Source organism: Pseudomonas edaphica (genome assembly GCF_965277385.1).
Lineage (GTDB): Bacteria > Pseudomonadota > Gammaproteobacteria > Pseudomonadales > Pseudomonadaceae > Aquipseudomonas > Aquipseudomonas edaphica.
This window is the reverse complement of sequence record NZ_OZ255725.1, coordinates 2,517,665-2,575,335: the sequence shown is the minus strand read 5'-3', so window position 1 is coordinate 2,575,335 and position 57,671 is coordinate 2,517,665. Positions and strand designations below refer to the sequence as shown.

The window sequence follows — 57,671 nt, the reverse complement described above, 5'->3', positions numbered from 1 at the left end:
TATCGGTTCCCCGGATTCAACCACCACCAAGGCCCTGGTGCTCAAGGACAATGGTTTATTCGAGGCGCCCATGCCCAGGGACTTCTTTGGGGCAACCTGGGACCTGTTGTCCACCGCCGAACGCCAGAGCCTCGGGTTCACCGATGCACAGCAGTTGAAGACAGCGATCCAGCAGTCGCCTTTGCCTCGTGAGCCGCTGCGCACGGTGTTGCTGGAGCATCCGGTGCGCAAACCGACGATTGATTCGACGCTGAGATTACTCGGTGGTGGCGGCGGGTCCAGCCGACAGGCGGCCAGTGATGTCGATAGCGATGTCGATTTAATACACGAGAAGGTCACCGATCTGTTCCCTTTGATGGACGAGGAGGCAGTCAATGCGTTTGTCCGCACTTTGGGCGACGACGTCGAGGGTGGGTTGAAACACTGGAAGGCTGAGTTCAAAACGTTTACGAGGGAGTTGGATGCCTGGGTTTACGCCAGTGGGCCGCCGCGTGCTGATGGTTGGGATGCCGATTTTCCCGGTGCGTCCGATATCGCGCGCGAGATCAAGAGTCACTGGCGGCTTATGAGTGAAGGCCCCCTGAAGCTGATGATGAGGGGCGATCTGGAACTACCACTGCTAAGCGTCGACTTCAGCCATGTTGAGGGGCTTGAGATCTACGGTAGCGGCTGGACCGGCAAGACTGATGCTTTCCTTACATCGTTCACCCACGTCAAGCATTTGGCCCTGATCGGTTGCCGGCTTACCGAGTTACCCAGTGCTATCGGTGAAATGCGCTACCTGACTTCGTTGAACCTGACCGGTAATAATCTTGAGTTGACTCCACCAACCAGCCGTATGCTGAGCAACCTCAGCGCCCTTGTCACGCTTGATCTGCGCAGCAACCCGCTGGGTGCTGCCCCCGATGTCAGCGGTATGCCAAATCTGGTGGAGTTGAACCTCAGTAACACGCAGATTGAGCAGTGGCCCTCGGGATTAACCGCACTGACTGGATTGAGACGTGCCGATTTGTCCGAAAACCGCCTGCAGGAGGTTCCACCACAGCATTTGACACCACCGCCTGAGCAGCTTGAAGCGATCGTTCGGACAAACAACGTCGTCATGCTTGAGCTCAATAAGTTTCCTGCCGACTATTGGCAGCAGTTCGATCGCTACTGGGAGACCTTGACGCGCACGCGGCCCGAACTTTTGCAAGGCGCCCTTGATGGCGCCTTTGACAGTGGTAATCCAAGGCTCAGGGTCATGCAGGAACTCTATCCCGACAACAGCGTGCAAACTTCTCGGAAGATGATTTGGGCGCTGGGCGAGCGCGCCGATGCAGAGTTGGCCCAGCGTGAGCAGGAATTCAAAGCGTTCAAGCGTCAGTTAAAAGCCTGGAACCTCTCCAACGAGCGTCAGAGTAACGAGCGCGTCGGGCGAAATGAGCGTCTGCTGGAGTTCAACGATCGTGATCGCGCCAGGCAACGCATCATGAGCTGCTGGAGGGCGGGTAATCCCCTCGTTTTGAGCAACGACGCCACACTCATCGACGTCGAACTGGACCTCAGTGGGTTGCGCCTGTCGAGCCTGCCCGACCTTGGCGCGAATTTCATTCGCCCGACGTCACTGAAACTGAACCGCCTGAACCTGCGTACGTCACCAGAAAGTTTCCTGGCGCACTGCCAAGGTGTGCGCTGGCTGGACATGTCGGATAACCATTTGTTCGAGTTGCCGCCTGCCGTGGGGAATATGAACGAGTTGGCCCGTTTGTCGCTGCAAAACAACCGAATCCGATTGACTGCCGAGTCGGCTGCCTTACTGTCCTCGCGAGCGACACTCAGTGACTTGATGCTCAATGATAACCCCCTCGGCCTGACGCCGGATTTCAGCCAAATGACGGATTTGCGTACCTTGCAGATGAAAAATACAGGGATTGATACCTGGCCTGCGGGGTTGGTTGAACGAACGAACCTGCTATGGGTAGATCTGAGCCAAAACAGTATTACCACTATCCCGGACTCAGTCATTGCACCGTCGGATGAGCAGTTGGCGCAGACGGAACGCGTGACTCGTGTGACGGATATCGGCGAGAACCCTTTGACCGAGCAAACCCGGCGACAAGTCCGCGAACACAGCCGGCGCCTTGAGGAGGCTGGGCTGATGTCTGAGGTTCTTCCGAACATGCTACGGTTGACGGCTGATATTGCCCCTAACCGTGTGGCCCCCACAGCTGGCGCGCAGGATCCATTTCTGCGTTGGGCCCAAGGCATGTCCACGCAAGAGGCGAGTAGCAAACGGCCCCTATGGGTGGCGTTGGAGCGCGCTCCGAGGGCTGCCCCGTTTTTCGACATCCTTGAGCGTCTGGAACCGGCGGGTGCCGGCCACGCCGACTTGCAGCGCCGTGTCTGGGAAGTGATCGAAAGCATCACCCAGGACACCGCCGAATCGGAAACCCTGCGCAAGGAACTCCTCGACCTGGCCGGTGAGCCAGGATGTTGTGACCTTGCGGCTTTCTCCTTCAGCAACCTGGAAGTGCGCACAATGGCCTACAAGGCTCGTTTGCAGGCCACGGATCAGACCCAGGGCGTGCAACTGGCAAGGTTATCCAGAGGTTTGTTCCGCCTGCACGAAGTGGACAAGATCGCGTCGGCGGATATCCAGCGCAGCGAAGCCATCGTCAATGACCCCCGCGTGTCGATAGCCGATAAGTTGCCCCATACCCAGCGCCTGGCCGAAGAGGTTGAAATTCGACTGGCGTATCGTTACGGCCTCAAGGATCGGCTCCATCTACCGGGGCAGCCGCAGCAGGTCAGGTATATCAACTTGGGCGGCGTGACCTCATCGATGCTCGATACTGCCTTTGATACGATCAAAGCCCTGGATAACTCTGCGCAAGAGCTTCAGGCGCTGCTGTCCAGGGGCTTTTGGCAGGATTACCTGACCGGTAAATACGCCGTGCAATTTGACGCTCTGCGCCATCCCTTGCACGATCAGTTGGCGGACTTGCGGAGCAGGTTTGAATCCAGCGCGATCACCGAGGCACTTTATAAGCATCGGTCCGGCGAACTTCAGTTGCAATTGCAGATTAAAGACGCCGCGCTGATCGAGACGCTGACCCGTCAGGAGTTGCTCGATCATCCGCTGGACGTGGCTGAGGGTGTCGGCCCCCGTGCGACCTAAAACAAAAAGTAGCGCTGGGCCATGGGCAATACATCAGCCGGTTCGCACCACAACAACTGGCCGTCGGCCTTGACCTGATAAGTCTGCGGGTCAACCTCGATATCCGGCAGGTAATCGTTGTGGATCAGGTCGGTTTTCTGCACATCGCGGCAGCCCTTGACCACGGCAATCTGCTTCTTTAACCCCAGGGCCTCGGGCAACCCGGCGTCCTGGGCGGCCTGGCTGATGAAGGTCAGGCTGGTGGCGTGCAACGAGCTGCCGAAGCTGGCGAACATCGGGCGGTAGTGCACCGGCTGCGGCGTGGGGATCGAGGCGTTGGCGTCACCCATCAGGCTTGAGGCAATCGCGCCGCCCTTGAGGATCAAGGTCGGCTTGATGCCGAAAAACGCCGGGCGCCACAGCACCAGGTCGGCCCACTTACCCACCTCGATCGAGCCGACGATATGGCTGACGCCGTGGGTGATCGCCGGGTTGATGGTGTACTTGGCGATATAGCGCTTGGCGCGGAAGTTGTCATTGCCCGGGCCGTCGCCGGGCAAAGGGCCGCGCTGTTTTTTCATTTTGTCAGCGGTCTGCCAGGTGCGCGTGATCACTTCGCCGACACGGCCCATGGCCTGGCTGTCGGAGCTGATCATCGAGAACGCGCCCAAATCGTGCAGGATATCTTCGGCGGCAATGGTCTCGCGACGAATACGGCTTTCGGCGAAGGCCACATCTTCGGCGATGCTCGGGTCCAGGTGATGGCAGACCATCAACATGTCCAGGTGCTCATCGATGGTGTTGCGCGTGAACGGCCGCGTCGGGTTGGTGGAACTGGGCAGCACGTTGGCGAAGCCGCAGGCCTTGATGATGTCCGGCGCGTGGCCGCCACCGGCACCTTCGGTGTGGTAGGTGTGGATGGTGCGACCCTTGAGCGCGGCCAGGGTGGTTTCGACGAAGCCGGATTCGTTAAGGGTGTCGCTGTGAATCGCGACCTGCACGTCGTACTCGTCCGCAACGCTCAGGCAGTTGTCGATGCTGGCGGGTGTGGTGCCCCAGTCTTCGTGCAGCTTCAAACCGATGGCCCCGGCCTTGACCTGCTCGATCAAGGGTTCCGGCAAGCTGGCATTGCCTTTGCCGGTAAAACCGATGTTCATCGGGAACGAATCGCTGGCTTGCAGCATGCGCGCCAGGTGCCACGGGCCGGAGGTGCAGGTGGTGGCGTTGGTGCCGGTCGCAGGGCCGGTGCCGCCGCCGATCATGGTGGTGACGCCGCTGGTCAGCGCTTCTTCGATCTGCTGCGGGCAAATGAAGTGCACGTGGCTGTCGATGCCGCCGGCGGTGAGGATCATGCCTTCACCGGCAATCACCTCGGTGCTGGCGCCGATGGCCATGGTCACGCCGGGCTGGATATCCGGGTTGCCGGCCTTGCCGATCGCATGAATGCGGCCGTTTTTCAGGCCGACGTCGGCCTTGACGATGCCCCAGTGGTCGATGATCAGCGCATTGGTGATCAAGGTGTCGACCACTTCATGGGCGAGCAGTTGGCTCTGGCCCTGGCCGTCGCGGATAACTTTGCCGCCGCCGAATTTGACTTCTTCACCGTAGACGGTGAAGTCCTGTTCGACTTCGACGAACAGGTCGGTGTCGGCCAGGCGGACCTTGTCACCGACGGTGGGGCCGTACATGTCGGCGTAGGCTTGGCGGCTGATCTTCATGTGTGTATGCCCTGAAAAATAGGTGTTGAATGTGATATCGCTATCGCAGGCAAGCCAGCTCCCACAGGGGAACGCATTCCAACTGTGGGAGCTGGCTTGCCTGCGATGAGGCCCTAAAGGTCGCCCATGATCCGTCCGGCAAACCCGAACACCCGCCGCCCCCCGCTCAAATCCACCAACTCGATCTCGCGACTTTGCCCTGGCTCAAACCGCACTGCCGTGCCCGCCGGAATATTCAAACGCATGCCACGGCTGGCGGCGCGATCAAAGGTCAGCGCATCGTTGGTCTCGAAAAAATGGTAGTGCGAGCCCACCTGAATCGGCCGGTCGCCGCTGTTGGCCACGCTGAGGGTGAGGGTACGCCGGCCGACGTTGAGTTCGATGTCACCAGGCTGGATCTGATATTCACCAGGAATCATGCAGGTTGCCCCAGGGTTTTGAAGTAGATGGCGGTCGGGGTGTAGCGCCCGTCCGGGCTTTGGCAGTAGTTGGGCAGTTCACCGATTTTGGTGTAGCGCAGCGACTGATAGAAGGCTTCGGCGCCGGAGCCGGCCTCGGTGTCCAGGTACAGCAGGCCGCGCTTGTGCTGGCGCGCGGCGAGTTCCAGGCTGTTCATCAGCTGTTGGCCCAGGCCATGGCGGCGGGCGCTGCTGTGTACCAGCAGCTTTTGCACTTCGGCGCGGTTCAGGCCGTTGGCTTTCAGGCACAGCGCCAGTTGCACGCTGGCGATCACTTGTTCATCGCGTACCACCACCCACAGCAGCAGGCTGCCCTCTTCGATATTTGCCTGCACGCCGCTCAAATAGGTGCGGGCCTGGGCGTCATCGAAGTCAGCCATAAAGCCGATTGAAGCGCCGTGCTTTACCGCGTCCAGCAACAGCTCAATCAAACCCAGGCGGTAATGGGCAAAACTTTCAGCATTGACTCGACGCAGTTGCGTAGCGCTCATCGATCTCACTCCTTGGGCGGTTCGGCGCCCGGATTCAACGTCAGTTGCATAAAGGTCAGGTCCAGCCAGCGGCCGAACTTGATGCCCACTTGCGGCATTTGCCCGGTGGTGATGAAACCCAGGCGCTCATGCAGGCGAATAGACGCCTGGTTGCCGCTTTCGATAGCCGCAACCATCACGTGCTTGCCGCAGGTTGCGGCGCGCTCGATCAGCGCTTGCATCAGCCGCGGGCCGAGGCCTTTGCCGCGTTGGTCATTGCGCACGTACACCGAGTGCTCAACGCTGTAGCGAAAACCTTCGAACGGGCGCCAATCGCCGAATGAGGCGTAGCCGGTGACTTCATCGTTTTCCACCGCCACCAGAATCGGATAGCCCTGGGTTTGACGCGCAGCGAACCAGGCCTGACGGTTGGCCAGGTCCACCGGTTGCTCGTTCCAGATGGCCGTGGTGTTGAGCACCGCATCGTTGTAGATGTCGCGGATCGCCGGCAGGTCTTGCTCGGTAGCATCACGAATCATGGCTGGGCCTCACGCGATTGGCTGGTGGACGGTCACCAGCTTGGTGCCATCGGGGAAGGTGGCTTCCACCTGGATATCCGGGATCATTTCCGGGATGCCTTCCATCACTTGCTCGCGGCTGAGCAGGGTGGTGCCGTAGTGCATCAACTCGGCCACGGTGCGGCCATCGCGGGCACCTTCCATCAGCGCGGCCGAGATATAGGCGATGGTTTCCGGGTAGTTGAGCTTCACGCCGCGCGCCAAGCGGCGCTCGGCCACCAGGCCAGCAGTGAAGATCAGCAGTTTGTCTTTTTCCCGTGGGGTCAAATCCATGGTTCAAGGTCCTTCAAACAGCATTCATAAAAACACCGCAGATCCCCTGTGGAAACAGGCTTGTGTGGGAGCTGGCTTGCCTGCGATAGCGGTGTATCAGGCACACCGCCATCGCAGGCAAGCCAGCTCCCACATAAACTCAGTTCCACAGGTTGATCTTCATGTGCTCCAGATTCTGGGTGGAACCGCTTCTCGCCCAAGCACACTCGGACGTAACAATTTCCATAAATCAATCAGCCAACCCCGCGCCAGCAGCGCCTCACTGGCCAGGCAGCGGGCGACCAGCAAGCCGGGCAGTTGGGTCAGGTCGCCGCGAATCGCATGGGGCAGGGCGCGGCAGGTTTCCAATAATTGAGGGTCTATATCGCCGGTCAGCAACAGCGTGGCAAACACCGGTTGCCCGTCCAGCCCGATGGGCGAGTCGAGCAAACCGTCGGCGCCTACAATGCGCTGGCGCTCATGCCAGAGCAACTGGCCGTCGCGGCGAATATCCAGGTGCGATTGAAAGTGGCCCAGGTCAAAACGTTCACCACTGGCCGGGCGGCCAAGGGCGATCACGTCCCAGTAGAACAGCCGGGCATCGCCTTGCAGGTCGATGCGCGTGCTGAGTTCGGCCTGGGCAGCGCTGAACACGATGGTTTCCTGGGGCAGCCATTCCAGGGTCGCGCCAGCTTCCACGGTGAGGTGGAGTGTTTGATAGGCCGGGCCGCTGGCGCGATACCACTTGGCCGCACCGGGGCTGGTCAGTTGCGCCCATGCGCCTGCACCCACGTGTGCGCTGATGTCCAGGCGGTCCCCGCCGGCAATCCCGCCGGGCGGGTGGACGATGATGTGCTGGCACACCTCGGGGCCTTCGGCGTACAAGTGCTTTTGCACCCGCAGCGGGCCGAGGTGGCGGCGCATTACCGGGCGCGTGGTGTCGCCGAAGCGCGCGTAGCCGAGTTCCAGCTCGGCATGCCAGCTGGGGGTGAACAGGGCAGGGGTAACGGGCAGGTTCATGTTTTTTTACTTATCGTCAGGACACAACAGATTAAATCGTAACCAGCCCGCGCACACCCTCGCTTTCCATATTTTCACCTCGGCCCTGCTGCACGATTTCACCACGAGACATCACCAGGTACTGGTCGGCCAGTTCGGCGGCAAAGTCGTAGAACTGCTCCACCAAAAGGATCGCCATATCGCCGCGCGCCGCGAGCTTTTTGATCACTGCACCGATCTCCTTGATGACTGACGGCTGGATGCCCTCGGTAGGCTCGTCGAGAATCAACAGGCGCGGGCGGCTGGCCAATGCGCGGCCAATTGCCAACTGCTGCTGTTGACCGCCGGACAGGTCGCCACCTCGCCGATGTTTCATCTGCAGCAATACGGGGAACAGTTCATAGATAAACGCCGGGACTTCCTTGGCGTCGGAGCCTGGGAAGCGCGAGAGCCCCATCAACAGGTTTTCTTCCACCGTCAGCCGTCCGAAAATCTCCCGGCCCTGGGGTACGTAGGCGATGCCCGCGTGTACGCGCTGGTGCGGTTTGAACCCGGTGATGGCCTTGCCTTCCCAATTCACCGCGCCGTCTTTGGCCGGCAGCAAACCCATCAGGCATTTAAGCAAGGTGGTCTTGCCCACGCCGTTACGGCCGAGCAGGCAGGTGACTTCGCCGATCTTCACGTCAAATGAGAGCCCGCGCAGGATGTGGCTACCACCGTAGTACTGGTGCAGCTTGTCGACTTGCAGCATGTTCAAAACCTCCTCAATTCCCCACTGAGGGAACTGGATAAATGCGGGAGCTGGCTTGCCTGCGATGGCGGTGTATCAGGCTCACCGCTATCGCAGGCAAGCCAGCTCCCACATAAAGCGGTGCGCGTCAGCGACCGAGGTAAACCTCGATAACGCGCTCGTTTTCCTGCACCTGTGCAAGCGACCCTTCGGCCAGCACGCTGCCCTGGTGCAACACGGTCACGTGGTCGGCAATCGAACCGACAAACCCCATGTCGTGTTCCACCACCATCAGCGAATGCTTGCCCGCCAGGCGCTTGAACAGCTCGGCGGTGAACTCGGTTTCGGCGTCGGTCATGCCCGCCACCGGTTCATCCAGCAGCAACAGTTGCGGGTCTTGCATCAGCAGCATGCCGATTTCCAGGAACTGCTTCTGCCCGTGGGACAGCAACCCCGCCGGGCGCTGTGCCGAGGCGGTCAGGCGGATGGTATCGAGCACTTCCTCGATGCGGTCTTTCTGTTCGCCGCTCAGGCGTGCGCGCAGGCTGGCCCATACCGACTTGTCAGTCTTTTGCGCCAGCTCCAGGTTTTCGAACACGCTCAGGGCTTCGAACACCGTGGGCTTCTGGAACTTGCGGCCAAGGCCGGCCTGGGCGATCTGCACTTCGCTCATGCTGGTCAAGTCGAGAGTTTCGCCAAACCAGGCCTTGCCGTGGCTGGGGCGGGTCTTGCCGGTGATCACGTCCATCAGTGTGGTCTTGCCCGCGCCGTTGGGGCCGATGATGCAGCGCAGCTCGCCGACGCCGATATACAGGTTCAAGTCATTGAGCGCCTTGAAGCCATCGAAGCTGACGCTGATGTCTTCCAGGGTCAGGATGGTGCCGTGGCGGGTGTTCAGGCCCTTGCCGGCAGCCTGGCCGATACCGATGGCATCGCGGCCGCTGCCTGCATCGAAAATAGGTTCAAGCATGACGTTCCTCATTTCTTCAGCAGGCCGATGATGCCCTTGGGCAGGTACAGGGTGACGATGATGAACAGCGCCCCAAGGAAGAACAGCCAGTATTCCGGGAAGGCCACGGTGAACCAGCTCTTCATGCCATTGACCACGCCGGCGCCGAGCAATGGGCCGATCAGCGTACCGCGCCCGCCCAGGGCCACCCACACGGCGGCTTCGATGGAGTTGGTCGGCGACATTTCGCTGGGGTTGATGATGCCCACTTGCGGTACATACAACGCGCCTGCCAAACCACACAGCACTGCACTCAACACCCACACAAACAGCTTGAAGCCACGTGGGTCGTAGCCGCAGAACATCAGGCGGTTCTCGGCGTCACGCAATGCCGTCAGCACGCGGCCGAACTTGCTCTGCGCCAGGCGCCAGCCGGTGTACAAACTGGCGACCAGCAACAGTACGGTGGCCACAAACAGCACCGCCCGGGTGCCCGGCTCGGTGATGCCAAAGCCCAGAATGCTGCGAAAGTTTGTGAAGCCGTTATTGCCGCCAAACCCGGTTTCATTGCGAAAAAACAGCAGCATCCCGGCAAAGGTCAGCGCCTGGGTCATGATCGAAAAATACACGCCCTTGATCCGCGAACGAAAGGCGAAGAACCCGAACACCAAGGCCAGCAAACCGGGCGCCAACACCACCAGGCACATGGCCCACAGGAAGTGCTCGGTGCCGACCCAGTACCACGGCAATTCGATCCACGACAAAAAGGTCATGAACGCCGGCAACTCATCGCCGGACGCCTGGCGCATCAGGTACATGCCCATCGCATAACCGCCGAGGGCAAAGAACAAACCGTGGCCCAAGGACAACATCCCCGCGTAGCCCCACACCAAGTCCAGCGCGAGGGCGACGATGGCGTAGCAGAGGATCTTGCCCACCAGCGTCAGGGTGTAGGCCGAGACGTAAAACGGATTTGCCGGCGACAGCAGCGAGCACAAAGGCAGCGCCAGCAGCAGGACCAAAATCACCGTACCCACCGCTATCGTGATCTTGGGGCCGGCCTTTTGCGCGGCGGTAAGCATCAATGGCTGGTTCATCAGTCGATCACCCGTCCTTTCAGTGCAAAGAGTCCTTGCGGGCGTTTCTGGATAAACAGAATGATCAGCGCGAGGATCAGGATCTTGCCGAGCACGGCGCCGATCTGCGGTTCAAGAATCTTGTTGGCGATGCCCAGCCCGAAGGCGGCCATCACGCTACCGGCCAACTGGCCGACGCCGCCGAGCACCACCACCAGGAACGAGTCGATGATGTAGCTCTGGCCCAGGTCCGGGCCGACGTTGCCGATCTGGCTCAGCGCCACACCACCCAGGCCCGCGATACCGGAGCCAAGGCCAAAGGCGAGCATGTCCACACGCCCGGTGGGCACGCCGCAGCAGGCGGCCATGTTGCGGTTCTGGGTGACGGCGCGCACGTTGAGGCCCAGGCGCGTCTTGTTCAGCAGCAGCCAGGTCAGCACTACCACGCACAGGGCAAAGGCGATGATCACGATGCGGTTGTACGGCAGCACCAGGTTGGGCAGCACTTGAATGCCGCCGGACAGCCATTCGGGGTTGGCGACTTCGACGTTCTGTGCACCGAACACCAGGCGCACCAGCTGGATCAGCATCAGGCTGATGCCCCAGGTGGCCAGCAGGGTTTCCAGCGGCCGCCCGTAGAGGTGGCGAATCACCGTGCGCTCCAGCGCCATGCCAATCGCGGCAGTCACAAAGAAAGCCACCGGCAGCGCAATCAGCGGGTAGAACTCGATGGCCGACGGTACGTAGCGCTGCATCATCAACTGCACCACATACGTGGAGTAAGCGCCGAGCATCAGCATCTCGCCGTGGGCCATGTTGATCACGCCAAGCAGGCCGAAGGTGATCGCCAGGCCCAGGGCCGCGAGCAGCAGGATCGAACCCAAAGACATGCCACTGAAAGCCTGGCCGAGGATCTCGCCGAACATCAATTTGCGTTTGACCTGAGCCAGGCTGGTCTCGGCGGCGGTGTGCACGGCGGCATCGGTTTCGACACCGGGCGCCAGCAGCGCCTCAAGGCGTGTGCGCGCCAGCGGATCGCCGGTGCCGCCCAGCAGGCGCACCGCGGCAAGACGAATGACCGGGTCGGGGTCGACCAGTTGCAGGTTGGCCAGGGCCAGGCTCAACGCGGTGTGCACGGCCTCGTTGGTCTCGGCGGCGACTTGCTGGTCGAGGAATTTGAGCTGCGCAGGTTGTGCGCTTTTTTGCAGGGTTTGCGCAGCAGCGAGGCGCACCTTGGGGTCGGCGGCGAGCAGTTGCTGGCTGGCTTGCACGTTGTCGATCAAGCCGCGCAGGCGGTTGTTCAGGCGCACGGTTTTGGTTTCGCCGTTGACGTTAAGTTGGCCTTGTTGCAGCGCGTCCACCAGCTCGATGCGCGCCGGGTCGGGCTGGGCGGCCCAGTCCTGGAGCAGCTTGGCTTGTTGCATCGGGTTGGCGTTGATGAAGTCTTCGGCGTCGCTGGCGTGTGCGGCAAAGGGCAGCAACAGCAGGGCGGCGAGGATGAGGCGGTAAAGGGCAGTGGGCATAGTCTTGGGCCTTGCTCGAACAAATGTGGGAGCTGGCTTGCCTGCGATGGCGGTGTATCAGATACACCGAGTTGTCTGCATCGCAGGCAAGCCAGCTCCCACAGGGTGTGTGTCAGCCTTAAGGGCCGACACCCCTCGGATCAGTTGCTCTTCACGGCATAGTCCGGCTTTTTGTCATTACCCGGAATGTACGGGCTCCACGGTTGGGCGCGGATCGGCTTCTCGGTCTGCCATACCACCGAGAACTGCCCGTCGGCCTGGATTTCACCGATCATCACCGGCTTGTGCAGGTGGTGGTTGGTCTTGTCCATGGTCAGGGTGAAGCCCGACGGCGCGGCGAAGGTCTGGCCGGCCATGGCTTCACGGACTTTGTCGACATCGGTGGATTTGGCTTTCTCAACCGCCTGTGCCCACATATGGATGCCTACGTAGGTGGCTTCCATCGGGTCGTTGGTCACGGCTTTGTCCGCGCCTGGCAGGTTGTGGGCTTTGGCGTAGGCCTTCCAGTCCGCAACGAATTTCTTGTTCACCGGGTTCTCCACCGACTGGAAGTAGTTCCAGGCCGCGAGGTTGCCCACCAGTGGCTTGGTGTCGATGCCGCGCAGCTCTTCTTCACCCACCGAGAACGCCACCACTGGCACGTCGGTGGCTTTCAAGCCCTGGTTGGCCAGCTCTTTATAGAACGGCACGTTGGAGTCGCCATTGACGGTGGAGATCACTGCGGTCTTGCCGCCGGCCGAGAACTTCTTGATGTTGGCGACGATGGTCTGGTAATCGCTATGGCCGAACGGGGTATAGACCTCTTCAATATCTTTATCCGCTACGCCTTTGGAATGCAGGAACGAACGCAGGATCTTGTTGGTGGTGCGTGGGTACACATAATCGGTACCGAGCAGAAAGAAGCGCTTGGCGCCGCCACCTTCTTCGCTCATCAGGTACTCCACGGCCGGGATCGCCTGCTGGTTAGGCGCTGCACCGGTATAGAACACGTTCGGCGACATCTCTTCACCTTCGTATTGCACCGGGTAGAACAGCAGGCCGTTGAGTTCTTCGAACACCGGCAATACCGATTTACGTGACACCGAGGTCCAGCAGCCAAACACCACGGCAACCTTGTCCTGGGTCAGCAACTGCCGGCCTTTTTCGGCAAACAGCGGCCAGTTCGACGCCGGGTCCACCACCACTGGCTCCAACATCTTGCCGTTCACACCGCCCTTGGCGTTGATCTCGTCGATGGTCATCAAGGCCATGTCTTTAAGCGAAGTTTCGGAGATTGCCATGGTGCCCGACAGCGAGTGCAGGATGCCGACCTTGATGGTCTCTGCGGCCTGGACGGTCCAGGTCAAACCCATGGCGGCAATGGATGCCGACAAAGTGAAAGCCTTGATCAAGCTACGACGCTTCATGGTGCGATCTCCGTAAACCGATAGTGTTGTGGGGCAGATACACAGGGCTTTGCAAAGGCTGTGCCTGCGCCGTGCAGTACCGGTTTCAGGGCGCTATGGCGCCAGTCGCTGTCGCATGGCGCACCAGTGTGGCGCCGCCAAAGCGGCCCCGTGCAGGGCAAGCCTCAAAACGGGGCATCGCGTGAGGGCGTACTTGTTGGGGTGCCTATTTGGCACCCCAGGTCGCCTGCCATTGCCGAAGATGGGCTTTATGGCCGCCAATCCTGGCGCCATGAAGCCTGTCATAGGAAGGTGATGCGATGGCACGAGTCAAACGTGGCTGGTTTGGGGCAGACCCCAAGCCAGAGGTGGAGTTGCCCCCGGTTGGGCCGGGGTTTGTCAGCATGGATGATGCGGCCCGGTATGCCCATCAACAGGTGGGTGGCACGCAGGACACGGAGTATGGCGGGGTCATTATGCAAAGCCTGGCCGACGATCTGTTTTACGCGACCGACCCCATTGAGGGCGGCGAGAATTTTTTTGATGTGGGCACGGTTCTCAACGAGGACAGTAATAAGCGGCTCCTGCATCCCGAGGGCTATCGGTGCGTGGCGGAGTATCACTCGCACCCGGACTTTTTCACCCAGTACAAAAGCAACAACCCTGAGCTTTCAGATCGTCAGATCAAGGCGCTGAACAGCTTTTATTCCGAGCCTGACTTGATCGGCAATATTCTGGATCCGGTATTTTTCAGCGCCTTCTATGTGTCCGGCCCTGATGGTTCGTTGTTCAAGCACGTCCCCACCCGTTCGGAGGTCGAGCGGCGTTTTGCCGTGTGGCTGCGGGACAAGGAACCGTTCGGCAGGCCCGAAGGCTATGACGGTGTGGTGGAGAATCTATTCAAGAAAGTCGCCAGCGTCAGCCAGCTGTCGATTGTCGTGTCCAACGCCGTGTGGGGCGGCTCTACGGGAGAGGTGCCCCACACATGGACGCCCTACCGGGCCTTCAAAACCAAAACCCAGGAGCTGCCGCCCTGTGGCCCCGTGCAGGCGAGCCTCACCGATGCGCTCAGCCACGCTCGGGCGCGTTTGGCCGCTATGCCAGGGGCGGCCCCGTATGTGTTCCTGCTCAAGCATGATACCCAGGACTTGTATGGGGTGACCGAGCCTTCTGGCACGGTCGACCGCCAGCCCTCGGTGCAAGAGGTTTTTCCCAAGGACATGGATGGCAAACATCGCCTGCCTGCGCATTTTCACTTGATCGGTGTTTGCCTGGGCAAGGCGGGCTATGCGGCATTGGCCCAGACCCGGCAACCATGGCTGTATCGCAATTTCTTTTCACCCCCGGAACTGGTCCGGCACCTTTACCAGGGGCGATTGGTGCCTGAACTGCTCAAGCAGTCCGGGCTGTCGATATTTCTGAACACCGAAGATGGCGCGGTGTTGCGCTACACCTGTTCATTCTCGGCTATCGAAGCGCAGCTTTATCGTGTTGAGCCTGACGGCGCGATTGTGGATAACCAAATCGATTCGACCTTGATCGCCGGCAGCCTCAAACCGAGTGAGTTCGTGCAGCGCCTGGCGGCGGCGGGACAATTGACGGTGCTCAAGGCCAGCGCTCCCGGCAAGGGCAGCCAACTCTGGGACAAAGCCGGCACGGTCGAGGCGAACTGGCGACCCTTTTCTGGCATTCCCTTACCGGTGTTCAGTCCGACCTTTGTCACCGCCGATGATGCGGCGCGTTGGGCGCATGCGGTGATCGGCCAGCGTCGTGACATTGAGTATGGTGGTGTGATCTTCAAGCGCGGCAATCGCTTCTACGCCACAGATCCCATCGCAGGAGAACGCGTTCAATTTGATCACGGGCGCGTGTTGGCCCGTGACAGTGAGGGCAAGTTCATCGCCCCTGATGATTACCAGGCCGAGGCCTTTTACCACTCTCATCCCGCCGATGCTGAGGGCATCAAGCGCGCACTTCCACACTTCACGGCGGACCAGGTGCAGGTGTTCAACAACTTCTATTCAGGTGCCGATCAACTCTTCAGCTTTGAAAAAAGAACGTTCGCCAAAGTCCACTATTTGTCCGGGCCAGATGATGTGCTGCTCAAGTATGTCAGCAGTGGCTCGATCGCTGAAAAAACGCTGGACCTGCAACTGCGCGGCGGGCCGGGTGAAACCAGCAGTGATTTCGAGCATCCCATCCGGTTGCTGGCTGCGGCGGGTGAGTTGTGGACAGTGATTGCCAACCCGGTATGGGGAGGCGTTCGCGGGCGTATAAGCAACACATGGCGGATCAGAACGCCGGCGACCCTTGCACCGCAACAACCGTTTTTTACTCAGGTGTTTTCACGGCCTGAGCTTGCGGTGTTGCGTGCACTTTCGCTGGCGGGGAGCGAGGGCGGCCGGTGTGGCTTTGTACTCAAGCACTCCCGTGATGACGCGTATGTTGCGACGTTGGCACTGCCCAAGGGGGATCCACTGTTTTCGCCAAACCTGGTGTTTCCAAAACGCCCAGACGGCAAGCTGCGCTTGCCTTCGCAATTTCGGCTGGAAGCCATTTACTTCAGCAGTTGGTACGAGACCGGCGAAATTGCCGCCCGGGAAACCTGGTTGGCCAGTACGTTTTTCACCCCGGCGCAGGTGGTGGCCGCCACCCGTCAAGCGCGCGCAAGCCAGGACAGCCAGAACCCGGCCCGTGGGTTGTCGCTGTACATGCAGGCCTCGGACTCATCGCTGCTGAGCTTCAGGGTGCCCGCAGCCACGAACACCACCGATCTGGTGCGGGAAACCGACACGGGCGAGCTAAACGATAACGGTGCTCAGGCAGCCATGCTCACCGGTACGTTGAGCCCTCGGGCTTACGTGCGCAGGGTTATTGCGGCGACGGACCTTTCGGTGGTGCAGGCCGGAGGATTGTGGCGCAAGGTCGGGAGGGTAGATAACCGCTCGAACCTGATAGTGTCGTTTTACAAGGCAACCCTTAGCCGTTCGTTTCTCTCGGCGCGCGATGCCGCGGTGTATGCCCATGAGCAAATCGGCAACTGGCGTGGCGGCTACTACGGCGGTTATATACTCAAGGGCGAAGACGGCCGTTTTGTTATCACTGAGCCAGTGTCCAGTGCGGCCAACCCATTTGCCTTCACTCTGTTTTTTCCACGCGACGGTAACGGGCCGTTGATCCCGCCGGAGCCTTATGTGTTGCATGCTCGCTACGGTTCCCACACCGCTCTGTCGATGGTGAACCCGGCCTGGGTTGCGCGGCGCGGCTGGACGCATGAGGAGGCGCAGATCAACCTGCAAGTGTTCTCCGATGATGAAATGTACTCGATCATTCCGGCCGGTCGCGTGGCGTACCTGTCGGGGGCCCGTGATTGCTTGTTGGAGTACACCCCAAATCATTCGGCGCAGGAACAGTTGCTGCTGGCCAATATCGGCCCGCAGGCTGGCGACAACAGCCTCGGTAAGCGCCTCGACAGCGGGCAGATCCGGCCGGCCGATTGGGTCCGGCGGCTGGCCGAGGCGGGGGACTTCAAGATCATCCTGGGCAACCCGTTATGGGGCCAGCGTTCGGTGGTCTACAACGACTGGACGCCTAACTATTCCTACGCACCAAGATCGGGCCCACCTGACTACACCACCTACGGTGCCGTATTTGCCAGTGCCGATGAGGCGGCCCGTAACCTGCACGGACGTGTGCATGCGCGCAACTTCGCGCAGGCGGCCTGTTTTGCTTTCATCCTCAAGCATAGGGACAAGGAACAGTACATTGCCAGCGAGGTAGTGGGCGTTGTCAGTGAGAGCGAACTGTTCAATCTCAACAGCCTGTTTGAACTTAAGCCCGAGGGGGGTTACCAGCTACCCGATGGTTTTATATTGCACGGGCTGTTTCGCTCGCAGCAATGGTCACGTGCTGGGCAAAATACGTCGAACGCCTGGTTGACGCTGTTTTTTGTCACGCCAACAGTATTGTTCTCTGCTCTTTATGCCGCTATTCGGAGTGGCCCGAGCAACCTGTCGGTGTACTTTTCCACCCTTGATGGCGCGCTGTTGCGGTATGAGCCCCCGCGGCTTGACGTCAAAAGTGGCGGCCCGGCAGATACATTGTTGACGCAGGCGCAGCAAGCATTGGACTCCGGCGAGAAGACACCCAAGAGCTTCCTTAGTGAGTGGGCGATGAAGGGAATGCTGCATGTGGTACGTACCAGCCAGTTCTGGGATAAAAAAGGCCAGGTCGCCCCTACCTGGAGCAGTTACGCAACCCTGACGCCGCGGCGTTTAAGCCCCTGCTTCGCGAGTGCTGACGATGCAGCCCGCTACGCAGCTGCCAGGGTGAACAACGGATACTATCGGCGTTTTGCCGGGGTGATACTCAGGCTGGGAAATGGTCTGTTTGTCTCGACTGAACCACTGGCGCTTCCACCTCAAGGGTTGGCATTACACTGGATATACCCGGATCGGGCTGCTGATTTAGCGCTTTACCCTCAGAACAGTACGATTGTTGCGCGCTATCGGTCTTTGATAGATCAAGAGGGGCCGTTGTTGTTGTCCGTCACCCAAAAAGCCATCTATAAAACCATGATACCGACTGCGGTATTGTCAAACCTGTTGCGTCGTGAGACCCACCTTAACCGTGAATATGTGTTTGGCTCCAGTGGCTCGATCCTCAGTTACCACCTGTCGAGCTCTGCCGAGGAGGAGCGACTCAAGGATCGTCTCGCGCCACTTAACAAGGTCAAGGGTGATTACGGTGACAACAGTATTGAGCAGCAACTTCGCAGTGGCACGCTCTCGCCGCAGGACTTCATCACCGAGGTGGTGAAAGCCGGCAATCTGAGCGTGATAGAAGGCGATGGGGTATGGGGCCCGCCCAGGAAGTTGGTGGGGGATTTTGTGGCGAATATACCGCCAACCCATCCTGGGCATATTCGCGCTGTGTTCATGGACGCGCCCTGCAGCCCGATTTTCACCCGGGCGGTCGATGCCGTTCGTTACGCTCAACGCCTATGGAAGCCTCAAACCGAAGTGGCCTTCGGTTACGTACTCAAGTCGGCTAACAAACCGTTCTATAAGGCAACCCTGGCGCTTGTCAGAGACGACTTTGCTGATTTTAAACAGGTCTTTATCGACGGCCAATTGCCGCAGGGCTATGTGTTTGATGGTTTGTATCTCTGTGCTTCGACCGTGGCCATCGCCGGTAGCAATGATGAAATGGCGCGCAGTTTTTTCCCGCCCCAGTACATCGCCAAGGCACTCAACGTTGTCACCTATGCACGTAACGGCAGTGCTCCGACGCTGTATCTGTTGTGCAGCGACGGTGCGCTGCTCACGTATGAGTTTCCCAAAACGGCGCCGTTGTACCCATGGACGAGCAAGGCACATATCGAACGCACACAATTGCTCGATGGCTCCCTTACGGTACGTGATTATGTGCGCCGCCTTGCGGGCGCGGGGAAGTTGTACATTCGGGTGACCAGTGAGGTCTGGGGTAAGAAAGAGGGGGTCACTGAGCATTGGGAGCCGAATAAAGCGCCTCATGCTTTCGCCGACGATCCGCATTTTCATTCGTTCTGCGGCCCGCTGTTTACTTACTCCGATGATGCGGCCCGCTATGCACAAGGCTTGGTTGCACCGTTCAAGGGCAAGCAGTACCTGGGCGCTGTGCTGGTGCCGGGGCAAACGCCGGGGTACGTCGCGCTCGACCCGGTGGAAGATCAGGGTACGGGAAGTACAAGTACCCTGGAATTGTTGTTCTGGGCTGATCATGCCGGGTTTGATGTACCGCCTGAAAATACACTGAGTACCTACAAAATCGCCGCTGTGCAGGCGTTCTATAAAGCCATTGCGTCGACGTCCAGCTTTGAAGCGATAGATAAAGAACTCTTGGGTAACTTCGTTGCCAAGGACGATCTTCACGACTACGTGTCGGTAGCCATGGCGAATGCCCCTGACGCCGAGAGTTGTTATCTGTCCTGCCGCAATGGTGCGCTGCTCAAGTACGTGCCGGCGTTTACGGCATCTGAAGACCGATTGCTTGCCCCGGGTATGGCACCAGTGCCCCGTGTGTTCGTCGCGCGATTGCGAACCTTGGGCAAATTGTCAGTGCTGGTCACCGATGTCTTCTGGAGAGTTGCTGGGCCATTGGGTGAGGAGTGGAGCGAGGCAGAGCCGGAACCCGAAGAGTTCTGGTATGAACGGAATCGGGACGAACTCTGAATTCAGCGCTTACGCATCAACCCGATAAAAAACAGCCCGCCAATCGCCGCCGTCGCCACGCCAATGGGCAAGTCTTCGGGGGCGATCAGGGTGCGGGCGGCGACATCAACCCACACCAGGAACAGGCTGCCCAGCAACGCGCACACCGGCAATAAACGCCGGTGCTCAGCGCCCACAAGACGCCGCGCAATATGCGGCACCATCAGCCCGACAAAGCCTATGGAGCCGCTGATGGACACCAGCACACCGGTCATCAACGACGCCACCAGGAACACCTTCAAACGCACAGAACGTGCGTTCATGCCCAGGGTCACGGCGGTCTGTTCGCCGGCCATCAATGCGTTCAGTGGCCGCGCCATGCCCACCAGTATCAACAGCCCCAGCAGCACAGTCGCAGTGGGGATCGCCAACAGTTCCCAGCGCGCCAGGCCCAGGCCGCCGAGCATCCAGAACATCACCGCCGAGGCGGCGCGATGGTCGCCCATGAACAGCAGCAGGTTGGCCACCGCCATCATCACGAATGACACGGCTACGCCGCACAACAGCAGGCGATCACTCTCCAGGCGGCCGTTACGACTGGCCACGGCCAGCACCACCAGCATGCTCAGCAGCGCACCGATGAAGGCGGCGATAGGTAAGGTCAGCAAGCCGACGACTTCCCCTACGTGCAACACCACGATCACCGCGCCGAGAGTGGCGCCGGAGGTCACGCCGAGCAGGTGCGGGTCGGCCAGCGGGTTGCGCGTCACCGCCTGCAACACGGCGCCGATCAACGCCAGCCCGGCGCCGACCAGTGCGCCAAGCAACATGCGCGGCACGCGGATCAACCAGACGATATGTTCCTGGCCGGTGCTCCAGTTGACGTCACCGAGGCCGAAGGCCTTGTTGAGCAGAATCCGCCACACCACGTCCGCCGGCACCCGCGCCGAGCCAAACCCCAGCGAGATCACGCAAGAGACCAGCAACAACGCGCCAAGCGCACTCAGCAGCAGAGCATAGCGGCGGCTGATCATTCGCCGTGGAACCCTTTGGCCAGGGTTTCCACCGCCAGCACGTTGTCGATGCCTGGCGTTGCCTGTACATACGGGATCACGATAAAGCGCTGATTCTTGATTGCGTCCACCGATTGCAACGCCGGGTTATCCAGCAGGAATTGTTCTTTTTGCGCGGCGGTGATTTCGCTGTAGTCGACAATCACGATCACCTGCGGGTTGCGCTCCACCACGGTTTCCCAATTGACGCGGGTCCAGCTGGCGTCGATGTCATCGAGGATATTGCGCCCGCCTGCGGCGGTGATCAGCGCTTGCGGCATGCCCAGGCGGCCGGAGGTCATGGCGCGGTCTTCGCCGCTGTCATAGAGGAACACCCGAGGCTTGTCGGCGGGCAGGTGCTGTTGCACCTCGGCCACTTGCGCCTGCATCTGCGCGATCAAAGCCGTGGCGCGGTCCTGCACGTTGAAGATCTTGCCCAGGTTGCGCAGGTCGTTATAGGTGTCGTCCAGGGTCGCGGCCGGGCGCTTCATTACGAAGGCACAGGACTCGGTCAGCTCGTAGACGTTGATGCCCAGTGGCTGCAAGGTTTGCGGCGTGAGATCGCCGCCCACGCGCATGCCGTAATCCCAGCCGGCGAAGAAGAAATCCACGTTGGCGTTGAGCAGGGTTTCCACCGACGGGTACTTGCTCGCCAGCTCCGGCAGGCCGACGAGAGTGTCGGCCATTTGCGGCGTCACCGACTTCCAGCCGGTGACGCCACTGTAGCCGGCCATGTGATCCTTGAGCCCCAGGGCGAGCATCATTTGGGTCATGTTGATGTCGTGGCTGACCGCGTATTTCGGCGCTTCCTGAAAGGTCACGTCGCGGTTGCAGCTTTTGACGGTCACCGGGTAATGGGTGGCTTCGGCAAACGCTTGGGCAGTACCGAACAACAACGCGAGAGACAACAGGGAGCGCAGGATCATGGTTGGGTTATCCAGGTAATTCGGGGGTAGCCGGCCAAAGGGTGAGCGTCGATCAAGGCTTCGACGCCGAAGACATCACGCAGCAACTCGGCGGTCAGCACTTGGTGAGGCGTGCCGCTGGCGACAATGCGCCCATGGTTGATCACGTATAAACGGTCACAGAAAGCCGCGGCCAGGTTCAGGTCATGAATGCTGGCAAGGGTGCCGATGTTCAAGCGCTTGACCAGCCGCAGCAGCTCCAACTGGTAGCGTGGGTCGAGGTGGTTGGTCGGCTCGTCGAGGATCAACAATTGCGGCTGCTGCGCCAAGGCGCGGGCGAGGATCACGCGCTGCTTTTCACCGCCCGAGAGCGTGGCGAACGCGTGGTCTTCAAAGCCGTGCATACCGACCGATTCCAGCGCCTGCCGGATGAGATGCTGGTCGTGCAGTGTGTCGCCATCGAACAAACCTTTGTGGGGCGTGCGGCCCATGGCAACCACTTCGTCCACGCGCAGGCCGAAGGTGTCGGGGAACTCCTGCAACACCACCGCGATGCGTTGTGCGCACCATTTGGCGCTTTGTTTCCACACATTCTGGTGTTCGAGCAGCACGTCACCGCGTTCGGGTTTGCTGAAGCGATAAGCGCAGCGCAACAGGCTGGTCTTGCCGCTGCCGTTGGGCCCGATCAACCCGACAAACTCCCCCGCACCGACCTGCAGGCTGGCATCTCGCAGCTGGAAGCGGTGATTGCAGTGGTCGTGGCCGGGTGGGGTCCAGCCAAGGTCGGTGAGGGTGAGTGAGGCCATCAATATTCTCAAGTTCAACACGATTAATTGTGGGAGCTGGCTTGCCTGCGATAGCGGTGTATCAGGCAGACCGCTATCGCAGGCAAGCCAGCTCCCACACTAGTCCATGTGTTTCGGTTAGAAGGTGTAGTCCGCCGTGACAAAGAACGAGCGCGGCTCCCCGAGTATCCACTGTTGGCCATTGTTGTACTGGCTGACGGCGTAGGTGCGGTTAAACAGGTTGTTCAGCTCAAGGCCCAGGGTGGTATTGCGCATGGCCTTCCAGGACACCGTCGCGTCGGCCACGGTGTAGCTCGGCACTTCGCTGCTGTTGGCGGTGTCGGCATAACGGGCGCTGACGTAACGCACACCGGCACCGGCGCGAATGTCATCGGTCACCGCCTTGCTCAACCACAGGTTGGCGGTGCGGTTGGGCACGTCCACCGGGCGGTTGCCGTCGCGGGAAACAGCCTGGCCGTTGACCACTTCGGAAAAGTCGTCGTACTGCGCCCGCACAATGGCCGCATTGGCTTGCAGCTGCCAGGCGTTGGGCAGTTGCAGGTCTAGGCTGGCTTCCAGGCCGTTGGAGGATTGCTGGCCGACTTGCTCCTTGAGGGTGGTGCCGGGGATGCTCACCAGCAGTTTCTTTTTGACGATGTGATAGGCCGCCAGGGTCCATTCACCACGCGCGTCCCAGAACGCCTGCTTGAAGCCGATTTCGGCCTGTTTGGCAGTGGACAAACCAAACTGCTGCTGGCTCGGGCTCAGGCTGATCAGGCTGCCGACACCGTCGGTGCTGGTGGCGTACTGGCCGTAGACCGAAGTGCTCGGTGTGATCGCGTAGACCAGGCCGGCTTTCCAGTTGTTGCCGGTCAGGGTCTTGTCGGAATCTGTGTTCGCAGCCGTCAGATCATTGCTATCGATGTGCAGGTAGTCGCGGCGCGCGCCAGTGATCAGCGAGAGTTTGTTGGTCAATTGCAGGCGGTTTTCGGCGAAGGCTGCGAGTTGTTTGGTGGTGGTGACCGCTTGGGGGATGAATGGGCTGCTGCTTTCAAACGGCTGCGGCACAGGATGCTGAATATCCACCGGCTGGCCGCCGCCTGGCACGTCGTTAAACGGCGCGTTACTGGCCAGGCGGAAGCGAATACGATTGTACTCAACGCCTGTCACCGTCTGGCTGTCGAGGCCCAACAGCGTGTGTTTAAACGTGAACGTCTGGCGGTCACCGAGCTGTTCCTGGTTGTGCTTGATGCCCAGGTAGTCCTGGCGCACCAGGCCGCCATTCACGAAGTTGTAGCTCTCGGCGTTCTGCCAGCGGCGCTGGTTTTTCAGGTACGACAGCTCGTTGGTGGCGGTGACGTTATCGTTGATCTGCCACTCGCTGGTCAGGCGCGTCCACTGGTCGTTGTAGTGCTGTTTGTCGTCGCTGACGTTGTAGTTCTTGTCGCGCAGGCCTTTGTGCAACTGGCCGTTGATCAGTGGCGTGCCGTAGTAGTTCTGCGGGCTCTGGTCGCCATAATCGTGGGCCAGGGTGAAGCTCAGGGTGTCGGCCGGCTGCCAGCGCAGCGCGCCGCTGACGAAATCGCTGGCGGAGTCGCCGCGTGCGATGAAGCCGTTGCTGCGCAGGCGGTTGACGTTCAGGCGGTAGCTCAGTGTGTCAGTCAGCGAGCCGCCGCTGTCCAGCGCTTGCTGTTGGCGGTCATAGGAACCGTAGCCCAGGCGCACATGGTTTTCGATTTCGCCGGTGAACGGCTTCTTCGCAATCGTATTGATCACCGCGCCGGTGGCGCCCTGGCCGTACATCACCGAGGCCGGGCCGCGCAGCACATCCACGCGCTCAACCGACCAGGTGTCCACCGGGAAGGTGGACGTGCCTGCGCCGTCGAACATGCGCTGCCCGTCGTACAGCTGCAGCACCGAACTCTGCCCGGTAAAACCACGGGCCTGCAACGACGTGCCGCCGTCGCCCGGCGAGCCGGTGCGGCTGATGCCGGTGGCGCGGGAGATGGCGTCCTGCACACTGGCGTCGCCGCGCTCGCGGATTTTTTCGCCGGTCTGGCTCTCGACACTGCCCGGGGTTTGCAAGGCCGTGAGGTTCAAGCGTGAACCGGCGGTGGTCGGCGTGTTCAGGTCAACGCGCTCGTCATCCACGGCGGGCGCGGTCACGGGGCTGGCGGGCAGAGTCAGGGCCTGGGCGCTGTTATGCAGGGCGAGCAGGCACAGGCCGGACGCGAGGTACTTGTTCATCGGTCGATCAATCGCTTCTTGAGAGGGGTGCTCACCGCAGGGCGCGGCGAGCAACGATAACGCAGAAAGTGTTATAAGTTAACACTTATTGGCTGCGCGACAAAAGTCGCGCAAGGCTACAGAAGGCCCCTGCCGTGGGCATCTCACCTGCTTCATGCAGAACCTGAGGCAGATTCACGTTGGCCGAAAAAGCGCGCCAGCACCAGGCGATCCAAGGCCCACACCACGATCAACGAAGCGCCCACCAGCGGAAAAATAATCGCCAGCGCGAGCATGATCACCATCGCGGTTTTCCACTTGGGCAGGTCATGGCGCAACGGCGGAACGCCCAGCCCACCGTGTGGCCGACGCTTCCACCAGATCACCACGCCACTCACCGCACTGAGCAGAATCATCAAGCAGATCACCAGCACGATCAGTTGATTGACCCACCCGAACATCTTGCCCTCATGCAGCATCACGCCGGTTTCGGTGGCGCGTGCGACGAGGTTGTAGTGTTCCCAGCGTACATCGGCCAGCACTTTGCCGGTGTACTGGTCCACATGCAGGGTCGCGTCATTGCGCGGGTCGTTGGCGAACACCGCGACGGTGAACACGCCTTCGGCGGTGGTGGGGAACGTGATGCTGTAGCCGGGTTCGACCTTGCGTGCGTTGGCCAGGTCGACCACTTGTTGCAGGCGTACCGTCGGCGCGGCAGGACCTGAATGCATCGCACCGTGGTTCATATGTTCGGCGTGGTCGCCGGACATGGGCATTGGCGTGTTCTCCATTGCCCATGGCACAGTCTGCTGGCTGGCCGTATTGAGGCTGCGTGCTTGCTGGTCGGACTGCGGCACGTTGTTCCACATCGCGGCGGGAAACTTATTCCACAGCTCGGCGTATTGTTTGCCCCAGAAGCCGGTCCAGGTCATGCCGCTGAGCAGCATCACCAGCAAAAATGCCGCGCCCCAGAAACCGGCGACCGCATGCATATCGCGCCAGAACACTCGGCCACGGCTGTTGAGCCGTGGCCACAACACGCCCGCCGAAGACTTGCCGCGTGGCCACCACAGGTACACGCCGGATACCACCAGCATCACGCCCCAACCGGCGGCGAGTTCCACCAGACGGTCGCCGACGGTGCCGATCATCAGTTCGCCATGCAGTGCGCGGGCGATGGCTTGCAGGTTGTATTGGGCATCCTGTTCACCGAGCACAGTGCCGCGATACGGGTCGACGAATACCGTCACTTCACGGCCATCGTTGTGCATCACGAATTGCGCGCTGCTGGTGGTGTCGGCGGGTGGCAGGTATTTGCTGATTTTGCCCTGGGGAAAAGCTGCCTGGGCGCGTTGCAGTTGTTCGTCGGCGCTGAGGGCGTGCTCGGCGCTTTGCACGTTGAGCAGGTTGCCGTACATCAGCGGGTCGAGCTGGGGTTTGAACAGGTAGATGATGCCGGTGAGGGCCAGCAACACCATGAAAGGGGCGACGAAGAGGCCGGCGTAGAAGTGCCAGCGCCAGGCCAGGTTGTAGAAGGAAATTTTTGGGGTGGTCATCATTAGGCTCCGCAAGGCTTTAGATATTTTTTGTCTGTCAGGCCGCTATCGCAGGCAAGCCAGCTCCCACATTTGGAATGCATTTCCCTGTGGGAGCTGGCTTGCCCGCGATGCTTTTAGAAGCTCATATCGACTTTGGTCCAGAGCGTACGCCCCGGCTCCTTGATGGCTTGCGGGTCGTTGGCCGGGTAGCCGAAGCCTGCGTTACCCGCCAGGTTCAAATGCTCGGCATAGGCTTTGCCGAACAGGTTGTCGACGCCCGTGCTGACCTTGAAGTTTTTATTGATGCGGTACGCCGCGTTCAGCGAGAACACGCCAAAACCGCTGCTTTTGTCGAAGTCCTTGCCGACCACGTTGCCCTTGTTCTGGTCGATGCGGTTTTGCGCCGCGACCACACGCCACAAGGCGCCGGCGCTCCAGTCGTCCTGGCTGTAGGTGAGGCCCAAACGCGCGTCCAGCGGTGGCATCTGCGGCAGCGCCTTGCCGTCCCTGGTGTTCTTGCCCCAGGCGTAGGCGAGGCTGGCGTCGGCTTTCCAGTGCTGGGTCAGTTTGTACGCTGCGCCCAGTTCACCGCCCATGATGCGCGCGTCGACATTGCGGGCCTGGGACGTGGTGCCCATCATGCCGGGCTTGTAGTCGAACAGGATAAAGTCCTGCACCCGGCCGATATAGCCCGAGGCCCAGGCTTCAAGGTCGGCGGTTTTGTACTGCGCACCGAAGTCGAGTTGGGTGGTTTTCTCCGGCTTCACGCCGTCGAAGGCATTTACCGAACCGACCGCGCCGGTGTTGGGCGAAAACAGCTCCCAATAATCCGGGAAACGCTCCGAATGCCCGAGCCCTGCGTAGACGGTGGTGGGTGTGTCGGCCAGGTCGTGCTCATAACGCACAAAGCCCGATGGCAAGGTTTCAGCGCGAGTGTTGTCGGCGGTCGGGTTGGGGCGCGACATCATTCCCGAACCGGTGGTCTGGCGGAAATCCTTGGCCGAGGCGCGGTCCAGGCGGGCGCCGGTGATCAGCCGATCGCGGTCGGCGGCGTACCAGGTCAGCTCGCTGAACACGCCGTAGTTGTGGAAATTGGCATCCTTGACCCGTGGCAGTTCCTTGTAGGTGTCGATGCCCATGCTGCTGCGCTGGCGATGCTCGTTGGTCTGCGCATCCAGGCCGCTGATCAGTTGCACATCGGCCCAGCGCCAGGTCGCCTTGATGCGTGCACCGAGGGTGCGGCGGTCGACGTTGGAGGCCATCGGCCCGGCCATCATGCCGGTGCCCGACGGCGTACGCAGGCTGTAGTTGTCCATCACATGGTCGGCGTAGTTGTAGTAGACCTGCGCTTCGACCTTATCCAGTACCTCACCGATATTGGACTTTTCAAACCGCAGCCCCAGGCTTTCGCGCAGAAACTGCGAGCCATCCATGCCGCGCCCGGCGTAGCGCGCTTCGCCATCGCCACGGCCGGCAGTGAGCTCCAGCAGGGTGTCGGCATCGGGGGTGAAACCGACGGCCACGTCGCCATTCCACTTGTCGTAGCGCGAGGCGACGGTGTTGTTACTGCCGTCCTTGTAGTCATCGGCGTGGGCCTGATTGCCGATCACCCTCACATAGCCCAAAGGCCCACCGGCAGCGGCATCGACCACCTTGTCGAAGCGCCCGTTGGAGCCGGCCAGCACACTGGCATTGACCCGTGTGCCCAGCTCGCCGAATTGCTCGGGCTCGCGCTCGAACAGGATAGTGCCGGCTGACGCGCCAGGCCCCCAGAGCACGGTTTGCGGGCCTTTGATCACGGTGAGCTTGTCGTAGGTTTCCGGCGAAATATACGAGGTGGGCGCGTCCATCCGCCCTGGGCAGGCGCCGAGCATCATGCCGCCATTGGTGAGGATATTCAGGCGTGAACCGAACATACCGCGCAGCACCGGGTCGCCATTGGTGCCACCGTTGCGCACCAGCGCGAAGCCGGGGATGGTCTTGAGGTAGTCGCCGCCATCGCTGGCGGGCACCGGTTGGCGTGGGTCTTTGGGGTTGGTGACAACGGTCAGCGGTGAGCTGGGGGCGATTGCGGTGATCACCGTGGGGCTCAACTCGTGATCTTCAGCCTGCGCGTGTGGTGCCAACAGCGCGCCACACAGAACGGCGAGAACGGGGGTACATCCCAATCGGGAGTCAGCAGAAAACCTGGACATGACAAATTCCATCAATCAATCGTAAACAACACGGCCAGCAGCCTGCGGCTGTCTGTCTAAAGTCGGCCGGTGTGAAGTGATGCTGTGAAGTGCTTACGAAGCGATAGGCGGGGCGCGGCTGCGGGCGCCGGGGAAGATGCTCTGCCGGGCGTGGCCCAGGCGGGTGGCGGGCGTCAGGGCATTCGCCGGTGGCGGTGTGCCGAGGCTGACATGGGAGATGCTGCCGGGCAGGGCCGGGCAACTGAAGAGCAGGTCGCAATAACCGCACTTTGCCCAGAGGGCGTGGTGTTCGCTGGGAGCTGGCGTGTGCTCGCCATGGCTGGTCGATGGCATGTCCATGGACATTTGCATCGACATACCGGCGTGATGATCCATCGGCATCGCTTGGGAAATCAGCGGACCGATAAAGATCATCAGCATGGCGAACAGGCTGATCCAACTGCCGCGCGCCAGGCTCATGGGCCTGCGGCGGTGTGGCGACAACCTGGCGCGAGGGGCGCCCATTTACGTTGGCCTATTGGGCGTGCATATGCTCGTGGCCGGCCATCGGCGGCGCTTTTTGTACCGAGACCTGAACCTGCACCGGGCCGGCTTTTTCGAAGTTCAGGGTGAGTGGGAAGTGTTGGCCGTCGCGCAGTTGGCTGCGGTCTTTCAGGTCCAGCAGCATCACGTGGTAGGCCATCGGTGCGAAGGTCAGATCACCTTTGGCCGGTACGGCAACGGTTTCCACCTTTTGCATCTTCATCAAATCGCCCTGCATCACATGCTCATGCAACTCGGCTTTGGCCGCCACAGGCGTGTCGACGCTAAGCAAACGATCAGCGCTTTCGCCCTGGTTATGAATCACAAAATAGGCAGCGACAGTCGGCGCATTCGGCGGCAATTCCTGGGACCAGGGATCGCTGACCAGCAGGCTGCCGGCCTTGTAGTCATCGGCATTGGCAGCACTGAACACCGGCAGCAACAATGCAGCCAGCAGCAGGGAAGATTTAAGCATGGCAGTTCTCCAGAACGGTTCTAAACGCAGTTCACTTGCGAAGAAATCAGACCGTTGGAGAGGCGCGGGGGTTAAGACTCGGCCATTGCTGGCGCGGGGTAGGGGCTTGCAGTGCGGGCGGCGACAGGCCCGGCACGGCATCAAAACGTGTGACATACAGCTGCGGCACATGCCCCGGCAACGCCACTAATGGCGGTGAGCCCGAGCAACACCAGCAATGCTGCATGGCGGAATGATCTTCCTGGGGCGGCGTCGGGATGTCCAACTTGCCCAAGGCAATGGTCTTGAGGCTGGCGCCATTGGAGGAACAGAAACTGCCCCACAGCAATTGCTGCACGGGGTCTTGCGACTGTTGCATCGCGCTGGCCATCGGCATGGCAAAGGCGTTGAACAGCACTGCAAAGCAGGCGATCCACACAATTGCAAAGCGTTGACGGGCCATGGCGGACAATCCGTAGGGTTAAGCGATCAGGTGGGTATTTAGCCTGATCGGGGGGCATAAGTAAAAAGCGGCGGTGTGGTTTGGTGTCGCAGTGGTTGCCTTCATGATAGCCGGGAACCACGGATTGCCAATTTTACCGACGGGTCGCGATCTCCAGCGTGACGCTGAACCCTGTGGGAGCTGGCTTGCCTGCGATGCGGACAACTCGGTTTTCCTGCAGTACCGAGGCGATGCTATCGCAGGCAAGCCAGCTCCCACAGTTTGGTGTGTGTTTGGCTATGGCTTGGTGTTGAGCTTGCTGATTGCACGAGCAATGCCCTGCTCATGTAGGCCGCTTCTAGTTGAGCCTCTACATAACCTAAGTGTAGTGGTCGTCTACGGAAACGTCCGACAGGGATTTAAGGTTGTCCCTAGGAAGGTGGAACTCTAGTCTGTGTACGCCGCTGCACACGCAGCGGTCGGGCGTCGCGGCCCGGATTGATTAAGCATTGCCTCCTTTCAGTTGACGCTTTTTTATCGTCTACTGTGCGGCGCTATGGTGGCTGTGCGCGGGATACCTTCGGGTATGCCGGTTTCCTTAATCTCCGGTCCGCGAACCTGCGCACAGCTGCCACCCTCCATCGCATCGCGGCGATCAGTGGCGGCTCCATTTAGATTAAGGAAATTCACAATGATCAAACCCACCCCAAATCCCCCCGTACGGCTATTCACCGTAGCCGATGGAATCAGCACCGAAGACCTGCTGGTCAACCTCAGCGAAACACTGGCCTCGGCCAATGCGCTGAGTTGCGACCTTGCGTTTGACCTGGATGGCCCGAAGCGAGAGGAGTTGCTGGGCGTTGCGCAGTTGATTGAGCTGGCGCAGTTGCTGGCTGACCGGGTGCAGGAAGGTGCAAGGCGGCCGACAGTCGCGAGTAGTTAACAGTCCTATGACCGATCGTTCCTGCGCTCGTGCGTGGGAGTGATTGTCTATTGGTTTAGAACTCCCAACTTGCTTCCCGTATATGGTTGAAATTCACAACATCGACGCAATGTTGGTGAGCAAAGCCGGCGACTCTAAGGTCATCAGTCAAAACTAGATAGTTATCTTTAGCGAGTGCGATAATTCCGACATCAGTAAGGCCGTAGGGCGACAGCTCATAATCGCGACTTATGTCCAAGGCTGGGGAGTGAATTGCAATAATTGTTGAAAGTGAGTTTTTTAATGTCGCGTAAAAATCGTGCAACTTGCTCCCGTACAATCCATTTGTCAGGTTGCTGACTTCTGCAAGAATGTGAGGCGTGGAAACAAGTCTTTCGAACTGATCAATCATTGTGAGCAAAAGGCGGTAGTCTTCATTGGTATAGCCCCGAGTTCTCTTGAACTCTACAACGCTGGGCGTTCCACCTATCAGCGCCAGGAGTAGCAAGTTGGTGTCGACTATAATTCCCTTTCTACGGTACTGCTTGATATAGGCATCTATCATACTTCGCGGATCTTCATGGAGCGGAACTCACCTGTCTCCGCGTCGATGATGAATGTTTTGTATTTCCTGGTCTGCATTCGTCCGGCTAAGGACGCGCCTAACCTTTCATATTTATCAGGGGTTGGAACATTAAAGCCCAACGTGATTACCCATGTTTTACCGCTTGAATTTAGCTCGACTTCCTCAAGCATGAGGTCTTGCAATTCAGTTTCTTGCCCGAGGAAGTCGTTTGCTGCCGCCTTGGCGACTTGTACGGCCTCTTTAACTTCTATCATGTCAGCTCCTGAATATAATTGAGTCTAGCTTGAATTATTCTTGGAGTGTAGCACTTCGTATTGTTGGTTCATCGCCGTCCCTTGAGGTAACAAATAGAATTGCCAGAGGCTGCGAACGATCCTGATCTATCGAAGAAAATCTGCCAATGAATCGATTGTTTCTGCGGGCGACAAAAGCTCTCGATCCACCCCGGCCAACACCGGCCGCTTCAACACCAACACCGGCACGCCACGCTCGCGTGCCACTTCCAGCTTCGGCTCGGTCGCCGCACTGCCGCTGTTCTTGCTGATCAACACATCAATTCCACGCCGTTCAAACAACGCGCGCTCGTCCTCAATCAGAAACGGCCCACGCGCGCCGATGACTTCACAGCGCTCATTGCCCGGATATACATCCAGTGCGCGCAGCGTCCAGAATTGATCGGCGGGGATTTCGTCAAGGTGCTGCAACGGCTCACGCCCCAAGGTGAACAACGGACGTTTGAAGGGTTTCAAGGCTTCGATCAGCTCAGCCCAATCCCCCACCTCGCGCCAGTCATCACCCGCCTGCGGCTGCCACGCCGGGCGCCGCAACACCCAGCAGGGAATGCCGCACATTTTTGCCGCCGTGGCAGCGTTCTGGCTGATCTGCGCCGCGTACGGGTGGGTGGCATCGAGGATCAGGCTGATCTGCTCATCGCGAACAAATTGCGCCAAGCCTGCATGCCCACCGTAGCCGCCGACGCGCACTTGGCAGGTGAGGTCAGTGGGCACGCGCCCAACCCCAGCCAGGCTATAGATATGCTCCGGCCCCAGCGTGCGGGCGATGGCCAGCGCTTCGGTGACGCCGCCCAACAACAGGATGCGTTTCATAGCGGCTTGACCACGTTCAGCAAGGTGATCGGCAGCGCCTGGCGCCAGGTGTCGAACTCACCCAACGGCTGGGCCTGGGCCACATGGATGCGCGTCAGCTCGCCGCCGTGTTGCGCGCGCCACGCCATCAAGGTCATTTCGCTTTGCAGGGTCACCGCATTGGCGACCAAACGCCCACCAGGGCGCAGGTGCTGCCAGCAGGTGTCGAGCACACCGTCGCGGGTGACGCCGCCGCCGATAAAGATCGCGTCCGGTGCTTCGAGGCCGAGTAACGCGTCCGGCGCCTTGCCCCGAACCAGTTGCAGGCCGGGCACGCCGAGGGCGTCGCGGTTATGTTCGATCAGCCCTTGGCGACCTGCGTCGGCTTCAATCGCCAGTGCGCGACAACTCGGATGCGCACGCATCCACTCGATGCCGATGGAGCCGCTGCCCGCGCCCACGTCCCAGAGCAATTCGCCCGGCATTGGCGCGAGGCGGGCGAGGGTCATGGCGCGTACATCGCGCTTGGTCAGTTGGCCGTCATGTTTGAAGGCCGAATCCGGCAGCCCGGCGAGGTGTGACAGGCGCGGGGTGTTGGCGTCGGCCAGGCAGTCGATGGCGACGAGATTCAGATCCGCAACCGAAGCGTGTTGCCAATCAGCAGCCAGCCCGTCGATGCGCTGTTCATCTACGCCGCCCAAGTGTTCAAACACGCTCAACCGGCTGAGCCCGAAACCGGACTCGGCTAACAGCACGGCAATCGCGGCAGGGCTGCGTCCGTCATTACTCAGCACCAGCAACCGCACGCCAGTGGCCAGGTGCGCATTAATCGCCGCCAATGGCCGCGCCACCACGGATAAGGTCTCCACCTCCTGCAACGGCCAGCCCAAACGCGCCGCGGCCAACGACACGGAGGACGGCGCGGGTAAAATCAGCAATTCCTCAGCGGCCACCTGTCGCGCCAGGCTGGCGCCTACGCCATAGAACATCGGGTCGCCGCTGGCCAGTACGCAGACCGGCTCGCCACGACTGGCCAGCACCGGCTCCAGGGAAAACGGGCTTGGCCATAGCTGGCGCTCGCCACCAATACACACCGGCAGCAGGTCCAACTGGCGCTGGCCGCCTATAATCCGGGTGGCGCGCAACAGGGCATGCCGGGCGTTTCTGCCCAGCCCCTTGAAGCCGTCTTCACCGATGCCTACAACCGTCAGCCAGGGCGACATAAGAATTCCTTGAACGACATCCGACGGGCAGGCTTTTCATGCCGCCGGACAAAGCAGGCATAATACCGCGCCTTTACCCGTCAACCGGTAGCCCCGTGAACCCAACGCCCGTTCTGAATACCTTGCGCCCCTCGGCTTGTCCGGGGTTGCTGCGTATCGTCCAGGCGCTGGATGGCGGGATATGCCGGATCAAATTGGCCGGTGGTTCTATCACTGCCGCCCAGGCAGTTGCTGTGGCGGACGCGGCGCAGGCCTATGCGGGTGGGGTGATCGAGGCGACCAACCGCGCCAATTTGCAGATTCGCGGGATCGGTGCCGAGCAAGAGGCGTTGATCGCCGCGCTGCTGGCCGCAGGCCTTGGCCCGAACAACGCCGCTGGCGATGACGTGCGCAATCTGATGCTCAGCCCCAGCGCGGGTATCGACACCCAGATGCTGTTCGACACTCGCCCGCTGGCCGATCAGATCCTTGCCACCTTGCAAAACCATCCACGTTTCCATGAGCTGTCGGCCAAGTTCGCCGTGCAGTTGGATGGCGGTGAAGCCCTGGCGATGCTCGAACATCACCATGACTTGTGGCTGTCGGCGTTCGAGCGCGATGGCGAAACACTATTGGCCTTCGGCCTGGCCGGTTGTCCGGGGCTGAATGCACCCTTGGGCGCTGTGCCGCTCGAGCAAGGCCATGCTTTGGTCGTGGCCGTGCTGGAAGCGTTTCTCGACCTGGCGACACCCACGCAAACCCGCATGCGTCATCTGGCTGTGGATAACTTATTGGCCCGCCTGAACCTGCCGTTACTGTCGGTGGACGGGTTAAAACGCCAGCCCAGTGGGGATTTGTTGCACTTGGGCACTTATCCACAGCGACAAAAAGATCTGTTTTACGTTGCCGCCATTGCGCCGCTGGGTCGTCTGGACTCAAGCATGCTCAAAGGCGCCGCACAGTTGGCCAGTGAGTTCGGCGACGGCACGTTGCGTTTTACGCCGTGGCAAGGCGTACTGCTGCCCAACCTTAAAAACCACGGCGCCGTGACTGAAGGCTTGGAGCAATTGGGCTTCCTTGGCTCAGTCGACCAACCCCTGGCACGCATGATCGCCTGCACCGGTTCAAGCGGCTGCGCCAAAGGCCTGGCCGACACCAAGGCCGATGCCCTGCAACTGGCCGCGCTGCAACCTGGCGCCGAGGTGCACCTGTCCGGCTGCCCACGCTCTTGCGCTGCCGCACACACCGCGCCGGTCACCTTGCTGGCGGTAAGCCCCGGCCACTATGACGTCTATTTTCGCGAGGCAGCCCACCCCGGTTTCGGCCGGCTGCACGCACGCACTCTTTCCATTGAAGCGGCGGGCGCCCTGTTACGCGGCCGCACACGGAGCAACACCGATGATTGATTACATCCGCGACGGTCAGGAGATCTATCGCAACTCCTTCGCCATTATTCGCGCGGAAGCCAAGTTGGAGCGCATCCCTGCCGACCTGGAAAAACTCGCGGTGCGGGTGATTCATGCCTGCGGCATGGTCGACGCCATCGACGGCCTGCAGTTCTCCGAAGGCGCAGGCAAGGCCGGGCGCGATGCGCTGGCTGCTGGCGCGCCGATTTTGTGTGATGCGCGCATGGTCTCCGAAGGCGTGACCCGCGCGCGCCTGCCGGCCAATAACCAGGTGATCTGCACCTTGCGCGACGACAGCGTGCCGGAGTTGGCGCGGGAGCTGGGCAACACCCGTTCAGCTGCCGCGCTGGAACTGTGGCGCCCGCACCTGGAAGGCAGCGTGGTGGTGATCGGCAACGCGCCGACGGCGCTGTTCTACCTGCTGGAAATGCTCGACGCCGGCGCGCCGAAACCGGCGTTGATTCTGGGCTTCCCGGTGGGCTTTGTTGGTGCCGCCGAATCCAAGGCGATGCTGGCGGCCGACAGCCGTGGCGTGCCGTTTGTGATCATGCAAGGCCGCCTGGGCGGCAGTGCGATGGCTGCCGCGGCGGTCAACGCCTTGGCCACGGAGGTCGAGTAATGCAGGCACGCGGACGTTTAATTGGCCTGGGCGTTGGCCCCGGTGACCCCGAACTGATCACCCTCAAGGCGCTGCGCCTGCTGCGCGAGTCGCCGGTGGTGGCGTATTTCGTGGCCAAGGGCAAGAAAGGCAATGCTTTCGGTATTATCGAAGATCACTTGGTGGCGCAGCAGACCTTGATGCCACTGGTGTACCCAGTGACCACCGAAGTGCTGCCGGCACCGATGTCTTACGAGCAGATCATCAGCGACTTTTACGACAACGCCAGCCTCGACGTGGCCGCGCACCTGGACGCTGGCCGCGATGTGGCGGTGATCTGCGAAGGCGATCCGTTCTTCTACGGCTCCTATATGTACCTGCACGACCGTTTGGCCGAGCGTTATGAAGCCCAGGTTATCCCCGGCGTCTGCTCAATGCTCGGCGGCGCTTCGGTGCTTGGCGCGCCGTTGGTGTACCGCAACCAGAGCCTGTCGGTGCTCTCCGGCGTGTTACCCCACGACGACCTCAAGCGTCGGCTGGCGGACGCCGATGCCGCCGTGATCATGAAGCTGGGCCGTAACTTTCCAAAGGTGCGTCAGGTGCTGCAAGAGCTCGGTTTGGCCGAACGTGCGCTGTACGTGGAACGCGCGACCATGGCCAACCAGAAGATCGTGCCGCTGGATCAAGTCGACCCAGCGTCCTCGCCGTACTTCTCGCTGATCATCGTGCCGGGTGAAAGGTGGCAAGGTTGATGCGCCCGGCGATTGTCATTCTCGGCCAAGGCAGCCTGGCGACGGCGCGCAAGATCGCGCAGGTTTACCCTGGCGCGCTGATCCACGGCTTGGCCGGGCGAGTTGAAGGGGCGGACCAGACCTACAGTGAGTTCGGCGCGACCCTGCGCCAGCTTTATCAACAAGGCACGCCACTGATTGCCCTGTGTGCTGCGGGTATCGTGATCCGCACGCTGGCGCCGCTGCTGCTGGAAAAAGGCGAAGAGCCCGCCGTGCTGGCCGTGGCTGAAGATGGCAGCGCCGTGGTGCCGTTGCTCGGCGGCCTGGGCGGTGTGAACCGGATGGCGCGCGACATTGGCGCGGCACTCGGCGTCGCCGCAGCGATCACCACCAGCGGCGAGCTGCGTTTTGGCACCTGCCTGCTCAACCCGCCAGCGGGTTATGCGTTGGCGGACCTGGAACTGGGCAAGCGGTTTGTCTCGGACCTGTTGGCCGGCGAAAGCGTGCGCATCGAAGGTGTGGCGCCGTGGCTGGATCAGGCGAATTTGCCGCAGGATCAGCACGCACGGTTGGCGATTCACGTGGGCAGTGCCGAGCGCGTGCCGGCTGCCAATGAGTTGCTGATTTATCCGAAGACGGTGTGTGTCACCTGTAAGCCAGGTGTGGATTTAGCTCTGCGCGTGCGAACGGCTTTGCATGACGCCGGTATCGCCGTGCAATCCCTGGCGTGCCTGCTGGCCAGCGACACGCAGATGGCCGAAGCCTCGTTGCAGCAAGCCGCAGTGGAATTAGGTGTGCCGTTGCGTTTTGCGCAAGTGGCGCAAGGCGCGGACATCGTGATCACAGTGGCAGAGCAACCGCTGGACCTGTCGCATGTCGGCCGTGCCCGTGGCCGCCTTGCCGTGATCGGCCTTGGCCCTGGCGCAGCCGAGTTGATGGTGCCGGCGGTGAAGGCCGAGCTGGCGCGTTGCACCGATGTGCTGGGCTACGAAACCTATGTGCGCATGGCCGGGCCGTTCCGCGACGACCAAGTGCAACACTGCACCGACAACCGCGAAGAAATGCAGCGTGCTCGCCATGCCTTCGAGTTGGCCGCCCAGGGGCGTTCGGTGGTGGTGGTGTCGTCCGGTGACCCTGGCGTATTTGCCATGGCGGCGGCGGTGCTTGAGGCGTTGCACGAATCCAGTGACCCGGCCTGGCATCAGGTCGAGCTGGACATTCTGCCGGGCGTCTCAGCCTCGCTGGCTACTGCCGCCCAGGCGGGTGCGCCATTGGGGCATGACTTCTGCGTGATGTCGTTGTCGGACAACCTCAAGCCCTGGTCGATTATCGAAAAACGCCTGGACCTTGCATCCCAGGCCGACCTGGCGCTGGCGTTCTACAACCCGATCTCGCGTTCGCGGCCGTGGCAATTGGGGCGCGCCCTGGAAATCGTCGCGTTGCACCGCACGCCCGCAACACCGGTGGTGCTGGGTCGCGACATTGGCCGCCCTGGCCAGACTTTGCGCGTCACCACGTTGGGGCAGTTGACGCCTGAGCAAGTGGATATGCGCACCATGGTGCTGATCGGCTCGTCCACCACCTGCGTATTCCCCCGCGCCGGTGGCGGCGAATGGGTGTACACGCCACGCTGGTACGGCGAGAAACCCGCTTCCTGAAATCAGCCTGCGGCAGGTAAGAAGGCTCCGAGTAACGCTGGGTGAAAACCTGTTGTTACTCGGGGCTTTTTCTTTTTTTGCCGATGAAAAAAGGAAGGTCTACCGGTATGCCTCGTTATTGCTGGTTGACGTTTTTTCGACGGGGGCGCCAAGCGATGTTTGTGGTCTGGAAAGCGCACCAGCGGCTGGACTAGTGTGGAGACAAGCCCCATGTGGGGTGCTTGTGGAGAACTGAAAATGGAGCGACATCACAAAAGGATCATCAGTGCCAAAAGGCGCAAGTTGATTGCCGCCTACAAGCTGCCAGGGGCGCCGGGCGCCAAACGCTCGGTGTTCCTGGACGCGGAAGATGACAGCAATGCAGCCGTCGTGAACAACGGCGTGATTTCGTTTATCGAGGGCATGTCGGCGCTGAACCGTGAATACATTCGTAAAAGCTACCTGCTGGCCAGCAGTTATGTGAGTGATGTGTTGAAGGTCCAACGGGGGAGTGAGGCGTGGTATGACGAATTTATCAAGGTGATGGTCAGCCTGGGCTGGTTGCCGGTGCGCAGCGCTTTTGAGCGGGTCTCAAGCTCCGGCAAAGGGCTGACGGTGCAGGTGGCGGCGCTGAATATCATCGCCGCGCTGGCGGCGGCCTCGCTGGCAGGGCCGCTGCTGGCGGCGTTACCGAAACTGGCGGCGGATGCGCTGCTGGCCTTGAAGCAACAGCCTGCCTCGTTTGAGCTGTTCAAGCGCAATAGCACGGTGCATCAGGGCGGTGATTTCGGCCTGGCGTCCTGTGCTGAAACGGCGGGAGAGGTGATGATGGTGCTGGTGACTTACAGCACCCACGGTGTGAGCAAACAGCTGGGCCTGCCGTTTCTGGAGTGGGACAGCTCTTCGGTCGAGGCTTTCAGCGGCCAGACTTGCCTGGTGCTCAACACCTCTGTGGTCAATGAAAAAACCATCCAGCTGATGCGCGAGAGTGCCGGCGACAAGGTGCAACTGGCAATCGCGAAGTACCGGATTTAAGGCACCAGATAACCGCGCACGCCGGTAAAGATGATCTGCGCGGCCAGCGCACACACGAACAACCCCATCAACCGACTGACAATCTGCAAGCCCTGGTCACCCAGAATGCGTTCGATACGGTTGGACAAATACAGCACCACACCGACCGTGAAGCTGGCCAGGGCAATGCTGACGATGGCCATGAACTTGTCATCCCAGTGTGGCTGGCTCACGCCCATCACCAACAGTGCACCGATGGTGCCGGGGCCGACCGTGAGCGGGATGGTCAGCGGTACGATGGTCACGTCCTGCTGCACATTGTCGGTCTGCACCGCCGACTTGCCCTGGGCCATGCCCAGGGCCGAGATAAACAGCACGCTGCCAGCGCCAATGCGAAAGGCATCCACGGTAATGCCGAACACGCTGAAAATCACCCGGCCGAACAGGTAGAGCAACACGCTCGACACCAGCGTGGCCAACGCGACCTTCCAGGCCAGCCGGCGCCGTTCTTTGCTGGAGTAACCACGGGTCAGGCTGATAAAGCAGGACAGCACAAAGAACGGGCTGTAGAGCACCAGCATTTTCAGGTAGACGCTGAATAACACGTGGAGCATGGGCGCGGCTCGCGATAGGAGAGGTTTGCGGAGTCTATCAGGCGCAACCGGGCAAATGTGGGAGCTGGCTTGCCTGCGATAGCGGTGGAGCAGACAAAGGGTGTGTGATTGACACACCGCCATCGCAGGCAAGCCAGCTCCCACAGGAGGCTGCATTTCAAGGTCACGACGGGGCGTGTTCCGGCCGCTGCTGACGCTGCGCCACCCAAAACTCCACCAGTTCACGCAACTGCGACAATTCCACCGGCTTGGCCATGTGGCCATCCATGCCGGCCTGGCGTGCGCGTTCTTTATGTTCCGACAGGATATGCGCCGTCAGCGCCACCACCGGCGTGCGAATACGCTGGTGGCTGACTTCCCACGCGCGCAATTGCTGGGTGGCAGAGAAGCCATCGAGGATCGGCATTTCGCAGTCCATCAACACCAGGTCGTAACGCTGGGCTTTCATCGCCTCCAGCGCTTCCTCGCCGTTGCTGGCGGTGTCCGGGTTGAGGTTGAGCTTGCCGAGCATGCCGCGAATCACTTTGGTGGAGATGCTGTTGTCTTCGGCCACCAGGATCTTGAAATCACTGGGCACGGTGACTGCTGCCGGCGCGCTGAGAGCAGGGCGCGGCGCAATTGTGCCCTTGCTGCGCTGGGTCAGTTCGTCGGCCAGGGTGGTCTTGAGTGTGTAGCCGGCCACTGGCTTGGCGAGGATGCGTTTGATCCCGCTGTTGCGCGCGATGATCTTGCTCGGCGCATTGCTGATGCCGGTGAGCATGATCAGCAGAATGTCGTGGTTCAGGCTCGGGTCTTCCTTGATTTTCGCCGCCAGTTGCATCCCGGTCATGCCGGGCATGTTCTGGTCCAGCAGCACTACGTCGAAGTAGTCGCGCAGGTGCGCTTTGGTGCGCAGCAGCGCCAGGGCTTCTTTGCCGGACGGCACAGCGCTGACGTTCAAGCCCCAGGCGGTGCATTGCTGCACCAGCACTTTGCGGCAGGTGTCGTTGTCATCGACCACCAACACCCGCGCGCCTTTGAGCGGCCCGTCGAGGTCGGACGTCGGGTGCTCCAGGCGTTCCGGGTCCAGTGGCAGGGTCAGCCACAGCGTGCTGCCCTGGTGGCTGCCGCTCTTGATGCCGAACTCGCCGTTCATCAACAGGATCAACTGGCGGGCGATGACCAGGCCCAGGTGGCCGCTCAGGCGCGTAGCCGAGAGGAAGTTCTTGCTGTGCAGTTCGCTGTGCAGCAGCGCGTCGCGTTCGGCGGCATCCATCGGCAGGCCGCTGTCTTGTACGGCGATGCGCAGGCGTGGCTTGGTGCTGCGTTCGTCCAGGGCGACCACGATCAGCACTTCGCCTTCATCGGTTTTTTGCAGGGCGTTTTCCAGCAGGCTCAACAGCGCCTGGCGCAGGCGCGTGGGGTCGCCACTGATCACGCGGGGCACCTGCGGCTGGATAAAGCTGATCAGCTCGACGTTCTGCTGTTCGGCCTTGGCGCGGAAGATACTCAAGCAGTCATCGATCAGCGCGTTGAGGTCAAATTGCACGTCGTCCAGTTCGATCTGCCCGGATTCGAGCTTGGAGATGTCGAGGATCTCGTTGATCAGCGTCAGCAGTTCATTGCCGGCGCTGTGGATGGTCTGCACATAGTCACGCTGCTTCACCGACAGCGGCGTGCCGAGCAGCAACTCGGTCATGCCCAGTACGCCGTTCATGGGCGTGCGGATTTCGTGGCTGATCTTGGCCAGGAATTCGGCCTTGGCGGCGATCTCGGCATTGCTGGCCGCCAGGTCGCGGCTGAGGCTGAAGCGTGCCTCGACAATGGCGCGCTGGCGTTCGCCCAGGGCCAGGCTCATCAGCAGGCCGCTCAGGCAGATAAAGCTCAGCAGGGTCACGATCAAACCTTGCGGTGCCACCAGCGTCAGGCCCAGCAGGGCGGGCAGGATGATCAGGGTGCCGATGTTGAACACCACCATCGCCACCACAAACAAGCGCGCCGGCCGGTAGCCTTTCTGCCAGTGGTAAGCCGAGATAAACAACATGCTCAAGCCTGCCAGGGCGACCAGCGCGTAGGTGATGATGTTCAGCGGCAAGGTGTTGACGAACAACAGCAGCAGGCCGCACAGCACGATCAGCAGGATGTCGGCCATCAACAGCTTGTTCAGCGGGTGCGGGCCCAAGGGCATGAAGAAGCGATAGGCAAACATCAGCCCGCACGGCGCAGTCAGCAGCAGCGCGAGGTAGGCGCCCGGGGTCTGCACCGCGTGCCAGTTTGGCAGCCACGGCCCCACCAGGTTGAGCAACAGCGCCAGGCTCAGCATCAACAGTACTTCGCAGGCCGCCAGCCACAGGCTGCTGCGCGAGCGGTGGTAGGCGAAGCGTGTGAGGTTGTGCAGGATCAGCATCAGCAGGCAGCCGAACAGCAGGCCGTAGATCAGCGTCTGGGTCTGGTCGGCGGCGGCGAGCACGGCCGGTTCCAGGGTGATGTAGGGGCGTAGTTCGTGTTCCGAGACCAGGCGCAGGTACACCTCAAGGGGCTTCTGGCTCTGGGGCATCGGCAGCATGAAATCGCTGCTGGGCAGCGGGCGTTCCGCCTGGGGCTGGCGGGTACCGGTGCTTTGCTGCTCCACCAGCATGTCGCCGTCGAGCACATACAGGTTCAGGTGCGACAGGTCCGGGGCGAATACCCGCAGCACTTGTTCGTGCTTGCCGGGTTGCAGCTTGAAGCGTACCCACAACGCACCGTCCGGCTGCGCAGCGGTAATCCGGTTCAGTTCGATGGGGCTGAATTGATTGGTGTAGCGGGCGGAGCGGATGTCGCTCAGTTGCAGGTCGGCCTGTTCATCAAGCAATACTGCCCAGCCACTGCCTTGCGCGGCGGCCTGGGCCGGGAACAAGCAGAGCAGGGTCAGCAAGCTGACTGTAAAACCTATGGCGATCCTGAGCCAGCGCACGGCGAAATCCCTTCGTAGGTTGATGCACGGGTTAACTATGCGCGGGGCGACATGGGTACGGCAAGGGCCAGAGGCCCTTACCTAGCCGAACGGATAGCTACGCAAGCGTAGCTGTTCAGTTGTTCTCGCCGCGTTCACGGGCAATGGCGCGATAGCCGATGTCCGTGCGGTAGAAGCAACCTTTCCAGTCGATTTTTGCCGCCAGTTTGTACGCCTGTTGCTGCGCGGCGTCGACACTGGCACCCATTGCGGTGGCGCACAATACACGGCCACCTGCGGTTACAACTTTGCCGTCCTTGAGCGCGGTGCCTGCATGGAACACCTTGCCTTCCAGCGTAGCAGCCGCATCCAGGCCTTCAATCACATCGCCCTTGGCGTAGTCGGCTGGGTAACCACCGGCCGCCAGTACGATGCCGACACTCGGGCGCGGGTCCCACTGTGCTTCAACCTTGTCCAGGGCCTGGGCCAATGCGGCTTCCACCAGCAGCACCAGGCTCGATTGCAGACGCAGCATCACCGGTTGGGTTTCCGGGTCGCCGAAGCGGCAGTTGAACTCGATGACTTTCGGGTTGCCGGCTTTGTCGATCATCAGGCCAGCGTAGAGGAAACCGGTGTACACATTGCCTTCGTCGGCCATGCCGCGCACGGTTGGCCAGATCACCAGGTCCATCACGCGTTTGTGTACGTCGGCGGTGACGACCGGGGCAGGGGAGTAGGCACCCATGCCACCGGTGTTCGGGCCGCTGTCGCCATCGCCAACACGTTTGTGGTCCTGGCTGGTGGCCATCGGCAACACATTTTTGCCATCGACCATCACGATGAAGCTGGCTTCTTCGCCGTCGAGGAACTCCTCGATCACCACACGCGAGCCTGCATCACCAAACGCGTTACCGGCGAGCATGTCGCGTACGGCGTCTTCGGCTTCCTGCAAGGTCATGGCGACGATCACGCCTTTACCGGCGGCCAGGCCATCGGCCTTGATCACGATCGGTGCGCCTTTTTCACGCAGGTAAGCCAGGGCCGGCTCAATCTCGGTGAAGTTCTGGTAGTCCGCCGTCGGGATCTTGTGGCGAGCCAGGAAATCCTTGGTAAAGGCTTTGGAGCCTTCCAGCTGCGCGGCACCGGCGGTTGGGCCGAAGCAGTCCAGGCCACGGCTGCGGAACAGGTCCACAACGCCGGCAACCAGCGGTACTTCCGGGCCGACGATGGTCAGGGAAACATTTTTTTCGGCAAAATCAGCAAGCTGCTCAAGGGCCAGGACGTCGATGGCGACGTTTTCGCACTTGGCTTCAATGGCGGTGCCGGCGTTGCCGGGGGCGACGAAAACCTTCTGGACGCGTGGGTCCTGGGCAACTTTCCAGGCCAGGGCGTGTTCGCGGCCACCGCTGCCAATGATCAAAACATTCATTTCAAAAACCTCGGATGACGCTGAATTCTTGGGAGCACTGTGGGCGGCTTTTCTGTGGGAGCTGGCTTGCCTGCGATGCTGGCGCCTCGGTGTGTCAGATGACCCGAGGTGATGCTATCGCAGGCAAGCCAGCTCCCACAGAAGCCAGTGCCTACCTGGCAATGTTGAATCAGTGGCGGAAGTGGCGCATGCCGGTGAAGACCATCGCGATGCCCGCTTCATCAGCGGCCGCGATCACTTCAGCATCACGCATCGAGCCACCCGGTTGGATCACGGCGGTAACACCGGCTTTCGCGGCGTTGTCCAGGCCATCACGGAACGGGAAGAACGCGTCGGAAGCCATCACCGAACCCGCTACCTGCAAGCCTGCGTGTTCTGCCTTGATCGCGGCGATACGCGCCGAGTTCACGCGGCTCATCTGGCCGGCGCCGACACCGATGGTCTGGCGGTTCTTGGCGTAGACGATGGCGTTGGACTTAACGTACTTGGCCACTTTCCAGGCGAAGATCAGGTCGTTGATCTCTTGCTCGGTCGGGGCGCGCTTGGTCACGACCTTCAAGTCTTGGCTGCCGATCATGCCGATGTCGCGGCTCTGTACCAGCAAGCCGCCATTGACGCGCTTGTAGTCCCAGGCAGCGGCGCGGTCTGCTGACCACTCGCCGCAGGCCAGCAGGCGCACGTTGGCTTTGGCGGCGACGATGGCGCGAGCTTCTTCACTGACGGATGGGGCAATGATCACTTCAACGAACTGGCGCTCGACGATCGCCTTGGCGGTCTCGGCGTCCAGCTCACGGTTGAAGGCAATGATGCCGCCAAACGCGGATTCAGTGTCAGTGGCGTAGGCCAGTTCGTAGGCCTGGCGAATGCCGCCTTCAGCGTCCGGGCTCACAGCCACGCCGCACGGGTTGGCGTGCTTGACGATCACGCAGGCTGGCTTGACGAAGCTCTTCACACATTCCAGCGCGGCGTCGGTGTCGGCCACGTTGTTGTAGGACAGCTCCTTGCCTTGCAGCTGGGTCGCGGTGGCGATGCCGACTTCGGCCGGCTTGGCTTCCACGTAGAACGCCGCGCTCTGGTGCGGGTTCTCGCCGTAGCGCATTTCCTGGGCCTTGATGAACTGGCTGTTGAAGGTGCGCGGGAACTGGCTGCGGCCTTCTGTGCTCAGGGTTTCAGCGGCCTGGTTCACGGTGCCCATGTAGTTGGCGATCATGCCGTCGTAGGCGGCGGTGTGTTCGAACGCCTTGAGCATCAGGTCGAAACGCTGGGCGTAGGTCAGGCCGCCGGCTTTCAGGCTTTCCAATACTTGCGCGTAGTCGCTGGCGTTAACCACGATGGCCACGTCTTTGTGGTTCTTGGCAGCGGAGCGAACCATGGTCGGGCCGCCGATATCGATGTTCTCGATGGCGGTCGGCAGGTCGCAGCCTGGCTTGTTGATGGTGGCTTCGAACGGGTAAAGGTTAACGGCGACCAGGTCGATCGGCTTGATGCCGTGTTCGCTCATGATGGCGTCATCGATACCGCGACGACCGAGGATCCCGCCGTGGATTTTCGGGTGCAGGGTCTTGACCCGACCGTCCATCATTTCTGCGAAACCGGTGTAGTCCGCAACTTCTACTGCGGCCACGCCGTTGTCCTGCAGCAGTTTGAACGTCCCGCCTGTGGAGAGGATTTCCACGCCAAGGGCTTCCAGCTCCCGGGCAAATTCGAGGATCCCGGTCTTGTCGGAGACACTGATCAAGGCGCGGCGGATCGGCAGGCGGGTGGTCTGGTCGGTCATTTCAATTTCCATCAAAAGCAAAGGAGTCAGCAAAAAAGGCGACCGTTTTTACGCGGGCGCCTTTCTGGTTTGATTGAATGCTTACAGCAAATCGTATTGTTTGAGCTTTTTGCGCAAGGTGCCACGGTTGAGGCCCAGCAGCTCACTGGCTTTGGTCTGGTTGCCCTTGACGTAGTTCATCACGCTTTCGAGCAACGGCGCCTCGACTTCGGAGAGCACCAGGTTGTACACGTCCGTGACGGAAGCGCCCTCAAGGTGGGCGAAATAATTGTGCAGCGCCTTCTCGACACTCCCACGAAGGGTCTGACCTTCTTCGCTCGGCGTGTTCAGGTGCTGTTTCAAATTGACGTTGTCGCTCACGGGTGCTGTTCCACTCACTAAAGTCTCGGTCATCATCGTCATGCGGCCACCCCCTCTCCATCCCCTGTTCCCAGGCTCTTGTCACGTTCGGCGAAGAACTCACGAACGGTGGCGACCTGTGCCTGCGTTTCATCCAAACGATTGAACTGAGCGCGGAATTCCTTGGCGCCCGGCAAGGTGGCGAGATACCAGCCGACATGCTTGCGAGCAATGCGTACTCCCATCACGTCTCCATAGAAGGCGTGCAGGGCGGCCAGATGCTCTAGCAGAATACGTTCCACCTCGATCAACTCCGGTGCCGGCAAGACTTCGCCGGTACGCAGAAAGTGTTCGATCTCACGAAAAATCCATGGCCGCCCCTGGGCGGCCCGGCCAATCAACAAGCCATCGGCACCGGTTGCGTGCAGCACGCGCCGGGCTTTCTCGGCTGAGTCGATATCGCCATTGGCAAAGACCGGCATCGACACCGCCTGCTTGATCGCGGCAATGGTGTCGTACTCGGCTTCACCTGTGTAAAGGTCTGCGCGGGTGCGGCCATGCACCGCCAGCGCTGTAATCCCGGCCTGTTCAGCGATCTTCGCCACTGTCAGACCATTTTTGTTGTCCCGGTCCCAGCCGGTACGAATCTTCAGGGTGACCGGCACATCCACTGCGGCGACAACGGCCTGCAGGATCTCGGCTACCAACTGCTCATCTTTCAACAATGCGGAACCGGCGGCCTTGTTGCAGACCTTCTTGGCCGGGCAGCCCATGTTGATGTCGATGATCTGTGCGCCCAACTCCACGTTGGCTCGGGCCGCATCTGCCAGCATTTGCGCATCACCCCCGGCGATCTGCACCGAGCGGGGCTCGGGATCACCTTCGTGGATCATGCGCATCCGCGATTTGCGGGTGTTCCACAAGCTCATGTCGCTGGTGACCATTTCAGAGACTACTAGACCCGCGCCCAAACGCTTGCACAGCTGACGAAAGGGCTGGTCGGTGACGCCCGCCATCGGGGCGAGGATCAAGCCGTTTTGCAATGTGTATGGGCCGATGCGTACCGCCGACATAGGACTTCCCTGTTGTGGGGCCGGATCATTAGAGTTCGAAAAAGGGTTGGCATGATACCCGCTCTCGATGACTGGATAAAGGCTGAATTGGATAAAATCTGAACAGTTATTTCTTTATCGCTGCCGGTTTGGTTGCGCAGCGCAAAGTCAATAATTTGCCGTCAAACCTCAGAACCTGCGCCGGTTCACTCGGGCGAGTGAAAACTCAGGCTGTAATTCACCGCTTTATTGCCTGGGTCAAGGATATCCAGGGAGATGTGGATCGGTGTCTGCGATGGCATTTCGCTGACGCCGGCCAATTCGCCGCTCAGGTATTCGCCGGGTTTGAAGCGACGACTGGCGATCAGATTGCCGTTCATGTCGGCGAAACGCAGTTCCAGCAACGGAAAGGGCTGGGAAAACGTCGCCCGGTTATAGATGATCGCATCCACCACCAGCGCCCCGGCAAACTCCGGGTTGCTGCGCACCACCAGGTTGCTGCTCTTGATATGGGCGATATCGACCCGCGATGGCACCGTGCAACCCAGTGACGGGCACAGCTGCTGAAACCATGGGCGGTAGGCATCCTGGCGGGCCAGGTCGTCGAATTGATACGCGATGTACTGGCCTGCAAGGCCTGCGGCGGCGATCAGCACCAGCAGCATCCAGATCAGGCGGCGGCCCCAGCCGGACGGGCGCTTTTGGGCGTAAAGGTGCAGCGGGTCGTCTTCCAGGTCCTGGAGTACGTCATCGTGAACACTTGGCTCGGGGCGCGTGCGCTTGCGACGCGGTTGCGGGCGATCTTCGGGTTCCGGTTCGTCCAGGGCCTGGGTCAAGGGCGTGAACGGCGGGTCGATATCGTCATCTTCATCGTGCGGCGCCGAGCGCAGTGGCGGTTCATCGTCGATGTCGTCAAGGCGAAACGACATGGAGGGTTCGGTGCGCTGGCGTGTCGCAGTGGCCGGCTCTGGCTCTGGCTCGTCCTCGGGCGCTGGGGTGCGTTCCTCGGGCGGTTCACTGAACAGGCTGGCGGCCCACTGTTCTTCTTCGGCCTTGGCAGTGCCGCGCGTAGCGCTCAGGGCATCTTCAGGCTGGCGACGGTCAGCGGGTGCCTGACGACGCTCCAGCTTGGCCAGTTCTTCGTCCAGGTCCAGGTTGTCCAGGTCCAGTTCTTCGGCGTTCCACTGCTTCTGGCTGATGGCCCGTGGGGCCTCGGCGGTCGGCTCAGTGGCCTTCTCGGCAACGGCCGGCTGCTCAGGCGCAGGCACCTGGCCGCGCTGCTCCAGCAACTGGCGAGCGGCGTTGAACACTTGCAGGCACGAGCCGCAGCGCACCACGCCGCGGGCCACACTCAGTTGTGCGTGGCTGACGCGAAAACGGGCTTGGCAGTGTGGGCACTGGGTGACGAAACTGTCGGTCATGCGGCCATCCGATTCAGGCAAGCGCTCATTCTAGCGCCGACGACCACTGATGCGTACCCAGCCATCACGGTTGGCGATCGGGTCCAGTTCGAAATCCTTGGCGTAGGCAGCGGCCACGTCTTCGCCTTGCTCGGCGAGGATGCCCGACAGCGCCAGGCGCCCGCCCGGCTTGACCAGGCTCGACAGCTGCGGCGCCAACGACACCAGCGGCCCGGCGAGGATATTGGCCACCAGCACATCGGCCTGCACCTGGGGCAAATCTTCCGGCAGGTAGAGTGGGAATTTGCCTTCAGCAATGTTATTGCGCCCGGCGTTATCACGGGAAGCTTCCAGGGCTTGCACGTCGATATCGGTGCCGACCGCTTCCTTGGCGCCCAGCAGCAGCGCGGCAATCGCCAGGATCCCTGAGCCGCAGCCGAAATCCAGCACGTTGCAGTCGCTCAGGTCCTGGCCGTCCAGCCATTCCAGGCACAGCGCGGTGGTAGGGTGGGTGCCGGTGCCGAACGCCAGGCCCGGGTCCAGCAGCAAGTTGACGGCATTCGGCTCAGGCGCGGCGTGCCAGCTTGGCACGATCCACAGGCGCTGGCCGAAACGCATCGGCTGGAAGTTGTCCATCCAGCTGCGTTCCCAATCCTGGTCTTCGATCACTTCGCTGTGGTGCTCGGGCAGCGGGCTGCCGGTGAGCAGTTCCATGTGGGCCAGCACGGCGGCGGCATCGGTGCCGTCTTCGAACAGGGCCAGCAGATGGGTGTGGGACCACAGCGGCGTGGTATTGAGTTCCGGTTCGAAGATCGGCTGGTCTTCGGCGTCCATGAAGGTCACCGACACGGCGCCGACTTCGAGGAAAGCGTCTTCGTAGGTTTCGGCTTGTTCTGGGCTGATGGCGAGACGGACTTGCAGCCAAGGCATGGCGGGCACCTTTGAAAAAATGAGTGTGCGACGGCTGGGTCGCGAAAGCGCGCAAGTTTACGCGAGCGGCGAGTTTGTGGCGAGCGGGCTTATGTGGGAGCCAGCTCCCACACAAGCCAGCTCCCACACAAGCCCGCACACATGGGGCGGCGGTGTTCTTGCGGGCCCACAAACAACAAAGCCGCCCGAAGGCGGCTTTGTTGGGTGGAGCACTTACTGGTTGGCCAGCTTGTGTTCCAGGTAGTGAATGTTCACACCACCTTCGCAGAAGCCTTCATCGCGGACCAGATCCCGATGCAGCGGGATGTTGGTCTTGATGCCGTCTACCACGATTTCGTCCAGGGCATTGCGCATACGGGCCATGGCCTCGTCGCGGGTGGCGCCCCAGGTGATCAGCTTGCCGATCAGCGAGTCGTAGTTGGACGGAACCTTGTAGCCGCTGTACAGGTGCGAATCCACACGCACGCCGTTGCCGCCCGGCGCGTGGAAATGCTTGACCAGGCCAGGGCTTGGGATAAAGGTTTTCGGGTCTTCGGCGTTGATCCGGCACTCCAGGGAGTGGCCGTGGATCTTGACGTCGTCCTGGGTGAAGGACAGCACGTTGCCGGCGGCGATGCTCAGCATCTCCTTGACGATGTCGATACCGGTGACCATCTCCGAAACCGGATGCTCTACCTGCACACGAGTGTTCATCTCGATGAAGTAGAAGCGGCCGTTCTCGTAGAGGAACTCAAAGGTACCGGCGCCACGGTAGTTGATGTCGATGCACGCCTTGACGCAGCGAGCCAGTACTTCCTGGCGCGCGGTTTCGTCCAGGCCCGGTGCCGGAGCTTCTTCCAACACCTTCTGGTGACGACGTTGCAGCGAGCAATCGCGGTCGCCCAGGTGGATGGCGTGGCCCTGGCCGTCGGACAGAACCTGCACTTCCACGTGACGTGGGTTGGTCAGGTACTTCTCCAGGTAGACCATCGGGTTGCCGAACCAGGCAGCCGCTTCGGAGCGGGTCTGCTTGGCAGCTTCGATCAGGTCTTCTTCCTTGTGCACCACACGCATGCCGCGACCACCACCGCCACCGGCGGCCTTGATGATCACCGGGTAACCGACTTCGCGACCAATGCGCAGGGCGGTTGCCTCGTCTTCCGGCAGTGGGCCGTCGGAACCTGGAACGGTTGGCACGCCGGCTGCGATCATGGCGTCCTTGGCCGAAACCTTGTCGCCCATCAGGCGGATGGTTTCGGCTTTAGGGCCGATGAAGGCGAAGCCGGATTTTTCCACCTGTTCGGCGAAATCGGCGTTTTCCGCGAGGAAGCCGTAGCCTGGGTGGATGCCATCAGCGCCGGTCACTTCAGCGGCGGCGATGATGTTCGAGACTTTCAGGTACGAGTTCGTGGCCAGTGGCGGGCCGATGCAAATGCTTTCGTCCGCCAGTTTCACGTGCATCAATTCGGTATCGGCCGTCGAGTAAACAGCGACGGTCTTGATGCCCTCTTCCTTACAGGCGCGCAGGATACGCAGCGCGATCTCGCCGCGGTTGGCGATCAGGACTTTTTGCAGTTTCTTCGCAGGTTTCAACATCGAAGGCGCTCCGCGGTTCAAACGATGGTGAACAGCGGCTGGTCGTACTCAACCGGCTGACCGTTTTCTACCAGGATGGATTCGATGACGCCGGCTTTTTCAGCGGTGATGTGGTTCATCATTTTCATCGCTTCAACGATGCAGATGGTGTCGCCCACTTTCACGGTTGCGCCGACTTCAACGAAGGCTGGCGAGGTCGGTGCCGGGGTGCGGTAGAAAGTACCGACCATTGGCGACTTGACCACGAAGCCGTTCAGCGCAGGCGCGGCTGGGGCGGCAGGTGCAGCGGCAGCAGCCGGGGCAGCGGCAGGTGCGGCAGCCGGAGCAGGTGCTTGCATCTGTGGCGCGTAGAACTGTTGAGCCGGGGTCTTGCTGTGGCGGCTGATCCGTACGGACTCTTCGCCTTCCTTGATTTCCAGCTCGTCGATACCGGATTCTTCCAGCAGTTCGATCAGTTTCTTAACTTTACGGATATCCATGAATCATCAACTCCCAAGGGTCGGTCAGGGGCGCTTGGCCGGTTGTTCAAGTTGTTCCAGGGCGGCCTCCAGGGCCAGTCGGTAACCGCTGGCGCCAAGGCCGCAGATCACACCTACCGCTACGTCGGAGAAGTAGGAGTGATGGCGGAAAGCTTCGCGTTTGTGCACGTTCGACAAATGCACTTCGATAAATGGGATGCTCACCGCCAGCAGCGCGTCACGTAATGCAACACTTGTATGCGTAAAAGCGGCGGGATTGATCAGGATAAAGTCCACGCCTTCGCCACGCGCGGCATGGATGCGATCAATCAATTCGTACTCGGCATTGCTTTGCAGGTACAGCAAATGGTGGCCGGCTTCACGCGCCCGGCGTTCCAGATCAAGGTTGATCTGTTCCAGGGTCACCGCCCCGTAGACACCCGGTTCACGGGTACCGAGCAGGTTCAGGTTGGGTCCGTGAAGAACCAGTAAGGTCGCCATCGGCTGTTCCTTGTTATTGATGTGGGTGCGTCAGAACCCGGCGACTATGCCGCAAAGCCTTTGTGACTGTCCAGTTCTATGCAGTAGGCGGCACGATTAGCGATGATTGCGCAAAATTTGTGACTGTGAGGCTGGATTTGGTCAGTGTGGGAGCTGGCTTGCCGGCGATAGCGGTGGATCAGAACCGGATGTCTCAACTGACCCGCTGCTATCGCAGGCAAGCCAGCTCCCACAGTTGATCTTCACTATGGCTGTCAGACGCGAAACGCCTGCACGGCAGTGTTCAGTTGCCCACCCAGTTCCAACAGATGCTCACCCTGGCTGCGGCCTTGGCCGATTCGCAGCAGATTATCCTCGCCCAGCTGGTGAATCCGCTCGCTGTTGTCACGAATCTCACTGACGGCGCCACTCTGCTGCGCGGTCACATCGGCGATGCGCACGGCAGTGTCGGAAATGGTCTGGATCGCCCCGACGATTTCATCCAGCGCGCCGTCGGCCGCCTGGGCCTGCTGGGCAGTGGCTTCGGCGTGTTCGACCTGCGCGCGCATGCCCTGCACCGACTGATGGGCGGCGCTTTGCAGGCCGGTGATCAAACCCTGGATTTCAGCGGTGGCGCCCGCCGTGCGCTGGGCCAGGGTGCGCACTTCGTCAGCCACCACGGCAAACCCACGCCCGGCTTCCCCGGCGCGCGCAGCCTCGATGGCGGCGTTGAGGGCCAGCAGGTTGGTCTGGTCGGCAATCGAGCGAATCACGGTGAGCACGCCGCCGATGGTGGCGGATTCTTCCGCGAGTTTTTCGATCATCTGCGCATTTTGCTGCACTTCACCCACCAGTGCGTGCAAGCCGGTGAGGCTCAGGCCGATCACCCGTTGGCCCTGTTCCACGGCCAGGCCTGCACTGCGGCTGGCACCGGCGGCCTGGCTGGCATCGCCGGCCACTTGCTGAATGGTGGCTTCCAGCTCGCCCAGGGAATCGCGGATCTGCGCGGTATCGCCGGCCTGACGCTCGGCCCCGTCGTGCAGGCCACTGCTCAGCTCGGCCAGGGCGCGGCTGCTGCCGGCGACTTGTTCGGCATTTGCGCGAATGGTGCCCACCAGGTCCACCAGGTAAGCGCGCAAGCGGTTCAGCGAGGCTTCAATATCGTGCAGTTCGCGGTTGGTCTTGCCCAGCGCAATCGGCTGGCTGAAATCACCTTCGGCCCAGGTCGACAGGGCGGGCGCGAGGTTGGTCAGCACCCGCGCCAGGCGCCGTTGCAGGGTGTCGATCAGCAGGGCAATCAGCAGGATCAGGCCGATCATCACGCCTTGTAACAGGCGAACTTCGCCCTGGATCCTGGCGTGTTGGGCGCGTACCACAGGCTCCAGGCCGGAGATGGCCTGTTGCACGGCGGCGATTTTTAAATGAGTGGCGGCGGCCAGTGCGGTGCGCTGCTGGATTTGCTCGCGGGTACGCTTGAGTTCGGCGGGGTAGCGGGTCAACAGGCTTTTGAGTTCGCGCTTGAGGTCGACGCCGGTGTCCTGGACTTCGGCTTTCTCGCTGTTTTCCAGGCCCATCATGGCGGAAAAATCATCGGCGCTGGATTCACTGCTGGCCTTGACACCAAGCAATGGCAACGCCGCCAACACGTCGGCCTGAGTGCGGATACTGGCGACCTCGCGCTCCACGTCATCGGCCAACTCAGCGCGCCCGCTGCTGACCAGTTTGTCGCGGGCCAGGGACAGTTTGCCCAGGTGCTGGGACGCGGCCAGCAAGGGCGGCAGGTAGCGAGCGGCGTCTGGTGAGTTGACGCCCGTGGCGTATTGGCTCAGTTGCTCAAGGTTCGCGCCCAGCTCACGTTCGGCTTGCAGCAACAGGGCTTGCGGGTCGCCCGCCAGTTTGCCGGCGGCGAGCAGGTCGGTTTTGCTGAAGGTGTCCAGATCCACCAGGCTGGGGCGCAGGTTTTGCCCAAGTTCTGCCGGCAATTCGTCAAGATGCTGCAACAGGTTTTCCAGGCTTTGACTGGCGCTGCTCAAACGCAGGGCATCGCCGCTGGAAAGGTAATCATCAATGTTGCGTGCGGCCTGGTTCTGAAAGGTCTGCGACAGGCCCAGGTAGCGTTCCATCAGCAGATAAGGCCGTTCCAGCGCACGTTGCGACCACCATAGCGTCGCTCCAAGGGCCAGGCACACGGCCACCAGCAGAAGGGTATTGAGATTGGTCAGCAGCTTCAGGCGCATGCGTGGTTTCAACCGACAGCAAAAGATAAGTGCCTGAAGTTATTGCGTTTCCATTACAAAGTTATGACGGATTCGGTGGATTCCGGTGAAAAGGTGGCACTTTGCTTTGATGTACGAGCGGCTTGCACGCGGTTGCGTCCTGCGTCCTTGGCGCGGTACAGCGCCTCGTCGGCCTGGGCAGCCATCATCAGGCTGTCGGAGCCGTCGCACAGCTCCACCAGCCCGGCGCTGAAGGTGCACCATAAATCCTGCGGCTGGGCCGGGTAGTGAATTTCGGCAAAGCGCCCACGGATTTCGTCCAGTACCTTGCAGGCCGACTCCAAGTCGGTGTCGGGCATCACGATGGCGAACTCTTCGCCGCCGTAGCGCCCGATGTAGTCGGTCTTGCGCAGGCGTTGCTTGAGAAACAGCGCCAGGCTCTTGATCACGCGGTCGCCCATGGGGTGGCCGTGGCTGTCGTTGACGCGCTTGAAGTGGTCGATGTCGAGCATCGCAAAGCTCAGTGGCTTGTTCTCGCGGCGGGCGCGGAAGCTGCAGTCTTCGAGCAATTGCAGGATATGGGTGTGGTTGTACAGCCCGGTCAGGCTGTCGCGCACCATTCGCGCCTTGAGGTTACGGGCACGGGCGGCTCGGTTGCGCACGGTGGTGATCAGGTGGCGCGGCTTGATCGGCTTGGTGAGGAAGTCGTCGCCGCCTTCGCTCATGGCGTCCAGCTGTTTATCCAGGTCGTCTTCGGCCGACAGGTAGATGATCGGCACACTGACGTAACGGTCGTTGTGGCGAATCACCTTGGCCAGTTCGGTGCCGGTACAGGCAGGCATATACATGTCGAGGATGATCAGGTCCGGCTGGAAATCCGCCAGTTCGGCCATGGCCTGGATCGGTTCGATCAAGGTGCGCGTGACGATGCCGGCGCTGTTGAGCAGGCGCTCGGTGTGCAGCGCTTGTGCCCGCGAGTCATCGATGATCAGCACTTTATAAGGTTCGTATTGCGCGACGCAGGTCAGCACTTCGATCTTTTCCAAGAGGCTCGACGCTTCCAGGGTGCCGGTGAGGAACTCCTGGCCACCGGCGCGCACGGCGGCCAGGCGCGTTGGCGTGTCGGTTTCGTGCAAGCTGAAAAACAGCAGCGGCAGCTTTTGCTCGAGGCCTTCCTGGGCTTCGGCGGCCAGCTTGAGGCCCAGGCCCGCTCCGCAGAAGTCCACATCCATCACAATCGCCGACGGCAGGCGCTCGGCGAGGGAGGCACGAAACGCCGGCACACTGTCCAGGGACTGGGCGCTCATGCCAAAGAATTCCAACTGCTTGGCCAGGCGTTCGGCGCGGTCGTGATCGGCCAGCATCACGTAGATGGGCTTGCGCATCGGCGGCAGTAAGGTTTGTTCCAACTGATCACCCTGGCGCAGACCGGTGCGGGACAGGCGTTGCATCAGGCGGTTAAGTTCGGTGATGACCTGGCTGCTCAGCCGGCCGCGATTTTCGTCCACCACCTTGAGCGATTCGCCGATGTGCCGTGCCAGCTGGCCGTGTTCCGGCTGTTCGAAACGCTCGGCAAAGCGCAGCAGGCGCAGGTTGGCTTCGCTGAGTTCGGACAAATCGGTGTTCGACCATTCGCTGCGTTGCAGGCGTTGCCAGATCTCAAGAATTTGACGTGCCTGATGAATTACCCGCTGGGCAAAATGGTGCTTGAGACGCTCACGGCTGGGGTCTTCTGGCTCGGTCATATCCTGACTACTAGTGAGGGTGCATGCTGAGGTCGACTGATGGCTCTATGCTAGCACCTCTTTTCTGTTGCATGAGTGTCATACGTCAATTAAGTGCAAGTCTTGGGGATTCAGTTACCGACCCAATGGTCACGCTGCGTAAAAAGCGTGCATCCTTTATAGTCGAACGTCTCCCACCTGCCACTTTCGGTTAAAAGCCCCGCGCCGATGGGCACGATGGGGTAGGGTTGTGGTCGGAGTGTTTGACCGCACCCGGACAATTGACGTGCATGAACTCAAGTGATTGAAAGGATATCGCCATGCTGGACTGGAAAAACCGTGCAGGCAGTGCCAAAGGCCCCGCCCCTGAGCCAAAGTCGACCCAACGCGGCTACTTTCGCAACCTGCTGATGAGCAAAGCGCTGCTCAGCGTGCTGGCCTTGTACCTGTTGGTCACCGGCGGCCTGGGTTGGTACTGGAGCGAAGAGCCGGCGCTGTTCCCGGTCCAGCAAAACGCCCAGCTTGCCGCCGAGAAGGAAGGCAAGCAGATGGTGATTGGCTACACCACCGTCGAAACCCTCAAGACCGTGGTCGGCACCTTGCTGAACAAGCCTGGTGGCTACATTTCCAACGACCGTTTCCCGCCAGGCCTGTGGATGGATAACATGCCGAGCTGGGAATATGGCGTGCTGGTGCAGGTGCGTGACCTGACCCGCGCCTTGCGTAAAGACTTCGCCCGTTCACAGTCGCAGTCGGCTGAAGACGCGGACCTGGCCAAGGCTGAACCGCGCTTTAACTTCGACAACAAGAGCTGGGTGCTGCCGTCCAGCGAGTCGGAATACCAGGAAGGCATCAACTCCCTGAGCCGCTACGAGGCACGACTGTCCGACCCGAACCAGAAGGGCGCGCTGTTCTATGCCCGCGCCGACAACCTGAACAACTGGCTGGGTGATGTCGCCACGCGCCTGGGTTCGTTGTCGCAACGCCTGTCGGCCAGTGTGGGTCGGGTGAAACTCAACACCGCACTGAAAACCGAGGCGCTGGCGCCGGGTGAAGTGCCGCAGGTCGATGAAGAAGTGGTGGAAACCCCATGGATGCAGATCGACAACGTGTTCTACGAAGCCCGTGGCCAGGCGTGGGCCTTGTCTCACCTGTTGCGCGCGATTGAAGTCGACTTCGCCGACGTGCTGGCCAAGAAAAACGCCACCGTCAGCGTGCGTCAGATCATTCGCGAGCTGGAAGCCTCGCAGGAGCCGGTGTGGAGCCCTATGATTCTTAACGGCAGTGGCTTTGGCATCCTCGCCAACCACTCGTTGGTCATGGCCAACTATATTTCCCGGGCAAACGCTGCAGTGATCGACTTGCGTCAGCTCCTCAACCAGGGGTAATGATGGACGCTTCTCAAAAGGAGGTCGCACACCGTGAGGCCTCTGATGCTGAACTGATCTGCTGGGTGGACGAGCAGGACAACCTGCTCGGCGACCTTGTCAGGTCCGACCTGCGCCAGCGCGGCCTGATCGGCCGTTGCACCTTTATCTTCCTGTTCAACTCCGCCGGTGAACTGTGTGTGCACCGACGCACCCTGAGCAAAGCCCTGTATCCCGGCTTTTGGGACACGGCGGCAGGTGGCATGGTGGCGGCGGGCGAGACCTACGCGGTTTCGGCTGCCCGTGAGCTGGAAGAAGAACTCGGCGTGGGCGGCGTGGAACTGGTCGAGCATGACCATTTCTACTTTGAGGAGGAGGGCAGCCGGCTGTGGTGCAAATCTTACTCGGCAGTCTGGGATGGCCCATTGCGCTTACAGCCCGAAGAGGTCATGGAAGCGCGGTTTCTGCCCATTGAAACGGTCCTGCAGGAAGCTCAACAAAAGCCTTACTGCCCGGATGCTCAAGAGGGCTTGCGGCGCTATCTGGCCTCACGTCGCTAAAGTTGCATAAATTGGCGCTATTTGGCTCTTAGCAAGCCGGCTTTTTGCCGTTACACTGCGCGCCTTTT

The 57,671-nt window shown here is 60.9% G+C and carries 46 protein-coding genes and 1 pseudogene (1 of these 47 cut by a window edge); 10 read left to right on the top strand and 37 right to left on the bottom strand.

The window, feature by feature from the left end; translation table 11 throughout:
• On the top strand, window positions 1–3,160 hold the 3' portion of the coding sequence (locus ACQY47_RS11770) for an NEL-type E3 ubiquitin ligase domain-containing protein (RefSeq protein WP_428557139.1). 2,855 nt of this gene lie to the left of the window's left edge; the window shows 3,160 of its 6,015 coding nt (coding positions 2,856–6,015); the start codon falls outside the window, past its left edge; the stop codon is at window positions 3,158–3,160.
• Here the strand turns inward: ACQY47_RS11770 and ureC are convergent.
• From ureC to urtA, 11 genes are all read right to left on the bottom strand, one after another.
• Window positions 3,157–4,857, bottom strand: coding sequence for an urease subunit alpha (gene ureC / locus ACQY47_RS11765; RefSeq protein WP_169986499.1), 1,701 nt, complete (start codon window positions 4,855–4,857; stop codon window positions 3,157–3,159). The genes ACQY47_RS11770 and ureC overlap by 4 nt on opposite strands.
• A 113-nt stretch (window positions 4,858–4,970) precedes the next feature.
• Window positions 4,971–5,276 carry an urease subunit beta gene (locus ACQY47_RS11760; RefSeq protein WP_099548117.1) on the bottom strand — a complete coding sequence of 102 codons (306 nt, stop codon included), beginning with the start codon at window positions 5,274–5,276 and terminating at the stop codon, window positions 4,971–4,973.
• The gene (locus ACQY47_RS11755) at window positions 5,273–5,806 is read right to left on the bottom strand and encodes a GNAT family N-acetyltransferase (RefSeq protein ID WP_428557138.1); all 534 of its coding nucleotides are present in this window, start codon (window positions 5,804–5,806) and stop codon (window positions 5,273–5,275) included. Before ACQY47_RS11755 ends, ACQY47_RS11760 begins: the two co-directional genes overlap by 4 nt.
• A gap of 5 nt (window positions 5,807–5,811) precedes the next feature.
• Window positions 5,812–6,324, bottom strand: a complete 513-nt coding sequence (locus tag ACQY47_RS11750; protein ID WP_017136778.1) for a GNAT family N-acetyltransferase — start codon at window positions 6,322–6,324, stop codon at window positions 5,812–5,814.
• A 9-nt stretch (window positions 6,325–6,333) separates the two neighbouring features.
• Window positions 6,334–6,636: an urease subunit gamma gene (gene ureA / locus ACQY47_RS11745; protein ID WP_017136777.1), complete on the bottom strand. Its 303-nt coding sequence runs from the start codon at window positions 6,634–6,636 to the stop codon at window positions 6,334–6,336.
• Between the two features lie 159 nt (window positions 6,637–6,795).
• Window positions 6,796–7,635 (bottom strand): urease accessory protein UreD, encoded by an 840-nt coding sequence (locus ACQY47_RS11740; protein WP_428557137.1) that lies wholly within the window; start codon window positions 7,633–7,635, stop codon window positions 6,796–6,798.
• 31 nt (window positions 7,636–7,666) lie between these two features.
• Entirely contained in the window at window positions 7,667–8,365 is a 699-nt protein-coding gene (gene urtE / locus ACQY47_RS11735; RefSeq protein ID WP_428557136.1) for an urea ABC transporter ATP-binding subunit UrtE, read from the bottom strand.
• Between the two features lie 127 nt (window positions 8,366–8,492).
• Window positions 8,493–9,326, bottom strand: coding sequence for an urea ABC transporter ATP-binding protein UrtD (gene urtD / locus ACQY47_RS11730; protein WP_428557135.1), 834 nt, complete (start codon window positions 9,324–9,326; stop codon window positions 8,493–8,495).
• On the bottom strand, window positions 9,323–10,390 hold the full coding sequence (urtC, locus tag ACQY47_RS11725) for an urea ABC transporter permease subunit UrtC (RefSeq protein WP_428557134.1): 1,068 nt from the start codon (window positions 10,388–10,390) through the stop codon (window positions 9,323–9,325). The genes urtD and urtC overlap by 4 nt, the downstream gene beginning before the upstream one ends.
• Window positions 10,390–11,892 carry an urea ABC transporter permease subunit UrtB gene (gene urtB / locus ACQY47_RS11720; protein ID WP_428557133.1) on the bottom strand — a complete coding sequence of 501 codons (1,503 nt, stop codon included), beginning with the start codon at window positions 11,890–11,892 and terminating at the stop codon, window positions 10,390–10,392. Before urtB ends, urtC begins: the two co-directional genes overlap by 1 nt.
• 140 nt (window positions 11,893–12,032) lie before the next feature.
• Entirely contained in the window at window positions 12,033–13,298 is a 1,266-nt protein-coding gene (urtA, locus tag ACQY47_RS11715; protein WP_017136771.1) for an urea ABC transporter substrate-binding protein, read from the bottom strand.
• A 299-nt stretch (window positions 13,299–13,597) separates the two neighbouring features.
• Here urtA and ACQY47_RS11710 point away from each other — a divergent pair, with 299 nt between their 5' ends.
• Window positions 13,598–19,489, top strand: coding sequence for a DUF4329 domain-containing protein (locus ACQY47_RS11710; RefSeq protein WP_428557132.1), 5,892 nt, complete (start codon window positions 13,598–13,600; stop codon window positions 19,487–19,489).
• Window positions 19,490–19,491: 2 nt separating this feature from the next.
• On the opposite strand, the gene ACQY47_RS11705 is transcribed toward ACQY47_RS11710, so the two are convergent.
• The 9 genes from ACQY47_RS11705 to ACQY47_RS11665 all read right to left on the bottom strand — a co-directional run bounded on the left by ACQY47_RS11705 (window position 19,492) and on the right by ACQY47_RS11665 (window position 29,608).
• Window positions 19,492–20,502 (bottom strand): FecCD family ABC transporter permease, encoded by a 1,011-nt coding sequence (locus tag ACQY47_RS11705; RefSeq protein WP_017136769.1) that lies wholly within the window; start codon window positions 20,500–20,502, stop codon window positions 19,492–19,494.
• Window positions 20,499–21,446, bottom strand: coding sequence for an ABC transporter substrate-binding protein (locus ACQY47_RS11700; protein ID WP_017136768.1), 948 nt, complete (start codon window positions 21,444–21,446; stop codon window positions 20,499–20,501). Before ACQY47_RS11700 ends, ACQY47_RS11705 begins: the two co-directional genes overlap by 4 nt.
• Window positions 21,443–22,231 carry an ABC transporter ATP-binding protein gene (locus tag ACQY47_RS11695; protein ID WP_428557131.1) on the bottom strand — a complete coding sequence of 263 codons (789 nt, stop codon included), beginning with the start codon at window positions 22,229–22,231 and terminating at the stop codon, window positions 21,443–21,445. Before ACQY47_RS11695 ends, ACQY47_RS11700 begins: the two co-directional genes overlap by 4 nt.
• A 117-nt stretch (window positions 22,232–22,348) precedes the next feature.
• Window positions 22,349–24,457 carry a TonB-dependent receptor gene (locus ACQY47_RS11690; RefSeq protein WP_428557130.1) on the bottom strand — a complete coding sequence of 703 codons (2,109 nt, stop codon included), beginning with the start codon at window positions 24,455–24,457 and terminating at the stop codon, window positions 22,349–22,351.
• Window positions 24,458–24,609: 152 nt separating this feature from the next.
• Entirely contained in the window at window positions 24,610–25,992 is a 1,383-nt protein-coding gene (locus ACQY47_RS11685) for a PepSY-associated TM helix domain-containing protein (protein ID WP_428557129.1), read from the bottom strand.
• 116 nt (window positions 25,993–26,108) lie between these two features.
• On the bottom strand, window positions 26,109–28,169 hold the full coding sequence (locus ACQY47_RS11680; RefSeq protein ID WP_428557128.1) for a TonB-dependent copper receptor: 2,061 nt from the start codon (window positions 28,167–28,169) through the stop codon (window positions 26,109–26,111).
• Window positions 28,170–28,262: 93 nt separating this feature from the next.
• Complete coding sequence (locus tag ACQY47_RS11675) at window positions 28,263–28,673, bottom strand: DUF2946 domain-containing protein (RefSeq protein ID WP_138451575.1); 411 nt, start codon at window positions 28,671–28,673, stop codon at window positions 28,263–28,265.
• 10 nt (window positions 28,674–28,683) lie between these two features.
• Window positions 28,684–29,166: a copper chaperone PCu(A)C gene (locus ACQY47_RS11670; RefSeq protein WP_017136762.1), complete on the bottom strand. Its 483-nt coding sequence runs from the start codon at window positions 29,164–29,166 to the stop codon at window positions 28,684–28,686.
• A gap of 46 nt (window positions 29,167–29,212) precedes the next feature.
• Entirely contained in the window at window positions 29,213–29,608 is a 396-nt protein-coding gene (locus tag ACQY47_RS11665) for a DUF2946 domain-containing protein (RefSeq protein ID WP_177033396.1), read from the bottom strand.
• 670 nt (window positions 29,609–30,278) lie between these two features.
• Here ACQY47_RS11665 and ACQY47_RS11660 point away from each other — a divergent pair.
• Window positions 30,279–30,530: a DUF6124 family protein gene (locus ACQY47_RS11660; RefSeq protein WP_122528293.1), complete on the top strand. Its 252-nt coding sequence runs from the start codon at window positions 30,279–30,281 to the stop codon at window positions 30,528–30,530.
• A 55-nt stretch (window positions 30,531–30,585) separates the two neighbouring features.
• On the opposite strand, the gene ACQY47_RS11655 is transcribed toward ACQY47_RS11660, so the two are convergent.
• The 4 genes from ACQY47_RS11655 to cbiE form a co-directional block, all read right to left on the bottom strand.
• A complete protein-coding gene (locus tag ACQY47_RS11655; protein ID WP_428557127.1) occupies window positions 30,586–31,074 on the bottom strand; it encodes a hypothetical protein in 489 nt (162 codons plus the stop codon).
• Window positions 31,071–31,349: a hypothetical protein gene (locus tag ACQY47_RS11650; RefSeq protein WP_065930623.1), complete on the bottom strand. Its 279-nt coding sequence runs from the start codon at window positions 31,347–31,349 to the stop codon at window positions 31,071–31,073. The genes ACQY47_RS11655 and ACQY47_RS11650 overlap by 4 nt, the downstream gene beginning before the upstream one ends.
• Window positions 31,350–31,475: 126 nt before the next feature.
• Window positions 31,476–32,201 carry a cobalt-precorrin-6A reductase gene (locus ACQY47_RS11645; RefSeq protein WP_428557126.1) on the bottom strand — a complete coding sequence of 242 codons (726 nt, stop codon included), beginning with the start codon at window positions 32,199–32,201 and terminating at the stop codon, window positions 31,476–31,478.
• Entirely contained in the window at window positions 32,198–33,403 is a 1,206-nt protein-coding gene (gene cbiE, locus ACQY47_RS11640; RefSeq protein ID WP_428557125.1) for a precorrin-6y C5,15-methyltransferase (decarboxylating) subunit CbiE, read from the bottom strand. Before cbiE ends, ACQY47_RS11645 begins: the two co-directional genes overlap by 4 nt.
• Before the next feature lie 38 nt (window positions 33,404–33,441).
• Here cbiE and cobG point away from each other — a divergent pair, with 38 nt between their 5' ends.
• The 5 genes from cobG (at window position 33,442) to ACQY47_RS11615 (ending at window position 38,789) form a co-directional block, all read left to right on the top strand.
• Complete coding sequence (gene cobG / locus ACQY47_RS11635; RefSeq protein ID WP_428557124.1) at window positions 33,442–34,788, top strand: precorrin-3B synthase; 1,347 nt, start codon at window positions 33,442–33,444, stop codon at window positions 34,786–34,788.
• On the top strand, window positions 34,781–35,407 hold the full coding sequence (locus ACQY47_RS11630; RefSeq protein ID WP_017136756.1) for a precorrin-8X methylmutase: 627 nt from the start codon (window positions 34,781–34,783) through the stop codon (window positions 35,405–35,407). The genes cobG and ACQY47_RS11630 overlap by 8 nt, the downstream gene beginning before the upstream one ends.
• Window positions 35,407–36,138: a precorrin-2 C(20)-methyltransferase gene (locus ACQY47_RS11625; RefSeq protein ID WP_017136755.1), complete on the top strand. Its 732-nt coding sequence runs from the start codon at window positions 35,407–35,409 to the stop codon at window positions 36,136–36,138. The genes ACQY47_RS11630 and ACQY47_RS11625 overlap by 1 nt, the downstream gene beginning before the upstream one ends.
• Window positions 36,138–37,775: a precorrin-3B C(17)-methyltransferase gene (gene cobJ / locus ACQY47_RS11620; RefSeq protein ID WP_138452628.1), complete on the top strand. Its 1,638-nt coding sequence runs from the start codon at window positions 36,138–36,140 to the stop codon at window positions 37,773–37,775. The genes ACQY47_RS11625 and cobJ overlap by 1 nt, the downstream gene beginning before the upstream one ends.
• Window positions 37,776–38,012: 237 nt before the next feature.
• The gene (locus tag ACQY47_RS11615; RefSeq protein WP_017136753.1) at window positions 38,013–38,789 is read left to right on the top strand and encodes a hypothetical protein; all 777 of its coding nucleotides are present in this window, start codon (window positions 38,013–38,015) and stop codon (window positions 38,787–38,789) included.
• Here the strand turns inward: ACQY47_RS11615 and ACQY47_RS11610 are convergent.
• The 13 genes and pseudogenes from ACQY47_RS11610 to ACQY47_RS11550 form a co-directional block, all read right to left on the bottom strand.
• The gene (locus ACQY47_RS11610) at window positions 38,786–39,382 is read right to left on the bottom strand and encodes a MarC family protein (RefSeq protein WP_017136752.1); all 597 of its coding nucleotides are present in this window, start codon (window positions 39,380–39,382) and stop codon (window positions 38,786–38,788) included. The genes ACQY47_RS11615 and ACQY47_RS11610 overlap by 4 nt on opposite strands.
• A 163-nt stretch (window positions 39,383–39,545) precedes the next feature.
• On the bottom strand, window positions 39,546–42,317 hold the full coding sequence (locus ACQY47_RS11605) for a response regulator (protein ID WP_428557123.1): 2,772 nt from the start codon (window positions 42,315–42,317) through the stop codon (window positions 39,546–39,548).
• A 115-nt stretch (window positions 42,318–42,432) separates the two neighbouring features.
• Entirely contained in the window at window positions 42,433–43,725 is a 1,293-nt protein-coding gene (gene purD / locus ACQY47_RS11600; protein WP_017136750.1) for a phosphoribosylamine--glycine ligase, read from the bottom strand.
• A 169-nt stretch (window positions 43,726–43,894) separates the two neighbouring features.
• Window positions 43,895–45,502 carry a bifunctional phosphoribosylaminoimidazolecarboxamide formyltransferase/IMP cyclohydrolase gene (gene purH / locus ACQY47_RS11595; RefSeq protein ID WP_169986477.1) on the bottom strand — a complete coding sequence of 536 codons (1,608 nt, stop codon included), beginning with the start codon at window positions 45,500–45,502 and terminating at the stop codon, window positions 43,895–43,897.
• An 81-nt stretch (window positions 45,503–45,583) separates the two neighbouring features.
• Window positions 45,584–45,904 (bottom strand): DNA-binding transcriptional regulator Fis, encoded by a 321-nt coding sequence (gene fis, locus ACQY47_RS11590; RefSeq protein WP_003221275.1) that lies wholly within the window; start codon window positions 45,902–45,904, stop codon window positions 45,584–45,586.
• Entirely contained in the window at window positions 45,901–46,914 is a 1,014-nt protein-coding gene (gene dusB / locus ACQY47_RS11585; protein ID WP_099548135.1) for a tRNA dihydrouridine synthase DusB, read from the bottom strand. Before dusB ends, fis begins: the two co-directional genes overlap by 4 nt.
• A 185-nt stretch (window positions 46,915–47,099) precedes the next feature.
• The gene (locus ACQY47_RS11580) at window positions 47,100–48,314 is read right to left on the bottom strand and encodes a DUF3426 domain-containing protein (protein ID WP_017136747.1); all 1,215 of its coding nucleotides are present in this window, start codon (window positions 48,312–48,314) and stop codon (window positions 47,100–47,102) included.
• A 30-nt stretch (window positions 48,315–48,344) separates the two neighbouring features.
• A complete protein-coding gene (prmA, locus tag ACQY47_RS11575; RefSeq protein WP_017136746.1) occupies window positions 48,345–49,223 on the bottom strand; it encodes a 50S ribosomal protein L11 methyltransferase in 879 nt (292 codons plus the stop codon).
• Between the two features lie 213 nt (window positions 49,224–49,436).
• Window positions 49,437–50,798: an acetyl-CoA carboxylase biotin carboxylase subunit gene (gene accC, locus ACQY47_RS11570; RefSeq protein WP_017136745.1), complete on the bottom strand. Its 1,362-nt coding sequence runs from the start codon at window positions 50,796–50,798 to the stop codon at window positions 49,437–49,439.
• Between the two features lie 17 nt (window positions 50,799–50,815).
• Window positions 50,816–51,277, bottom strand: coding sequence for an acetyl-CoA carboxylase biotin carboxyl carrier protein (gene accB / locus ACQY47_RS11565; RefSeq protein WP_017136744.1), 462 nt, complete (start codon window positions 51,275–51,277; stop codon window positions 50,816–50,818).
• 24 nt (window positions 51,278–51,301) lie between these two features.
• A complete protein-coding gene (gene aroQ, locus ACQY47_RS11560; protein ID WP_017136743.1) occupies window positions 51,302–51,757 on the bottom strand; it encodes a type II 3-dehydroquinate dehydratase in 456 nt (151 codons plus the stop codon).
• Between the two features lie 254 nt (window positions 51,758–52,011).
• A pseudogene (locus tag ACQY47_RS11555) lies at window positions 52,012–52,527 on the bottom strand (methyl-accepting chemotaxis protein); the annotation flags it as partial.
• A 1,499-nt stretch (window positions 52,528–54,026) separates the two neighbouring features.
• Complete coding sequence (locus ACQY47_RS11550; RefSeq protein ID WP_017136741.1) at window positions 54,027–55,697, bottom strand: response regulator; 1,671 nt, start codon at window positions 55,695–55,697, stop codon at window positions 54,027–54,029.
• Between the two features lie 389 nt (window positions 55,698–56,086).
• Between ACQY47_RS11550 and ACQY47_RS11545 the strand changes: the two genes are divergently transcribed.
• Window positions 56,087–57,064, top strand: a complete 978-nt coding sequence (locus ACQY47_RS11545) for a DUF2333 family protein (protein WP_370589438.1) — start codon at window positions 56,087–56,089, stop codon at window positions 57,062–57,064.
• Between the two features lie 2 nt (window positions 57,065–57,066).
• Complete coding sequence (locus tag ACQY47_RS11540) at window positions 57,067–57,603, top strand: NUDIX hydrolase (protein WP_395600347.1); 537 nt, start codon at window positions 57,067–57,069, stop codon at window positions 57,601–57,603.
• Window positions 57,604–57,671: the final 68 nt, after the last annotated feature.

Excerpts from the sequence above, each read along its gene's own strand:
- urtE (WP_428557136.1), bottom strand. The coding sequence starts at position 8,365 with ATGCTGCAAGTCGACAAGCTGCACCAGTACTACGGTGGTAGCCACATC.
- ACQY47_RS11695 (WP_428557131.1), bottom strand. The coding sequence starts at position 22,231 with ATGGCCTCACTCACCCTCACCGACCTTGGCTGGACCCCACCCGGCCAC.
- purD (WP_017136750.1), bottom strand. The coding sequence starts at position 43,725 with ATGAATGTTTTGATCATTGGCAGCGGTGGCCGCGAACACGCCCTGGCC.
- ACQY47_RS11685 (WP_428557129.1), bottom strand. The coding sequence starts at position 25,992 with ATGACCACCCCAAAAATTTCCTTCTACAACCTGGCCTGGCGCTGGCAC.
- ACQY47_RS11660 (WP_122528293.1), top strand. The coding sequence starts at position 30,279 with ATGATCAAACCCACCCCAAATCCCCCCGTACGGCTATTCACCGTAGCC.
- ACQY47_RS11615 (WP_017136753.1), top strand. The coding sequence starts at position 38,013 with ATGGAGCGACATCACAAAAGGATCATCAGTGCCAAAAGGCGCAAGTTG.
- ACQY47_RS11540 (WP_395600347.1), top strand. The coding sequence starts at position 57,067 with ATGGACGCTTCTCAAAAGGAGGTCGCACACCGTGAGGCCTCTGATGCT.
- prmA (WP_017136746.1), bottom strand. The coding sequence starts at position 49,223 with ATGCCTTGGCTGCAAGTCCGTCTCGCCATCAGCCCAGAACAAGCCGAA.
- ACQY47_RS11740 (WP_428557137.1), bottom strand. The coding sequence starts at position 7,635 with ATGAACCTGCCCGTTACCCCTGCCCTGTTCACCCCCAGCTGGCATGCC.
- accC (WP_017136745.1), bottom strand. The coding sequence starts at position 50,798 with ATGTTGAAACCTGCGAAGAAACTGCAAAAAGTCCTGATCGCCAACCGC.
- ACQY47_RS11690 (WP_428557130.1), bottom strand. The coding sequence starts at position 24,457 with ATGAACAAGTACCTCGCGTCCGGCCTGTGCCTGCTCGCCCTGCATAAC.
- ACQY47_RS11750 (WP_017136778.1), bottom strand. The coding sequence starts at position 6,324 with ATGATTCGTGATGCTACCGAGCAAGACCTGCCGGCGATCCGCGACATC.
- aroQ (WP_017136743.1), bottom strand. The coding sequence starts at position 51,757 with ATGGCGACCTTACTGGTTCTTCACGGACCCAACCTGAACCTGCTCGGT.
- ACQY47_RS11610 (WP_017136752.1), bottom strand. The coding sequence starts at position 39,382 with ATGCTCCACGTGTTATTCAGCGTCTACCTGAAAATGCTGGTGCTCTAC.
- ACQY47_RS11655 (WP_428557127.1), bottom strand. The coding sequence starts at position 31,074 with ATGATAGATGCCTATATCAAGCAGTACCGTAGAAAGGGAATTATAGTC.
- ACQY47_RS11650 (WP_065930623.1), bottom strand. The coding sequence starts at position 31,349 with ATGATAGAAGTTAAAGAGGCCGTACAAGTCGCCAAGGCGGCAGCAAAC.
- ACQY47_RS11710 (WP_428557132.1), top strand. The coding sequence starts at position 13,598 with ATGGCACGAGTCAAACGTGGCTGGTTTGGGGCAGACCCCAAGCCAGAG.
- urtB (WP_428557133.1), bottom strand. The coding sequence starts at position 11,892 with ATGCCCACTGCCCTTTACCGCCTCATCCTCGCCGCCCTGCTGTTGCTG.
- ACQY47_RS11670 (WP_017136762.1), bottom strand. The coding sequence starts at position 29,166 with ATGCTTAAATCTTCCCTGCTGCTGGCTGCATTGTTGCTGCCGGTGTTC.
- urtC (WP_428557134.1), bottom strand. The coding sequence starts at position 10,390 with ATGAACCAGCCATTGATGCTTACCGCCGCGCAAAAGGCCGGCCCCAAG.
- ureC (WP_169986499.1), bottom strand. The coding sequence starts at position 4,857 with ATGAAGATCAGCCGCCAAGCCTACGCCGACATGTACGGCCCCACCGTC.
- accB (WP_017136744.1), bottom strand. The coding sequence starts at position 51,277 with ATGGATATCCGTAAAGTTAAGAAACTGATCGAACTGCTGGAAGAATCC.
- ACQY47_RS11580 (WP_017136747.1), bottom strand. The coding sequence starts at position 48,314 with ATGACCGACAGTTTCGTCACCCAGTGCCCACACTGCCAAGCCCGTTTT.
- ACQY47_RS11700 (WP_017136768.1), bottom strand. The coding sequence starts at position 21,446 with ATGATCCTGCGCTCCCTGTTGTCTCTCGCGTTGTTGTTCGGTACTGCC.
- ACQY47_RS11625 (WP_017136755.1), top strand. The coding sequence starts at position 35,407 with ATGCAGGCACGCGGACGTTTAATTGGCCTGGGCGTTGGCCCCGGTGAC.
- ACQY47_RS11760 (WP_099548117.1), bottom strand. The coding sequence starts at position 5,276 with ATGATTCCTGGTGAATATCAGATCCAGCCTGGTGACATCGAACTCAAC.
- ACQY47_RS11665 (WP_177033396.1), bottom strand. The coding sequence starts at position 29,608 with ATGGCCCGTCAACGCTTTGCAATTGTGTGGATCGCCTGCTTTGCAGTG.
- ACQY47_RS11645 (WP_428557126.1), bottom strand. The coding sequence starts at position 32,201 with ATGAAACGCATCCTGTTGTTGGGCGGCGTCACCGAAGCGCTGGCCATC.
- ACQY47_RS11550 (WP_017136741.1), bottom strand. The coding sequence starts at position 55,697 with ATGACCGAGCCAGAAGACCCCAGCCGTGAGCGTCTCAAGCACCATTTT.
- purH (WP_169986477.1), bottom strand. The coding sequence starts at position 45,502 with ATGACCGACCAGACCACCCGCCTGCCGATCCGCCGCGCCTTGATCAGT.
- urtD (WP_428557135.1), bottom strand. The coding sequence starts at position 9,326 with ATGAGGAACGTCATGCTTGAACCTATTTTCGATGCAGGCAGCGGCCGC.
- cobG (WP_428557124.1), top strand. The coding sequence starts at position 33,442 with ATGCCGCCGGACAAAGCAGGCATAATACCGCGCCTTTACCCGTCAACC.
- ACQY47_RS11705 (WP_017136769.1), bottom strand. The coding sequence starts at position 20,502 with ATGATCAGCCGCCGCTATGCTCTGCTGCTGAGTGCGCTTGGCGCGTTG.
- fis (WP_003221275.1), bottom strand. The coding sequence starts at position 45,904 with ATGACGATGATGACCGAGACTTTAGTGAGTGGAACAGCACCCGTGAGC.
- ACQY47_RS11755 (WP_428557138.1), bottom strand. The coding sequence starts at position 5,806 with ATGAGCGCTACGCAACTGCGTCGAGTCAATGCTGAAAGTTTTGCCCAT.
- cobJ (WP_138452628.1), top strand. The coding sequence starts at position 36,138 with ATGCGCCCGGCGATTGTCATTCTCGGCCAAGGCAGCCTGGCGACGGCG.
- ACQY47_RS11545 (WP_370589438.1), top strand. The coding sequence starts at position 56,087 with ATGAGCAAAGCGCTGCTCAGCGTGCTGGCCTTGTACCTGTTGGTCACC.
- cbiE (WP_428557125.1), bottom strand. The coding sequence starts at position 33,403 with ATGTCGCCCTGGCTGACGGTTGTAGGCATCGGTGAAGACGGCTTCAAG.
- ACQY47_RS11680 (WP_428557128.1), bottom strand. The coding sequence starts at position 28,169 with ATGTCCAGGTTTTCTGCTGACTCCCGATTGGGATGTACCCCCGTTCTC.
- ACQY47_RS11630 (WP_017136756.1), top strand. The coding sequence starts at position 34,781 with ATGATTGATTACATCCGCGACGGTCAGGAGATCTATCGCAACTCCTTC.
- urtA (WP_017136771.1), bottom strand. The coding sequence starts at position 13,298 with ATGAAGCGTCGTAGCTTGATCAAGGCTTTCACTTTGTCGGCATCCATT.
- dusB (WP_099548135.1), bottom strand. The coding sequence starts at position 46,914 with ATGTCGGCGGTACGCATCGGCCCATACACATTGCAAAACGGCTTGATC.
- ureA (WP_017136777.1), bottom strand. The coding sequence starts at position 6,636 with ATGGATTTGACCCCACGGGAAAAAGACAAACTGCTGATCTTCACTGCT.
- ACQY47_RS11675 (WP_138451575.1), bottom strand. The coding sequence starts at position 28,673 with ATGGGCGCCCCTCGCGCCAGGTTGTCGCCACACCGCCGCAGGCCCATG.